Source organism: Mixta tenebrionis (genome assembly GCF_006517625.1).
GTDB lineage: Bacteria > Pseudomonadota > Gammaproteobacteria > Enterobacterales > Enterobacteriaceae > Mixta > Mixta tenebrionis.
This window is the reverse complement of the sequence record NZ_VHQI01000012.1, coordinates 1-55,331: the sequence shown is the minus strand read 5'-3', so window position 1 is coordinate 55,331 and position 55,331 is coordinate 1. Positions and strand designations below refer to the sequence as shown.

Annotated in this window: 61 protein-coding genes and 1 pseudogene (1 of these 62 running past the window's edge); 41 read left to right on the top strand and 21 right to left on the bottom strand. The window is 56.3% G+C overall.

From position 1 onward, the window contains the following. Together FKM52_RS17395 and FKM52_RS17390 are read right to left on the bottom strand one after the other, a co-directional pair. Positions 1–497, bottom strand: the 5' portion of a protein-coding gene (locus FKM52_RS17395) for a sugar kinase (protein WP_141177419.1). 463 nt of this gene lie to the left of the window's left edge; the window shows 497 of its 960 coding nt (coding positions 1–497); it begins with the start codon at positions 495–497; the stop codon falls past the left edge of the window. Positions 498–500: 3 nt separating this feature from the next. Continuing rightward, the gene (locus tag FKM52_RS17390; protein WP_141177418.1) at positions 501–1,241 is read right to left on the bottom strand and encodes a sugar phosphate isomerase/epimerase family protein; all 741 of its coding nucleotides are present in this window, start codon (positions 1,239–1,241) and stop codon (positions 501–503) included. Positions 1,242–1,483: 242 nt separating this feature from the next. Between FKM52_RS17390 and nudI the strand changes: the two genes are divergently transcribed. Then, positions 1,484–1,909, top strand: coding sequence for a nucleoside triphosphatase NudI (gene nudI / locus FKM52_RS17385; protein WP_141177417.1), 426 nt, complete (start codon positions 1,484–1,486; stop codon positions 1,907–1,909). Positions 1,910–2,158: 249 nt separating this feature from the next. Here nudI and FKM52_RS17380 read toward each other — a convergent pair whose 3' ends face one another. After that, a complete protein-coding gene (locus tag FKM52_RS17380) occupies positions 2,159–3,184 on the bottom strand; it encodes a LacI family DNA-binding transcriptional regulator (protein WP_141177416.1) in 1,026 nt (341 codons plus the stop codon). Positions 3,185–3,295: 111 nt separating this feature from the next. Between FKM52_RS17380 and FKM52_RS17375 the strand changes: the two are divergent. After that, positions 3,296–3,424: pseudogene (locus FKM52_RS17375) on the top strand (glutamine amidotransferase); the annotation flags it as partial. Positions 3,425–3,593: 169 nt separating this feature from the next. After that, positions 3,594–4,817: an MFS transporter gene (locus tag FKM52_RS17370; protein ID WP_141177415.1), complete on the top strand. Its 1,224-nt coding sequence runs from the start codon at positions 3,594–3,596 to the stop codon at positions 4,815–4,817. A gap of 75 nt (positions 4,818–4,892) precedes the next feature. On the opposite strand, the gene FKM52_RS17365 is transcribed toward FKM52_RS17370, so the two are convergent. Together FKM52_RS17365 and FKM52_RS17360 are read right to left on the bottom strand one after the other, a co-directional pair. Then, positions 4,893–5,555 (bottom strand): OmpA family lipoprotein, encoded by a 663-nt coding sequence (locus FKM52_RS17365; RefSeq protein WP_141177414.1) that lies wholly within the window; start codon positions 5,553–5,555, stop codon positions 4,893–4,895. Between the two features lie 110 nt (positions 5,556–5,665). Next, complete coding sequence (locus FKM52_RS17360) at positions 5,666–6,232, bottom strand: DNA-3-methyladenine glycosylase I (RefSeq protein WP_141177413.1); 567 nt, start codon at positions 6,230–6,232, stop codon at positions 5,666–5,668. Positions 6,233–6,473: 241 nt separating this feature from the next. On the opposite strand from FKM52_RS17360, the gene FKM52_RS17355 reads away from it, so the two are divergent. From FKM52_RS17355 to dnaC, 3 genes are all read left to right on the top strand, one after another. Then, on the top strand, positions 6,474–7,109 hold the full coding sequence (locus tag FKM52_RS17355) for a hypothetical protein (RefSeq protein ID WP_141177412.1): 636 nt from the start codon (positions 6,474–6,476) through the stop codon (positions 7,107–7,109). A 116-nt stretch (positions 7,110–7,225) separates the two neighbouring features. After that, positions 7,226–7,774: a primosomal protein DnaT gene (dnaT, locus tag FKM52_RS17350; protein WP_141177411.1), complete on the top strand. Its 549-nt coding sequence runs from the start codon at positions 7,226–7,228 to the stop codon at positions 7,772–7,774. Further along, positions 7,774–8,514 carry a replicative helicase loader DnaC gene (gene dnaC, locus FKM52_RS17345; RefSeq protein WP_141177410.1) on the top strand — a complete coding sequence of 247 codons (741 nt, stop codon included), beginning with the start codon at positions 7,774–7,776 and terminating at the stop codon, positions 8,512–8,514. Before dnaT ends, dnaC begins: the two co-directional genes overlap by 1 nt. Positions 8,515–8,574: 60 nt before the next feature. Here dnaC and lldD read toward each other — a convergent pair whose 3' ends face one another. The 6 genes from lldD to flgA all read right to left on the bottom strand — a co-directional run bounded on the left by lldD (position 8,575) and on the right by flgA (position 14,044). Then, positions 8,575–9,759 (bottom strand): FMN-dependent L-lactate dehydrogenase LldD, encoded by a 1,185-nt coding sequence (lldD, locus tag FKM52_RS17340; protein WP_141177409.1) that lies wholly within the window; start codon positions 9,757–9,759, stop codon positions 8,575–8,577. Between the two features lie 13 nt (positions 9,760–9,772). Beyond that, a complete protein-coding gene (gene lldR / locus FKM52_RS17335; RefSeq protein WP_141177486.1) occupies positions 9,773–10,534 on the bottom strand; it encodes a transcriptional regulator LldR in 762 nt (253 codons plus the stop codon). Next, positions 10,534–12,186 carry an L-lactate permease gene (gene lldP, locus FKM52_RS17330; RefSeq protein ID WP_141177408.1) on the bottom strand — a complete coding sequence of 551 codons (1,653 nt, stop codon included), beginning with the start codon at positions 12,184–12,186 and terminating at the stop codon, positions 10,534–10,536. The genes lldR and lldP overlap by 1 nt, the downstream gene beginning before the upstream one ends. Positions 12,187–12,516: 330 nt before the next feature. Continuing rightward, positions 12,517–12,963 carry a flagella synthesis protein FlgN gene (locus FKM52_RS17325; protein WP_160251070.1) on the bottom strand — a complete coding sequence of 149 codons (447 nt, stop codon included), beginning with the start codon at positions 12,961–12,963 and terminating at the stop codon, positions 12,517–12,519. Between the two features lie 16 nt (positions 12,964–12,979). Then, positions 12,980–13,273 (bottom strand): flagellar biosynthesis anti-sigma factor FlgM, encoded by a 294-nt coding sequence (gene flgM / locus FKM52_RS17320; RefSeq protein WP_141177406.1) that lies wholly within the window; start codon positions 13,271–13,273, stop codon positions 12,980–12,982. Positions 13,274–13,354: 81 nt separating this feature from the next. After that, on the bottom strand, positions 13,355–14,044 hold the full coding sequence (flgA, locus tag FKM52_RS17315; protein WP_141177405.1) for a flagellar basal body P-ring formation chaperone FlgA: 690 nt from the start codon (positions 14,042–14,044) through the stop codon (positions 13,355–13,357). 256 nt (positions 14,045–14,300) lie between these two features. Here flgA and flgB point away from each other — a divergent pair, with 256 nt between their 5' ends. From flgB to FKM52_RS17220, 19 genes are all read left to right on the top strand, one after another. Next, positions 14,301–14,714: a flagellar basal body rod protein FlgB gene (gene flgB, locus FKM52_RS17310; RefSeq protein ID WP_141177404.1), complete on the top strand. Its 414-nt coding sequence runs from the start codon at positions 14,301–14,303 to the stop codon at positions 14,712–14,714. Between the two features lie 5 nt (positions 14,715–14,719). Beyond that, a complete protein-coding gene (flgC, locus tag FKM52_RS17305) occupies positions 14,720–15,124 on the top strand; it encodes a flagellar basal body rod protein FlgC (protein WP_141177403.1) in 405 nt (134 codons plus the stop codon). Between the two features lie 11 nt (positions 15,125–15,135). After that, positions 15,136–15,807: a flagellar hook assembly protein FlgD gene (locus FKM52_RS17300; protein ID WP_141177402.1), complete on the top strand. Its 672-nt coding sequence runs from the start codon at positions 15,136–15,138 to the stop codon at positions 15,805–15,807. A gap of 43 nt (positions 15,808–15,850) precedes the next feature. Continuing rightward, positions 15,851–17,083, top strand: coding sequence for a flagellar hook protein FlgE (gene flgE / locus FKM52_RS17295; protein ID WP_141177401.1), 1,233 nt, complete (start codon positions 15,851–15,853; stop codon positions 17,081–17,083). A gap of 12 nt (positions 17,084–17,095) precedes the next feature. Continuing rightward, positions 17,096–17,845: a flagellar basal body rod protein FlgF gene (locus FKM52_RS17290; protein WP_141177400.1), complete on the top strand. Its 750-nt coding sequence runs from the start codon at positions 17,096–17,098 to the stop codon at positions 17,843–17,845. Positions 17,846–17,868: 23 nt separating this feature from the next. Further along, complete coding sequence (gene flgG, locus FKM52_RS17285) at positions 17,869–18,651, top strand: flagellar basal-body rod protein FlgG (protein WP_141177399.1); 783 nt, start codon at positions 17,869–17,871, stop codon at positions 18,649–18,651. Between the two features lie 163 nt (positions 18,652–18,814). Continuing rightward, on the top strand, positions 18,815–19,474 hold the full coding sequence (locus FKM52_RS17280; RefSeq protein WP_246085551.1) for a flagellar basal body L-ring protein FlgH: 660 nt from the start codon (positions 18,815–18,817) through the stop codon (positions 19,472–19,474). Between the two features lie 10 nt (positions 19,475–19,484). Next, on the top strand, positions 19,485–20,606 hold the full coding sequence (locus FKM52_RS17275) for a flagellar basal body P-ring protein FlgI (protein WP_244316892.1): 1,122 nt from the start codon (positions 19,485–19,487) through the stop codon (positions 20,604–20,606). Beyond that, positions 20,606–21,529: a flagellar assembly peptidoglycan hydrolase FlgJ gene (gene flgJ, locus FKM52_RS17270; RefSeq protein ID WP_141177397.1), complete on the top strand. Its 924-nt coding sequence runs from the start codon at positions 20,606–20,608 to the stop codon at positions 21,527–21,529. Before FKM52_RS17275 ends, flgJ begins: the two co-directional genes overlap by 1 nt. Before the next feature lie 102 nt (positions 21,530–21,631). Next, positions 21,632–23,296: a flagellar hook-associated protein FlgK gene (gene flgK, locus FKM52_RS17265; protein ID WP_141177396.1), complete on the top strand. Its 1,665-nt coding sequence runs from the start codon at positions 21,632–21,634 to the stop codon at positions 23,294–23,296. Positions 23,297–23,351: 55 nt separating this feature from the next. Continuing rightward, complete coding sequence (gene flgL / locus FKM52_RS17260) at positions 23,352–24,275, top strand: flagellar hook-associated protein FlgL (protein ID WP_141177395.1); 924 nt, start codon at positions 23,352–23,354, stop codon at positions 24,273–24,275. 79 nt (positions 24,276–24,354) lie between these two features. Then, positions 24,355–26,013: a methyl-accepting chemotaxis protein gene (locus FKM52_RS17255; RefSeq protein WP_141177394.1), complete on the top strand. Its 1,659-nt coding sequence runs from the start codon at positions 24,355–24,357 to the stop codon at positions 26,011–26,013. 167 nt (positions 26,014–26,180) lie between these two features. Next, on the top strand, positions 26,181–26,900 hold the full coding sequence (locus tag FKM52_RS17250; protein WP_141177484.1) for an RNA polymerase sigma factor FliA: 720 nt from the start codon (positions 26,181–26,183) through the stop codon (positions 26,898–26,900). Positions 26,901–27,386: 486 nt separating this feature from the next. Further along, a complete protein-coding gene (flhD, locus tag FKM52_RS17245) occupies positions 27,387–27,734 on the top strand; it encodes a flagellar transcriptional regulator FlhD (protein WP_141177393.1) in 348 nt (115 codons plus the stop codon). 14 nt (positions 27,735–27,748) lie between these two features. Then, on the top strand, positions 27,749–28,285 hold the full coding sequence (gene flhC / locus FKM52_RS17240) for a flagellar transcriptional regulator FlhC (RefSeq protein ID WP_141177392.1): 537 nt from the start codon (positions 27,749–27,751) through the stop codon (positions 28,283–28,285). 145 nt (positions 28,286–28,430) lie between these two features. Next, entirely contained in the window at positions 28,431–29,321 is an 891-nt protein-coding gene (gene motA, locus FKM52_RS17235) for a flagellar motor stator protein MotA (protein WP_141177391.1), read from the top strand. Continuing rightward, on the top strand, positions 29,318–30,250 hold the full coding sequence (gene motB, locus FKM52_RS17230) for a flagellar motor protein MotB (RefSeq protein WP_141177390.1): 933 nt from the start codon (positions 29,318–29,320) through the stop codon (positions 30,248–30,250). The genes motA and motB overlap by 4 nt, the downstream gene beginning before the upstream one ends. Before the next feature lie 21 nt (positions 30,251–30,271). Next, entirely contained in the window at positions 30,272–32,284 is a 2,013-nt protein-coding gene (gene cheA, locus FKM52_RS17225) for a chemotaxis protein CheA (protein WP_141177389.1), read from the top strand. Positions 32,285–32,295: 11 nt separating this feature from the next. Next, on the top strand, positions 32,296–32,799 hold the full coding sequence (locus FKM52_RS17220) for a chemotaxis protein CheW (RefSeq protein WP_141177388.1): 504 nt from the start codon (positions 32,296–32,298) through the stop codon (positions 32,797–32,799). Positions 32,800–33,018: 219 nt separating this feature from the next. Here the strand turns inward: FKM52_RS17220 and FKM52_RS17215 are convergent, their stop codons facing one another. Further along, positions 33,019–34,125, bottom strand: a complete 1,107-nt coding sequence (locus FKM52_RS17215) for a FliC/FljB family flagellin (RefSeq protein WP_141177387.1) — start codon at positions 34,123–34,125, stop codon at positions 33,019–33,021. A gap of 513 nt (positions 34,126–34,638) precedes the next feature. Between FKM52_RS17215 and fliD the strand changes: the two genes are divergently transcribed. From fliD to FKM52_RS17200, 3 genes are read left to right on the top strand one after another with little or no spacing between them, the layout of a single operon-like run. Then, positions 34,639–36,099, top strand: a complete 1,461-nt coding sequence (gene fliD, locus FKM52_RS17210; RefSeq protein ID WP_141177386.1) for a flagellar filament capping protein FliD — start codon at positions 34,639–34,641, stop codon at positions 36,097–36,099. A gap of 55 nt (positions 36,100–36,154) precedes the next feature. Continuing rightward, complete coding sequence (gene fliS, locus FKM52_RS17205) at positions 36,155–36,541, top strand: flagellar export chaperone FliS (protein ID WP_141177385.1); 387 nt, start codon at positions 36,155–36,157, stop codon at positions 36,539–36,541. 12 nt (positions 36,542–36,553) lie between these two features. Further along, on the top strand, positions 36,554–36,892 hold the full coding sequence (locus FKM52_RS17200) for a flagellar protein FliT (RefSeq protein ID WP_244316891.1): 339 nt from the start codon (positions 36,554–36,556) through the stop codon (positions 36,890–36,892). 69 nt (positions 36,893–36,961) lie between these two features. Here FKM52_RS17200 and FKM52_RS17195 read toward each other — a convergent pair whose 3' ends face one another. From FKM52_RS17195 to fliE, 8 genes are all read right to left on the bottom strand, one after another. After that, the gene (locus FKM52_RS17195; RefSeq protein ID WP_244316890.1) at positions 36,962–37,381 is read right to left on the bottom strand and encodes a flagellar protein FlhE; all 420 of its coding nucleotides are present in this window, start codon (positions 37,379–37,381) and stop codon (positions 36,962–36,964) included. Further along, positions 37,378–39,486: a flagellar biosynthesis protein FlhA gene (gene flhA / locus FKM52_RS17190; RefSeq protein WP_141177384.1), complete on the bottom strand. Its 2,109-nt coding sequence runs from the start codon at positions 39,484–39,486 to the stop codon at positions 37,378–37,380. Before flhA ends, FKM52_RS17195 begins: the two co-directional genes overlap by 4 nt. Continuing rightward, on the bottom strand, positions 39,486–40,631 hold the full coding sequence (gene flhB, locus FKM52_RS17185) for a flagellar biosynthesis protein FlhB (protein ID WP_141177383.1): 1,146 nt from the start codon (positions 40,629–40,631) through the stop codon (positions 39,486–39,488). Before flhB ends, flhA begins: the two co-directional genes overlap by 1 nt. A 24-nt stretch (positions 40,632–40,655) precedes the next feature. Continuing rightward, positions 40,656–41,297, bottom strand: a complete 642-nt coding sequence (cheZ, locus tag FKM52_RS17180) for a protein phosphatase CheZ (RefSeq protein WP_141177382.1) — start codon at positions 41,295–41,297, stop codon at positions 40,656–40,658. 5 nt (positions 41,298–41,302) lie between these two features. After that, complete coding sequence (gene cheY / locus FKM52_RS17175; protein ID WP_141177381.1) at positions 41,303–41,692, bottom strand: chemotaxis response regulator CheY; 390 nt, start codon at positions 41,690–41,692, stop codon at positions 41,303–41,305. Between the two features lie 58 nt (positions 41,693–41,750). Further along, entirely contained in the window at positions 41,751–42,800 is a 1,050-nt protein-coding gene (locus tag FKM52_RS17170; RefSeq protein ID WP_141177380.1) for a protein-glutamate methylesterase/protein-glutamine glutaminase, read from the bottom strand. Continuing rightward, on the bottom strand, positions 42,800–43,645 hold the full coding sequence (locus tag FKM52_RS17165) for a CheR family methyltransferase (protein ID WP_246085549.1): 846 nt from the start codon (positions 43,643–43,645) through the stop codon (positions 42,800–42,802). The genes FKM52_RS17170 and FKM52_RS17165 overlap by 1 nt, the downstream gene beginning before the upstream one ends. A gap of 208 nt (positions 43,646–43,853) precedes the next feature. Beyond that, on the bottom strand, positions 43,854–44,186 hold the full coding sequence (gene fliE / locus FKM52_RS17160) for a flagellar hook-basal body complex protein FliE (protein ID WP_141177379.1): 333 nt from the start codon (positions 44,184–44,186) through the stop codon (positions 43,854–43,856). Between the two features lie 291 nt (positions 44,187–44,477). Here fliE and fliF point away from each other — a divergent pair, with 291 nt between their 5' ends. The 13 genes from fliF (at position 44,478) to fliR (ending at position 55,033) form a co-directional block, all read left to right on the top strand. Beyond that, positions 44,478–46,121, top strand: a complete 1,644-nt coding sequence (gene fliF, locus FKM52_RS17155; protein WP_141177378.1) for a flagellar basal-body MS-ring/collar protein FliF — start codon at positions 44,478–44,480, stop codon at positions 46,119–46,121. Continuing rightward, positions 46,118–47,104 (top strand): flagellar motor switch protein FliG, encoded by a 987-nt coding sequence (gene fliG / locus FKM52_RS17150; RefSeq protein WP_141177377.1) that lies wholly within the window; start codon positions 46,118–46,120, stop codon positions 47,102–47,104. Before fliF ends, fliG begins: the two co-directional genes overlap by 4 nt. After that, the gene (locus tag FKM52_RS17145; protein WP_141177376.1) at positions 47,097–47,798 is read left to right on the top strand and encodes a flagellar assembly protein FliH; all 702 of its coding nucleotides are present in this window, start codon (positions 47,097–47,099) and stop codon (positions 47,796–47,798) included. Before fliG ends, FKM52_RS17145 begins: the two co-directional genes overlap by 8 nt. Beyond that, positions 47,795–49,165, top strand: coding sequence for a flagellar protein export ATPase FliI (fliI, locus tag FKM52_RS17140; RefSeq protein WP_141177375.1), 1,371 nt, complete (start codon positions 47,795–47,797; stop codon positions 49,163–49,165). Before FKM52_RS17145 ends, fliI begins: the two co-directional genes overlap by 4 nt. A 13-nt stretch (positions 49,166–49,178) precedes the next feature. Beyond that, positions 49,179–49,628: a flagellar export protein FliJ gene (gene fliJ, locus FKM52_RS17135; RefSeq protein WP_141177374.1), complete on the top strand. Its 450-nt coding sequence runs from the start codon at positions 49,179–49,181 to the stop codon at positions 49,626–49,628. Next, entirely contained in the window at positions 49,625–50,740 is a 1,116-nt protein-coding gene (locus tag FKM52_RS17130; protein ID WP_141177373.1) for a flagellar hook-length control protein FliK, read from the top strand. Before fliJ ends, FKM52_RS17130 begins: the two co-directional genes overlap by 4 nt. A gap of 141 nt (positions 50,741–50,881) precedes the next feature. Beyond that, positions 50,882–51,388, top strand: a complete 507-nt coding sequence (fliL, locus tag FKM52_RS17125) for a flagellar basal body-associated protein FliL (protein WP_141177372.1) — start codon at positions 50,882–50,884, stop codon at positions 51,386–51,388. 5 nt (positions 51,389–51,393) lie between these two features. Beyond that, complete coding sequence (gene fliM, locus FKM52_RS17120) at positions 51,394–52,407, top strand: flagellar motor switch protein FliM (protein ID WP_141177371.1); 1,014 nt, start codon at positions 51,394–51,396, stop codon at positions 52,405–52,407. Then, the gene (fliN, locus tag FKM52_RS17115; RefSeq protein WP_141177370.1) at positions 52,400–52,804 is read left to right on the top strand and encodes a flagellar motor switch protein FliN; all 405 of its coding nucleotides are present in this window, start codon (positions 52,400–52,402) and stop codon (positions 52,802–52,804) included. Before fliM ends, fliN begins: the two co-directional genes overlap by 8 nt. Positions 52,805–52,843: 39 nt before the next feature. Next, the gene (gene fliO, locus FKM52_RS17110; RefSeq protein WP_141177369.1) at positions 52,844–53,206 is read left to right on the top strand and encodes a flagellar biosynthetic protein FliO; all 363 of its coding nucleotides are present in this window, start codon (positions 52,844–52,846) and stop codon (positions 53,204–53,206) included. Between the two features lie 5 nt (positions 53,207–53,211). Then, the gene (gene fliP / locus FKM52_RS17105; protein ID WP_141177481.1) at positions 53,212–53,964 is read left to right on the top strand and encodes a flagellar type III secretion system pore protein FliP; all 753 of its coding nucleotides are present in this window, start codon (positions 53,212–53,214) and stop codon (positions 53,962–53,964) included. Between the two features lie 15 nt (positions 53,965–53,979). Further along, positions 53,980–54,249 (top strand): flagellar biosynthesis protein FliQ, encoded by a 270-nt coding sequence (gene fliQ / locus FKM52_RS17100; RefSeq protein ID WP_141177368.1) that lies wholly within the window; start codon positions 53,980–53,982, stop codon positions 54,247–54,249. 4 nt (positions 54,250–54,253) lie between these two features. Continuing rightward, the gene (fliR, locus tag FKM52_RS17095; RefSeq protein WP_141177367.1) at positions 54,254–55,033 is read left to right on the top strand and encodes a flagellar biosynthetic protein FliR; all 780 of its coding nucleotides are present in this window, start codon (positions 54,254–54,256) and stop codon (positions 55,031–55,033) included. A 94-nt stretch (positions 55,034–55,127) separates the two neighbouring features. Here fliR and FKM52_RS17090 read toward each other — a convergent pair. Then, positions 55,128–55,331: DUF596 domain-containing protein (locus FKM52_RS17090; RefSeq protein WP_141177366.1), on the bottom strand; the 204-nt coding region annotated here is incomplete at its 5' end.

Here is a 55,331-nt window from a genome sequence, read left to right as displayed (position 1 = left end):
GCGCGCATTTCCTGCGCCGTATGGTTCAGCAGTTCCAGCGAGGTCGGCGAGAGCGCGGCGGCCACGCCGCTCAGGTGCAGATGGCGCGCGGAGCCGAAATAGTCGCGGTCGAAATCGGCCACGGAAAGGTGGCTGGCGGCCGAGCCGCGACGGAAATATTCCACCGCCGGATCGGAACCATCTTCGACTTTTGATTTCAGCTGGAAGCCGGTGGGGAAGCGATTATCGCTGGTAACGCGCTGATGATCGACGCCCTCTTTCGCCAGCTGTTGGCGGGTAAAGCGGCCAAAAGCGTCATCGCCGACGCGGCTTACCCAGCCCACTTTCAGGCCGAGACGCGCCAGGCCGATCGCTACGTTCAGCTCGGCGCCGGCGATCCGTTTGGTAAAGTTTTCAACAGCGGCCAAATCGCCGGTTTCGCAAGCGACAAACAGCGCCATCGCTTCACCGATGGTCACAACATCTAAAGTTCCGTTTTGATGGGTATAAGTGCTCATAAATTACTCCTCACGCAGCAGGTCAACGTAGTGGCGCGTCACGGCAACCAGATCGTCGCCTTCCAGTGGAAATTCAATACCGCGCGGCAGGTCGCCGGGCAGCAGTCCTGTTAATGTGCGCCAGCTATCGTCCGCGTCGTCGAGCGCGATGGCTCGAAAACTATCACGGTGAGGAACAGCCGCTTTCACATGAATATAGCTGACGTAGCGGGCAAGGCGATGCGCAGCGGCGCTGGCGTCATCGCCGGTCCACAGCCAGTTGCCGGTATCGAACGTCATGCCGCCGGTAAAGCCGCTCTGTTCGAAGAATGCGGCCATCGCTTCCAGCTTGCCGCAGTTGGTCTGGTCGTTTTCCACCACCAGCCGCACCGCGCTCTGCTGCTGCAGCGTCTGCAGCTCGCTGATATCCGCGCCGGGGCGATAGTGGCCCAGCGATAGCTTCAGCAGACGCGCGCCCAGCTGCTCCGCCTCCTGAAAATAGCGGCCCAGCTGCGCATTGAGCTGGCCATTTTCGCTGAACAGCGCGTCAGGAACAGAGTAAAAAGCGTAGAGCTGATGTTCGTTAACGGCCTGCGCCAGGTGAGAAAGCTGTTGTAGTTCAGGTTCGGTCAGTAGCTCACGGCGAATTTCCACGCCGTCAGCGCCTGCGTCGGCAACGATCGGCAGCAGGGCGCGTTGCCCGCCGAGATCGCCCACTTGCTGATGACCATAAGCGGTAGTCACCACAATAATTTCAGGTTTCATTTTTTCCTCCGGGGGCGTTTACAGGAAAGCCCTCTCGCGGTGGAAATTAAATGGAACCGGTTCCAAAGCAAAGGGCGGAAGTACAAAATTATGATCGCGCTCACGATGTAACTATTTTATGCCAGGCATTGTCCGATTTATCAGTGTCAAAGCAGGCGTAGTAAAAGTAGGGTTTATACCGTTTTGCAGTAGCGATAGCGCCTTGCCTGGAAGCTACGGCTAATCTAACTGGTGGAGAGAATATGCGTCAGAGAATTATTGTTTGTCCGATTATCCAGAATGGAGGGGACTTTCTGCTGTGTAAAATGGCTGGCGATCGCGGCGTTTTTCCAGGCCAGTGGGCCTTGCCGGGCGGGGGCATGGAGCCGGGCGAAACTATCGAGGCGGCGCTAAGACGTGAGATTGCGGAAGAGTTGGGCGCGGCGCTGGAAATCAGCACGATTAAGCCCTGGGCTTTTCGCGATGACGTGCGGGTCAAAACCTACCCGGACGGTTCCACTGAAGAGATCTATATGATTTACCTGATTTTTGATTGTATCAGCGCTAACCGCGAGATTACCTTTAACGAAGAGTTTCAGGAAGTCGCATGGGTCTCGGCAGAAGCGTTGAAAGAGAAGGATCTGAACGAAGCCACCCGTATTACCTTCGCGCAGAAGGGGCTGCTGTAACGGCCTGATATATACAGGGCGATCGGCTCCAGAAGGTGAAAATACGCGTCTTTTCATCCCGGCGGCCTTTAAAATTACTGGCTTTTAACTTTCTGAAGGTCTGAATGTCCGTATCCAGACCTCAACAGGGCTTCCTCGCTTACTTTCATCAATTTTTATCCTTAAAAATTTATCAGTTCAGCATAAGCAAAATTATATGCAATGGCGGCTTCAATAACCGCTTCTGGCTGCGCCGCAGTAAAGCCCGGCTCAGGCCAGCGCGCGCGAAGAGCCGCGTACCACCAGCTCGCCCTGAAAGGTTTGCTCCTGCACCGGCGCGGCCTCGCCCTCGATACGCTGGATCACGCGCTCCAGCGCCGCATAGCCAATCTGCCAGGTGGGCTGCTTCAGCGTGGTAATGCCGTCGCCGGCCAGCTCCGCCCACTCCAGCTCGTCAAAGCCCACCAGGCCCATCGTGCGGCCCCACTCCAGGCCAAGCCGCCGCATGGCGCGCGCCACCTGAAGGGTCAGCGCGCCGTTGGCAACGATCAGCGCGGCGTGACGATCGCCGTGGCGCTGGTAAAAATCCAGGATGATGCGCTCCAGCGCGCCGCTGTCGCTAAGCGCCGCCTCAGCATTTTCACTGACCACCTCCGGATAGCGGGCGCAGCTCTGGCGGAACGCCTGTAAACGCTCAAGGCGGGTATTCACCATGCCGATCGGCTCGCTGAGAAACAGCAGGGCGCGGTAGCCGTTATTTACCAGATGTTCGGTGGCGTCGGTTGCTGCCTGCCTGTTGTCAAGACCGACTACGTCACAGGAAAAATCGGGAATTTTACGGTCGATCAGCACCATCGGCAGCAGCGACTGCTGCAGCCGATTCAGCGCTTCCTCGCGCATGCCGACGGCGTTAACCACCACCCCTTCAACCTGGTAGCTGCTCAGCAGCTGCAGATAGTGCTGCTCCTGATCGATCTCATTATTGGTATTACATACCAGCAGCGTGAAACCGCCGGCGCGGCAGGCGGCTTCAATGCCGCACAGCACGTCTACTGAATAGGGATTGGTAATATCAGCGATAATCAGGCCGATCAGACGCGTGCGGCCCCGCTTCAGGCCGCGCGCCATCTGGTTGGGGCGATAGTTAAGCGCGGCAATCGCCTGCTCGATGCGCTGCTTTAAATCGGGCGACAGTGCATGATGCTCGCCGTTAAGATAGCGGGAAACGCTGGTTTTTCCGGTTTTTGCTGCTTTAGCAACATCGCTAATAGTGGCGCGTGCGGCCTTATGCTTCATCTCTGTCCTTTACTCCACGGTTATCCCAAGAGACTAACACAGCCAATATTTTGTCGTTAGCATAGCGGGACAGGCCGTTATCCATCGCACAGTTTAGTGCGCCGCCAGCGCCGCGCCGCTGCATTTTGCGGCGTCCGCGCGTCGGAAGAATGCCTGGCTGATGACTATAGTGAAATGAATCAAAAGCTGTTTGCTTTTTTAGACCGACGGGAAGCGCGTTATACTGCTGCGCAGGTCTGATTGCCCTTTCCGGTAATTCGCCTCTGAGTACCGGGCAACGGGTTCAGTCAATGGAGTGCAGGGCAACCTTTGCCGGGTGATGCGGCCTGCGGCTTCCGATCTGTACCCTTCGCGACCTGACTAACGATTAGATAACTGAGAGACGTCACGTTCTGACGGTAAAAACCCCATGTCATATGATTTAAAAACCAGCAAAGCTGCGCCGACGCATGCTCATACGGATGCCAACGGCTTCCTGATGTCTGTGGTTGGCGCGGTAGCCGTTTCCCACGCCTGCAACGATATGATTCAGGCAACGTTGCCAGCGATTTATCCTTTACTAAAGGCGAGCTATGCCCTGAGCTACACGCAGATCGGCCTGATTGCGCTGGTCTATCAGATTACCGCTTCGCTGCTGCAACCCTGGGTTGGCCTGTTTACCGATAAGCGTCCGATGCCGTTCCTGCTGCCGGCGGGTATGGCGGTTACGCTGGCGGGGATCGGCCTGATGTCGATTGCCGGCTCCTATAACCTGCTGCTGCTCTCTTCGGCGCTAATTGGCGTCGGTTCCTCTACTTTCCACCCGGAAGCGTCCCGCGTGGCGCGCATGGCTTCCGGCGGGCGCTTTGGCACCGCGCAGTCCTGTTTCCAGGTCGGCGGCAACGCCGGAACGGCATTCGGCCCGCTGCTGGCGGCGCTGCTGATTATCCCGCATGGCCAGACCTCGCTGGCGTGGCTGATGCTGATTGCGCTGGTGGCTATTTTTGTGCTGTCGAAAGTCAGCAAGTGGTCGGTTTCTCACGGCCACGCCCGTATGCAGAGCCAGACGTTAACCGGGCCGGCGCTTTCACGCGGCCGCGTGATACTGGCGCTGAGCGTGGTGGGCGTGCTGCTGTTCGCCAAGTTCAGCTACATCGCCTCTATCAGCAACTATTACACCTTTTATCTGGTGCAGCGCTTCGATCTGCCGGTTGAGCAGGCGCAGTTCTGTCTGTTCGCCTTTCTGGTCTCGGTGGCCGTCGGCACCTTCGCCGGCGGCCCCATCGGCGATCGCATCGGACGTAAATCGGTTATCTGGATCTCTTTCCTCGGCGTGATTCCGTTTGCCCTGATGCTGCCGCACGTCAACCTGTTCTGGACGGTGGCGCTGACTATCCTGATTGGCATTATTCTCTCCTCGGCCTTCGCCGCGCTGGTGGTCTACGCGCAGGAAGTGGTGCCGGGCCGTACCGGGATGGTCTCCGGCATTATGTTCGGCACCATGTTCGGCGTGGGCGGCATTGCCGCGGCGGGGCTGGGCAAGCTGGCCGATCTGTACGGCATTACGTCCGTTTACGAAGCCTGTGCCTGGCTGCCATTGCTGGGGTTGGCGACGCTGCTGATGCCGGAAACCAGAGTGAAGAAAAGTCATTAACGCTGTCGGAACGACGGCAGACAGGGTGATAAATACGCAAGAAAAGGGGCAGCGCGCTGCCCCTGAAAGCAAGGATTAAGAGAGCGGGCTGAGGGTAATTTCAACGCGGCGGTTCTGCGCTTTACCTTCTTCCGTGCTGTTGCTGGCGATCGGATTATCCGGGCCCATGCCGCCGGTGCGAACGCGGCCGCTGGCGACGCCCTGCAGGATCAGCGCGCTGGCGACGCTGTCGGCACGCTGCTGGGAGAGACGCATATTCAGCGCGCGCGTACCGGTGCTGTCGGTATAGCCGATAACGTTCACCGCGGTTTTCGGATACTCTTTCAGCACCATCGCTACGCCGGTCAGCGTTTGCGCGCCGGCAGGCTTCAGCGTGCTGCTGCTGCTGTCGAACGTTACGTTATTCGGCATATTAAGAATAATGTTGTCGCCGTTGCGCGTTACGCTAACGCCGGTGCCGCGCATTTTGTCACGCAGCTTCGCTTCCTGCACATCCATATAATAACCCAGGCCGCCGCCCAGCGCCGCGCCGGAGGCCGCGCCAATCAGCGCGCCTTTGCCGCGATCTTTCTTGGACGAGGAGAGCACGCCAACGCCGGCGCCAACCAGCGCGCCAACGCTTGCGCCGATGCCCGATTTGCCCGCCTGCGATTCGCCGGTGTAGGGATTAGTGGTACAGCCAGAGAGGGCAATGGTGCCGCTCAGTAATAGTGACAGAGCAATAATGCTTTTTTTCATCTTTATTTCCTTTGGAAAACTTTTTTTTACAGGCGCACTCGCTGCAAGCGGCAATCATGCCGCGTAAGACAGCAAAAAATATCCAGGAATTTCCTCAGATTTGTATCCGGCTACTCAAGGGTTCGCGCGGGATGACGAAAACAGCCGACAACATGATCGTTAACCAGCCCGCACGCCTGCATAAAAGAGTAACAGGTGGTGGGGCCGACGAACTTAAAGCCGCGCTTTTTCAACGCTTTTGACAACGCGACGGAAGCGGGAGTTTGCGTCGGCGCCTCACGGTAATCGCTGAAATGGCTGATTTGCGGCTGACCATCGACAAACGCCCAGACAAACTGGGCGAAGTCCTCGCCGTTTTCCTGCATCGTCAGATAAGCGCGCGCGTTAGCGACGATAGCTTCCAGCTTGCCGCGATGGCGGATCAGCCCGCTGTCCTGCATCAGCCGGTTGATATCCTCTGCGCTCATCGGCGCGATCGCCTGCGGTGCGAACTGATGAAAAGCGGCGCGATAGTTTGCGCGCTTTTTCAGCACGGTAATCCACGACAGGCCCGCCTGCTGCCCTTCCAGGCACAGCATCTCAAACAGCGCCGCGTTGCGCATCTGCGGCGTGCCCCACTCCTTATCGTGATATTCCTGATAAAGCGGATCGGCAGTGACCCAGCCACAGCGTTGCATAACGGCTCTCCTTTTCTGGCGATATCATTAGCGCCCCATGCTATCACGTTTGCCATACGGCGCACGCCCAACCGCGTCGCGTCGGGGCGGCCAGACTGAGTCATTAACCTTTCTTATGCTATGGTTATTGGCTGGCGGCGCTAAAACCGCCCCATTTCTTCACCTCCGAAGGCATAAAATGAGAAATTTGTTGATTACTCATACTTATAATCAGCGCGCTAATCATTTTCAGGGAAATTACATGTCTGACGATATAAAAACTATCGCGTTAAAATTTGTTCTCTTTTTAAGCTGCGCGCTTTTTATTGCTTTGATGATGGGGCTGGTTTTCATTGATGTTCACTGGATGCAGGATGCGCTGCATGAAACCTCGTTTACCGAAGTTTTTCAGGAGGCATTTCTCGGCGCGATAGCGCTGGCATTCTTTTTTACCGCTTTTCGGCAGGGCGAAGCGCTGCGCCACAGCCTGATACTGATCGGCGGATTCTTCGCCTGTATGCTGATCCGCGAAATGGATTTTCTGTTTGACCAGATTTTTCACGGCGCCTGGGTTTGGTTTGCGCTGGCGGTAACCGCTCTCTGCCTGTGGCAGGCAGTGCTGCATCCCGCCGCTTCGCTCTCCGGGCTGGTTCACTTTCTGCATCACCCCTGCTGGAACATGATGGCGGCCGGCCTGCTGACGGTGCTGGTTTTCTCGCGCCTGTTCGGCATGCATGAGCTGTGGGAAACGCTGATGCTGGATGGCTATAACCGCACGGTAAAAAATATGGCGGAAGAGAGTACCGAACTGCTGGGCTACAGCTTCTGCCTGCTTGCCAGCTTGCACTATCTTTGGGATCTGCTTCGGCGAAAAGCGGCGACATCCAACCTCGCCTGACGAACAGGGCGCTACGCAACAGGCGATTCCCGCCGCTAAACTTGATAGACTAGAGACTGTCGCGGCCGCTACGGCGGCCCGTTAGGTTTCGCCTGCAATGTAATCCGGAATTTACCATGTCTGTCAAGATCTTAACCTCCACCGTTATCGGCCTTGAGGCGTTTCGTCAGGATCCGGTCGCCGCGCTCTCTTCTGCGGAAGCGGGCGCGGTCGCGGTCTTTGATAATAATGCGCCGGTGCTCTATGCGCTTTCGCCTGAACGCCTGGCGCAGCTGCTGGAGCTGGAGGCGGCGGCCCGGCTGCCGCGCAGCGACGTGACGCTGGATGAACAGCTCTACGATGAATCTCCCGCTTATGCGGCTGCGCCGCAGATACCGGCGGGTAAATTTATGATGTACGCCGGCTGGCGGCCGGACGCGGATTTTCAGCGCCAGGCGGCCATCTGGGGCATCGCGCTGAGCGAGCCGGTGACGCCTGCCGAGCTGGCCTCTTTTATCGCCTGGTGGCAGGCTGACGGACGCCCCTTCCATCACGTACAGTGGCAGCAAAAGCTGGCGCGTAGCGTGCAGCAGAGCCGGGCGGTAAGCGGCAGCCGCGCCGCGCGCGACGTGAATCAGCTGCCCGAACCCGATCGTACCATTCCCGATGGTTTCCGAGGTGAATAATGAAAACGCCCGCCGAGTTATTTAATCGCCTGCACCGGCTGATGCCCGCTCATATCCAGCCGAAATTCCGCAGCGGCGAAGAGCTGCTGGCATGGAATCAGGAACAGGGAAGGCTGCGCTCCGAGGCGATCGCGCGCGAAAACCGCGCGATGAAAATGCAGCGCATCCTTGGACGTTCAGGCATTCGCGAACTGCATATGAACTGCTCGTTCGATAATTATCGGGTAGAGAACGAAGGCCAGCGCAAGGCGCTGGAACAGGCGCGGCGCTACGCCGATGATTTTGAGCGCAGCATCGCCAGCTTTGTCTTTTCCGGGCGCCCCGGCACCGGGAAAAATCATCTGGCGGCGGCGATCGGCAATCACCTGATCCTCAGCGGCAAAAGCGTGCTGATCGTCACCGTCGCCGACCTGATGTCGATTATTAAAGGCACCTTCAGCGGCGGCAGCGATCGCACGGAGGAGCATCTGCTGCACGATTTCAGCACCGTCGATCTGCTGGTGATTGATGAAATCGGCATGCAGACCGAATCGCGCTATGAGAAGGTGATTATCAACCAGATCGTCGATCGTCGCTCCTCCTCCAAGCGGCCTACCGGTATGCTGACCAACCTGAATCACGCCGAGATGGTAAAACTGCTGGGCGAGCGGGTGATGGATCGCATGCGCCTGGGCCAGAGCCTGTGGGTCACCTTTAACTGGGACAGCTATCGTGGCCGCGTGGTCGGCAACGAATATTAATCCCGCCGCAGCAAAAGCGATCAAGCGAAGCCGCCGCACGCCCGGCCGCGCAGGCGGTTTTCAGCCGTTCGCTACCGCGTCAGCCAGCGCATCGGGCCGCATCGGCGAGACCGCCTGCACCAGCGAATCGCGGGTAATCTCAGCAATCGTCCGTGCGCCGGTCAGCGTCATCGCCACCCGCATCTCCTTCTCAAACAGATTCAGCAGGTTGGTTACGCCCGCTTCGCCCGCCGCTGCCAGCGCATAAAGAAACGCGCGCCCCAGCAGCACGGTATCCGCGCCCAGCGCAATCATCCGCACCACGTCCAGCCCGCTGCGCACGCCGCCGTCCGCCAGAATCGCCAGATCGCCTTTTACCGCGTCGGCGATAGCCGGCAGCGCGCGTGCTGAAGAGAGTACGCCGTCCAGCTGGCGTCCGCCGTGGTTGGAAACCACAATGCCGTCCGCGCCGAAGCGCACCGCATCGCGCGCATCTTCCGGGTCGAGAATGCCTTTAATTACCATCGGGCCTTTCCAGAAGTCGCGAATCCACTCCAGATCGCGCCAGGAAATAGAGGGATCGAAATTATTGCCCAGCCAGCCGATATAATCTTCCAGTTTGGTCGGCTCACCGCGATAAGCGGAGATATTGCCGAGATCGTGCGGGCGGCCATTAATACCGACATCCCAGGCCCACTGCGGATAGAGCGCCGACTGCAGATAGCGCCGCATCGCCGCGTTCGGGCCGCTCATGCCGGAGTGCGCATCGCGATAGCGCGCGCCCGGCACCGGCATATCCACGGTAAACACCAGCGTCGAGCAGCCCGCCGCCTGCGCCCGCTCCAGCACGTTGCGCATAAAGCCGCGATCGCGCAGCACGTAGAGCTGGAACCACATCGGGCGCTTCATCGCCGGGGCGACTTCCTCAATCGGGCAGAGCGAAACGGTAGAGAGGGTAAAGGGGATGCCTTTTTTATCGGCGGCGCTGGCCGCCTGCACCTCGCCGCGTCGCGCGTACATGCCGCACAGCCCCACCGGCGCCAGCGCTACCGGCATCGCCAGCGTCTCGTTAAACAGTTTGGTTTCCAGATTCAGCGCCGACATATTGCGTAAAATACGCTGACGCAGCGCGATCTGCGCCAGGTCTTCGCTGTTGCGCCTGAGGGTATATTCGTCATAGGCGCCGCCATCGGCGTAGTGGAACAGAAACGGCGGCACCTTTGCTTTCGCCGCGGCGCGGTAATCTTTTGCGGATGAGATAATCACGGTTTTTCCTCGCTTACATATTACTGTCAGGGATGCGCATACTGCGCGCCCGTCGCGCCTCTTCCTCATGCAGGCTGCGCATGGTGGCGTCGACAAATTCAAGATGGTGGATGGTGGCGCTGCGCGCCCGATCGGCGTCGCCCCCGACGATGGCCTGACATATCGCCTGATGCTGTACCGCCAGCTGGCGGAAAATTTCCGGCGCGGTATACATGCGCTGGCGGCTCTGCATCACCGACGACTGCAGCAGATCGAACAGGCCGCGCATCGCCTGTAGCAGCACCAGGTTATGCGCCGCTTCGGCAATCGCCAGATGGAAACGCACGTCGGCGTGAGCGGCGAGATCCGGGTCATCGCGATCGCTGATTTGCAGCGTCGCCTGATAGCAGCGCGCGATATGCGCTTTATCCTCAGCGGTGGCCCGCCGCGCCGCATGCCAGGCGGTGCTGGATTCAATGGCGATGCGCGCTTCCAGCACGTCGTAGCGGTAGCCGGGATCGTCGGCCAGCAGCGTGCTGAGCGGCATCACCAGGCTGGCCTCCGACCAGCCGGCGCTCTGTTCGGCGATAAAGTTGCCGCCGCCGCGTCGGCTGATCAGCACCCCTTCGCTAATCAGCTTTTGCAGCGCCTCGCGCAGCGAAGAGCGGGAGACCGTCAGCTGCTGCGCCAGCTGACGCTCCGCGGGCAGCCGCTCGCCGGGCCGCAGCCGCTGCTCGGTAATTAAGTGGCGCAGCCGCTCCGCCAGAATATCCGCCAATCGCCTTTCCTCGCCCATTACGGAATCATCCACGGGAAGACCCAGGCCTGTAGCGACGTCATCACGCCGACGATGCAGGTAAAGATCAGACTGTGCTTAACGGTAAAGCGGAACAGATCGGCCTCTTTGCCCACCAGCCCCACCGCGGCGCAGGCGATAGCGATCGACTGCGGCGAGATCATTTTGCCGGTTACGCCGCCGGTAGTATTGGCGGCGACCAGCAGCACTTCCGGCACGCCGATCTGCTGCGCGGTAGTGGCCTGCAATGCGGCGAACAGCGCGTTGGATGAGGTATCGGAACCGGTCAGGAACACGCCCAGCCAGCCGAGGAACGGTGAAAAGAAAGTAAAGGCGTTGCCGGTATGGGCCAGCGCCAGCGCCAGGGTGGCGGAAAGGCCGGAATAGTTGGAGATAAAAGCAAAGGCCAGCACGGCGCCGATCGAATAGATGGGCAGCGCCAGCTCGCGCAGGGTTTCGCCAAAGGCGCCGATCGCCTGGGCAGGGCGCATGCGCAGCCAGACAACCGACAGCAGCGCGGCGATAAAAATGGCGGTGCCGGTAGCGGAGAGCCAGTCGAGCTTGTAGATCGCGGCGTACGGCGTGGCGGCGGCGACCACCGGCGGCATCTTGATCACCTGCTGATGCAGGAAGGGGACGTTAAAGCTCAGCACCCAGTCATAGAATGCGCCGCCGGGAGCAAACAGCGCCTTAAACGGCGGTATGCTCCAGAGCGTTACGGTGATGGTTAAAAACAGGAACGGCATCCAGGCGCGAATAACCTGAGCGGCGCCGTAGCGGGTCAGGCCCCGCGCTGCGGCGCCGCTTTGCCGATCGCCGTCGAAGCGGAAAATACGTTGCGGCCGCCAGACGCGCAGAAACAGCGTCAGGCAGAGCAGGGAAACCAGTGCGGAAATCACGTCCGGCAGCTCCGGGCCGAGAAAGTTTGAGGTCAGGAATTGCGCAATGGCAAAAGAGCCGCCGGAAACCACTACCGCCGGCCAGGTCTCCTTCACGCCGCGCCAGCCATCCATAATCGCCATCACCCAGAACAGCACGATCAGGGTAAGGAAGGGAAGCTGCCGTCCCGCCATCTGGCTGATAGCCATCGCATCGACGCCGGTGACCTGACCGGCGACGATAACTGGAATACCCATCGCGCCAAAAGCGACCGGCGCGGTATTAACGATCAAACACAGCCCGGCGGCGTAAACCGGCTTAAAGCCCAGCCCGACCAGCAGCGCGGCGGTAATCGCCACCGGCGCGCCGAAGCCGGCGGCGCCTTCCAGAAAGGATCCGAAGGCGAAGCCGACGATCAGCATTTGCAGGCGCTGATCTTCGGTAATGGAAAGGATGGAGTTGCGGATAATATCGAACTGGCCGGTTTTTACGGTGATTTTATAGACGAATACCGCGGCAACGATAATCCAGGCGATCGGCCAAAGCCCGTAAAAGAAGCCGTAAACGGCGGAGGCGAGCGCCTTATCAAACGGCATGCGGTAAAACAGCAGCGCCACGGCAAGGGCGATCAGCACCGTAATGGTGCCAGCCAGCCAGCCTTTCATCCGTAGCCGCGTCAGGGCGAAAAAGAAGAAGATAATCGGAAGCGCCGCAATCAGGCTCGACAGCCAGATATTATTCAGCGGATCGTACCATTGCTGCCAGTTTTGCATAAACCTACTTCTCCTGAGCGTTGGCCTGCCAGCGGCGCGGCGTAAAAAACGTCCTGGTCTGCCATAATCTGGTCTGACCAAAAGGCGCTAAAATGTTAAATAATTGTTTGCCCGGAGCGGAGTAATTGCAATATTTAGGTAACGCCTTCAATTCAGGCTGGAAGAGACATCACAAAGCAGTGTTTTTGGTAGGACCAATTTAGGAAAAGTCAGCGTAAATAATTGTCGCCGCGCCTGACAGGGGAGGATGAGGGACGGGCAGCGCGCGGCAAAAAAAAAGCTTTTCCGCGAGGAAAAGCCGGCAAATCACACAAGAGAGGATCGCTACTTTTATATAATAATGTTGTAAGAACGCGACGTGCCTTTATTTTCCGACTGCCCGCCCGCGTTATAGAGCTTCGGCGCCGCTACCGCCGTTTTTTCCATCGCGCGCGCAAACTGCTGCGCTTTCTGCATATGCATTTCCAGCAGCTGGCTGGTTTGATAATTCATTTCGCTGGATTTTTTAATCACCGGCATCATTTGCGCCCAGCGTGCCGCCAGCGTTGCCTGAGCGGTGTAGGGCGCAAACAGCTGCAGTCGATCTTCCTGCTGCTTGCGCTGTTCGTCGTAAAAGGCCACCGTCGACAGCAGACGGCTTTTCGCATCGGAAAGATGCTGGAGCGCAACGGGATCGACGCGCGCGCCGCTCAGCTGCTTAATTTCTTCCGCCAGTACCGTCTCCAGCTCGTGCAGCGCTTCCTGCAATTTTTCTAAGGTCGTTGCCAGATTTTCCATGTTTGTTTCGGTGTAATTACTCGCTAAGGATATGTTGCAGCAGCGCATTGGCGATTTTATCGCTGTCCATTTGCAGCTCGCCGTTACGAATCGCCTGTTTAATCTGCTGTACGCGCTCCATATTAATGTCCTGCGAGGTGTCATCTTTAATATGCTGCGTCAGCGCGCTGAGCTTCACCTCGCTGTTTTGCTGCGGCGAGCGGCTGGTTTTGGATACGTTGTCCGCCAGAGGCCGTTGGGTCAGTTTTACTTCCTGATGAAGCTGGGCTGGCGTAACAGGTTGCGTTTTCAGCGGATGGTTAATACTCATAATGTCTACTCCGAAACCTGTGTGATTAATATCTTGCGTTATTATCAATATCGGTATTTTTCCGGGTAACTAAAGATATTACTATAAATTTATCCGCACGCTGCCATCCTGACTGACGCTGCCGTTTACCAGCTGACCCGATTTCATCCGTATCCGTACCGCGCCGTTGACCGCCGCATTATCCAGCGCTTTGCCTTTGGCGACGATCTGGAACCCGGCGCCATAGGCGATAACGTCTACCTCATCGCCGCGCTTAACGCGCCAGCTTTTGCGCAGCTGGCTTTCGGTTAGCGGCTGTCCGGCGCGTAACGCGCGCGTCAGCACCGCGCCGTTAAGCGGCTCCGGCTGCGTCAGCACGCCTGCCGGCAGGCTGGCCAGCGAACCGCTGCGCCTGACCAGATCCTGCTGGCTCAGTACGCTGCCTGCTTTCAGGTCGCGCGCGGCGACCCACCATCCGCCTTCCGCCTCAATCCGTACCTGAATAAAGGTCTTTTTCTCGCCGCACTGCGCCACAACCGTTCTGTTGCCCGTCAGACGCTGGCCGCCGCTCAGGGAAAGTTGCGGATCGTCACACAGCGCCGCCAGCTTTTCCGGCGCGGTTAACAGCACCGCGTGCCGGGTAATATGCTGCTGGCTGCCATTACCGCTGAGGTTTAACAGCCGGTTAATTTTTACCGTCAGCGCGTCGTTCTTATTCTGGGCCGATAAAGTAAAAGAAATGAAAAATAAAAGTAATAATGTTTTTCGCCAGTAATAACATCTGGTTTTCATGCTAATTCCGGCCCGGTGAGTATAATTGAGAATAAGATGATTTATTCGCCTGAGTCGTCCGTAGTGTAGCGCTAACCTGACATAAATAAATGGCTTAAATGCTCACGCTAATGTCGCTATTTAAGCGCATAGCGCTCTTTTTCTTAATTAATCGTTTAAAAGCTATAATATTTGTCTGATTTTCACGGTATAGATTATTTACGATCCCCTTTATAGTCCTCTGCGTTAATCTCCGTGTAATAAGGCCAGTCTTGTCATGATTGATAAACTCGATAAGGCACTATTTTTTCAGCAGGAAGCGTTGAGTTTACTCACCCGCCGGCAGGATATTTTAGCCTCGAATATCGCCAATGCCGATACGCCGGGTTATTTAGCCAGGGATATCGATTTTTCTCAACAGCTTAAACAGGCTGTGTCTCAGCAACGCCAGCGTACTGAGCCGTTGTCGCTGAGCCTGACCGCCTCCCGCCATATTCCGGCGACGGCGACGGTGTTTAACCAGACCGAATTATTATACCGGATTCCCGATCAGCCAAGCGCTGACGGCAATACCGTTGATATGGATCGTGAGCGGGTTAATTTCGCTGACAATAACATTAAATATCAAACCAGTTTAACCATACTCGGTTCCCAGATTAAAGGGATGATGAGCGTTATTGGTCAGGGCTAATTGTCATGTCTTTATTCAGCATTTTTGAAATATCCGGATCGGCGATGACGGCGCAGTCCAAAAGGCTGAACGTCAGCGCCAGTAATATGGCGAATGCTGACAGCGTTGCCGGGCCGGATAGCGCGCCCTACCGCGCGCGTCAGGTAGTTTTCCAGGTTAATCGCGCGCCGGGCCAGGAAATTGGCGGCGTGCGGGTCAGCGACGTGGTGGAAAGCAACGCGCCGGATCGTCTGGTCTATGAACCAGGCAACCCTCTGGCGGATGCCAAAGGCTATATACGTATGCCGAACGTCAACGTGGTGGATGAGATGGTCAACACCATTTCCGCCTCACGCAGCTATCAGGCCAACGTGGAGGTGTTGAACACCGCCAAGGCGATGATGATGAAAACGCTGACGCTTGGTCAATAAGGAGAGTTGCCATGGCCGTTTCGCCAGTTACCAGTAACTATGCTGCTACCAGCAGCGCCAGCGCTACCAGTTCCAACGGCTCCTCGATTGAAGATATCACCAATAACTTTATGAATCTTCTCGTGGCGCAGATGCAGAACCAGGATCCCACCAACCCGATGGATAACACGCAGCTGACCTCGCTGCTGGCGCAGTTTAATACTGCCGCGGGCGTTCAGCAGCTGAACACCACCATGAACGGCGTGGGCCAGCTGGTGATGGATATGCAGCAGCTGAATACTACCCAGTGGATTGGGCGTACCGTTCTGATCGAAGGGGATACCAACGTTACGTCTGAAGATGGCAAGTTCGCCTTTGCGCTCGGCAACGACGCCGACAGCGTCAAGGTGGTGCTGACCAATAGCGCCGGTGAAAGCTACACCGCCGAGTTAAAAGATGTCGAGGCGGGCGTACATCAATACACCCTTAAAGATTTGACCGGCTTCCAGCCGGCGAAGCCGGGCTTCGATAACGAAGAGAGTTATAAAGTTACCTACAGCGCGACGAACGCTCAGGGTTCCCCGGTCATTGTTTCGCTTAAAAGTGCCAAAGTTGAAGGCGTTGCCCTGATTCAGGGACAGGCCGTTCTGCAGCTCGGTGTTAACGGCACCGCAAGCTTGGGCAATATCTATCTAGTTGAGTAATAACTGTTTCAGCATTGATTGTTAGCGGCCAGGAAGGTTACGAATGAGTTTTTCACAAGGTCTTAGTGGACTTAACGCAGCGTCAAAGGCGCTGGACGTTGTCGGCAACAACATCGCCAACTCCCAAACCGTTGGGTTTAAATCCGGCTCCATCTCTTTTGCCGACGTTTTCGCCGGCTCCCAGATCGGTATGGGCGTGCAGGTTGCCGGGGTTAAACAGAACTTCAGCGACGGCGTGCTGAGCCAGGGCAGCAGCAGCCTGGATATGGGCATCCAGGGCAACGGCTTCTTCCGTCTGGTTGGTGAAGGCGGTCAGGTTTACTACAGCCGCAACGGCCAGTTTAAGAAAGACGCAAACGGCTATATCGTCAACGATATGGGGCTACAGCTCACCGGTTATCAGGCGACCGGCACGCCGCCCGCCATTCAGCCCGGCGCCGCGGTAGGCCCGATTCAGATTCCAACCGGCCAGATGCCGGCCCGCGCCTCTGACGGCGGTACGTTAAAAGGCAACCTGAATTCTGAGGCGGAAGCGATCGATCCCAGCATCGCCTTCGATCCGACCAAGAGCGAAAGCTACAACTCGGTAACGCAGGTGACCGCCTACGACAGCCTCGGCAATCGCCATACCGTTAACGCTTACTTTGTGAAAACCGGCCCCAACGAGTGGAAAGTCTATACCAACGACGCCACCGCGCCGGTCGTCGATGCTGCAGGCAAGACGCAGTATCAGGAAACCACCCTGAAGTTTAACAGCTCCGGTCAGCTGGTAACTGATGACCAGAATCCGGGCAAGATTGGCGTGGTCAGCTCCGCCTATAACGGCGCGGAAGCATTGAATTTTGAGCTGGATATGGCGGGCATGACCCAGCAGGCGCTGGCTACCGCGATGGACAACCCCAGCACCAACGGCTATCCGCCGGGATCGCTGAACGGCTATACGCTGGGCGATAACGGACAGATTGTGGCCGCCTACAGCAACGGCGAACAGCAGCTGCTGGGCCAGGTGGTGCTGGCGAACTTTACTAACGCCGGCGGCCTGGCTTCCAGCGGCAACAACTGCTGGACGGAAACGCCAGATTCCGGTCAGCCGGCAATCGGCGTGGCCGGCACCGGCAACCTGGGCAACCTGTATGGCGGTAAGGTAGAGGCGTCTAACGTCGATCTGAGCCAGGAAATGGTAAATATGATCGTCTACCAGCGTAACTACCAGTCTAACTCTCAGACGATCAAAACCCAGTCTGAACTGTTGCAGACGCTGGTGAACCTCGGCTAACGGCGGAAAGCTATGGATCGCGCTATTTATACCGCCATGGGCGCGGCGAACGCCGCGCTGAATCGGCAGGCCGTTACGGCGAACAATCTGGCGAACGTCTCCACTAACGGCTTCCGCGCGCAGCTTACCGCTTACCGCGCGGTGCCGGTTAACGGCCCCGGCGACGCCACGCGCGTGCTGACGACGGAATCCACGCCCTACAACGACTACACCATGGGCGCGGTTAACCAGACCGGGCGCAGCCTGGACGTGGCGCTGCCGCAGAACGGCTGGCTGGCGGTACAGCTGCCTGACGGCGGCGAAGCCTATACGCGCGACGGCAATATTGAAGTTGATAGCGAAGGGCAGCTGCGCGTCAGAGGTTATCCGCTGATAGGCGACGGCGGCCCCATCGCTATTCCGCCGCAGGCGCAGGTTACCATCGCGCCGGACGGCTCCGTGACCGCGCTGGGCGCCGGCGATGAGCCAACCGCGCTGGCGCTGGTGGGAAGACTGAAAACGGTTACCGCGCAGCCTTATCTGCTGCGCAACGGCGACGACGGCCTGTTCCATGTCGATCCTGCCCGGCAGGAAAATCCGGTATTGCCTGCCGATCCTGAGCTGCGGCTGATGCCCGGCGCGCTGGAAAGCAGCAACGTCAGCCCGGTGAAAGCGATGGTGGAGATGATCTCCACGGCGCGCGGCTTCGATATGCAGATGAAAGTGATCGCCGCCGTCAATGAAAACGAAAAAAACGCCAACCAACTGCTTAGCTTAAGTTAATAACCGGCAAGGAGAAGCCTGCCATGATGCGTGCCTTATGGATTGCCAAAACTGGTCTGGAAGCGCAGCAGACCAATATGGACGTCATTACCAATAACCTGGCGAACGTCAGCACCAACGGATTTAAGCGCCAGCGCGCGGTATTCGAAGATCTGCTCTACCAAACGCTGCGTCAGCCGGGCGCGCAATCTTCCGAACAGACCACTATCCCTTCCGGCCTGCAGGTAGGTACCGGCGTGCGTCCGGTAGCCACCGAGCGTATTCATAGCCAGGGCGGCATGACGCAAACCAGCAACTCTAAAGATGTCGCCATCAGCGGGCAGGGTTTCTTCCAGGTGCTGCTGCCGGATGGCACCACCGCCTACACCCGCGACGGTGCGTTTCAGATCGATCAGAACGGCCAGCTGGTGACCGCTAACGGCTATCCCATTCAGCCGGCGATTACCCTGCCGCAGGATGCCGATACCCTGACCATCGGCAGCGATGGCCTGGTGAGCGTCACCCAGGCCGGGCAGACCGCGCCGCAGCAGGTGGGACAGCTAACGCTGGCGACCTTTATCAATGATTCCGGTCTGGAAAGCATTGGTGAAAACCTCTATCGCGAAACCCAGTCTTCCGGCGCGCCGAATGAAACCACGCCGGGGCTGAACGGCGGCGGCACGCTGAAGCAGGGCTATGTGGAAACCTCCAACGTGAACGTTGCGGAAGAGCTGGTCAATATGATCCAGACGCAGCGCGCTTATGAAATCAACAGCAAAGCGGTCTCCACCTCCGATCAGATGCTTCAGCGTCTGGCACAGCTCTGATCGTAGCGGGAGCAGGGCGGCGATCTGACGATCGCGCCCGCTTTCATCCGTACTTACCGTAGTGAATATCATGATAAATCCGCCTGAATCCGCACGACCCGCCGCGCGCCGCGCTACTCATCACCGCGCCTTGCTCACTCCGGCTCGCCTGCCGGCGCTGCTGATGCTGGGAACGCTGCTGTCAGGCTGCGGTACTTTTATCCACAAGCCGTTAGTCAACGGCGTAACCAGCGCCAGCCCGACGCAGTCGACGCCGGCGGCGGCGAACGGTTCGATATTTCAGACGGGCCAGGCGATGAACTACGGCTATCAGCCGCTGTTCGAGGATCGACGCCCGCGCAACGTCGGCGATACGCTGACCATTCTGCTGCAGGAAAACGTCAGCGCCAGCAAAAGCTCTTCGGCCAACGCCTCCAAAGGCGGCTCGGTGGGGTTGGGCTTTAGCGCTATGCCGCGCTTTATGAGCGGGCTGTTCGGCGGCGATCGCGCGGATACCGCTATCGAAGGCGACAACGATTTCTCCGGCAAAGGCGGCGCGGCGGCTAAAAACGCCTTTAGCGGCACCATTACCGTTACCGTGCGGGAAGTGCTGGCAAACGGCAACCTGGCGGTGGTAGGTGAAAAACAGATCGCCATTAACCAGGGCACCGAATATATCCGTTTTTCCGGCGTGGTGAACCCGCGCACCATCAGCGGCAGCAATACCGTTATTTCCACCCAGGTCGCTGACGCCCGTATCGAATACTCAGGAACCGGCTATATCAACGAGGCGCAGCAGATGGGCTGGCTCCAGCGTCTGTTCCTCAATCTTTCACCTTTATGACGGGCGGCTTATGAAAATGTTACCGCATCGCGCTTTTTTGCATGCGTTCTGTCTCTGCCTGAGTCTGCTGTTAATCCCGTCAGGCTATGCGGAACGTATTCGTGATTTAACTACCTTACAGGGCGTGCGCAGCAACTCGCTGCTGGGCTATGGCCTGGTGGTCGGGCTGGATGGCACCGGCGACCAGACCATGCAGACGCCGTTTACCACCCAAAGTCTCAACAATATGCTGTCGCAGCTGGGCATCACCGTGCCGCCCGGCACCAATATGCAGCTGAAAAACGTCGCGGCGGTGATGGTTACCGCAGATTTGCCGCCGTTCGCCCGTCCCGGAGAAAAGATCGACGTGGTGGTTTCTTCAATGGGCAACGCCAAAAGCCTGCGCGGCGGCACGCTGCTGATGACGCCGCTGAAAGGGGTGGATAATCAGATTTACGCGCTGGCGCAGGGCAACCTGCTGGTTTCCGGCGCCGGCGCGCAGAGCGGCGGCAGCCGGGTACAGGTAAACCAGCTTAACGGCGCCCGCATCAGCGGCGGCGCAACCGTTGAGCGCGAAGTGGCGACCCAGTTCGGCAGCGAGAACGTGCTGCGTCTGCAGCTTAATCAGGAAGATTTCGGCCTTGCCCAGCGCATCAGCGATGAAATCAACCGACGCTACGGCGGCGGCGTCGCCATGGCGGAAAACGCCCGCGTGATTAAGCTGTTTGCGCCGGCCAGCAGCGCAGAAAAGGTACGCTTCCTTGCCGGCATCCAAAATATTCCGATTAAAACCGGCCCGATTGAGGCGCGCGTGATCGTTAACTCACGCACCGGCTCGGTGGTTATCAACCGCCACGTCACGCTGGAAGCCTGCGCCGTGGCGCAGGGCGATCTGTCGGTGGAAATCTCGCAGACCAACCGGGTCAGCCAGCCGGATACGCCGCTGGCGGGCGGTGAAACCGTGGTAGTGCCCGATACGCAGATCTCGCTGCGTGAGCAGGGCGGCTCGCTGCAGCGGGTGAACACCAGCGCCGATCTGAACGCGGTTATCCGCGCGCTGAACAGCCTGGGCGCTACGCCAAACGATCTGATGTCGATTCTGCAATCGATGAAAAGCGCGGGCTGTCTGCATGCGAAGCTGGAGATGAACTGATGAAAAGTTCGCTGATGATGCAGAGCGCGGCGTTTGACGCGCGCGCGCTCGATAAGCTGAAACAGGTAGCGAAACAGGATGCGCAGCGCGGCTTACGCGGCGCGGCGCAGCAGATGGAAGGCCTGTTCGTGCAGATGATGATGAAAAGCATGCGCGCGGCCAGCTTTAAAGATGGGCTGTTTAACTCGCAGCAGACTGAAATGTTCACCGCCATGTACGATCAGCAGCTGTCGCAGGATTTAGCGGCGCAGGGCCGGCTTGGCCTGGCTGATAAGCTGGTAGAGCAGATGGGCGGCGAGGCGGCGAAAACCTCCGGCGGTACGCCGGTGGCGCTGACGCTGCGTCAGACGCTGCCGGCGCGTACGCCAGCCCAGCCCGCCACGCCGCTGCCGGCCGTCACGCCGCCCGCCGCGCTAACCGGCGGCAGCGGCAGCTTTATTTCACGTCTGCTGTCGCCAGCGATAGACGTTTCGCGCCGCACCGGCATTCCGCATCAGCTGATTCTGGCGCAGGCGGCGCTGGAGTCAGGCTGGGGCAACCGGGAAATCCGCCAGCAAAACGGCCAGCCGAGCTACAACCTGTTCGGCATTAAAGCGACGCCGGACTGGCAGGGTAAAACCACCGAAATCACCACCACCGAATATATCAACGGCAAGGCGCAAAAGGTCAAAGCGGCCTTCCGCGTTTACGCTTCTTATACCGAGGCGCTGCACGACTACAGCTCGTTGCTGGCACGCCACAGCCGTTATCAGCCGGTAATGCAGGCGAAAACGCCGGAGCAGGCGGCGCAGGCGTTACAAAAAGGCGGCTACGCCACCGATCCTAATTACGCTAAAAAATTGATCGATATTATGCAACAAATAAAAACAAATATTACACAGGCTGCTAAAGCTTATAAAAGTGATTTGACCTCAATATTTTGAAAAATATGTTTTAGCAAATTTCTGATGCGCCGATATATATATAAGGCTGTTTCTGAACCCTATTTTTTACGAAATTTCGCATTAATGGAACGCGGGTGATTTATGAATCTCATGTATCTGGCGCAAAGCGGTTTGAGCTCGGCTCAATACGCGTTAAACGTAGTAGGCAATAACCTGACCAATGCCTATACCGTAGGATACAGCCGACAGAATATCGTGCTGGGCGAAGCAGGCGGTAAAACGACCGACAACGGCTTTTTCGGCTACGGCGTTCAGGTAAACGGCGTCCAGCGCGCCTACGATGGTTTCATTAATAATCAGCTGCGTAACTCCGACACCGAGCTTTGCGCGCTGGGCAGCCGCTATGAACAGCTGAAGCAGATCGATAATATGCTGGGCGATAAGAGCAATAATATCGCTAACTCGCTTAACGGCATCTTCGGCGCGCTGGAAAAAGTCAGCGGCGATCCGGTCAGCATGGCCGCGCGCCAGGAAGCGCTGTCGCAGTTTAAATCTACCGCCTATCAGTTCCAGACCGCCGCGCGCACGCTTAACGGACTGGAAAAAAGCACCAACACCCAAATTAATCAGACCGTCGATCAAATTAACACCTGCGCTAAAGCTTTGGCGACGGTGAATGAGGCGATCTATAAAGTTCACACCCAGACCGGCGGCCAGCCTGCCGATCTGCTGGACCAGCGCGATATGTTGCTGGATCAGCTTAGCGAGCTGGTCGGTATCCAGGTGAATGAAAACCCGGCGACCGGCGAGGTCAGCGTCGCCCTGTCCAACGGTCTGTCGCTGGTTAACGGCGATAAATTCAGCCAGCTGGAATGTACGCCATCCGATGCGAATCCAGCGAAACTGGAAGTCTCCTACATTGACGCATTGGGCAACAGCATCAGGCTGGATGAAGAAAAGCTCAGTACCGGCGCGCTGGGCGGCCTGTTTAAATTCCGTAATGAAGATTTAATCAGCGCCCGCGATCAGCTTAACCAGCTCGCCCTGCAGATGGGCAACCGCTTTAATGAGGTTAACCGCGCGGGCTGGGATATTGACGGCGTGCAGGGCGGCGATATTTTCAAACTTGCCGATCCGGTGGCGCTGGTAAACCGCAACAACGGCGGCGATGCCACGCTGAACATCCGCTTTAGCGAAGATGATAAAGGCAATAAAGAAATTGCTAAGGTGAAAGCGCAGGACTACAGCGTGGTTTATCAGGGTCCGGGCGCTAATGACTGGCTGATCACCGACAGCAGCGGCAAGCAAATCGTACCGGATATCAGCGCCGACGGAGAGCTGAGTTTTGACGGCATCGTAATTAAACCGCAGGGCACGCCGGAGCCAGGCGACAGCTTTATTTTCAACCCGACCAGCGGAGCGGCGGAAAAGATCGAAGTAGCGCTGAAAAGCGGCGATCAGATTGCAGCTTCCGGCTCTGACGACGTTGAAGGTGAAAGCAACGACGTAAATATAAAAGATATGATCGCCATTAAAGATCAGGCGCTTATCGGCAAGGCGACCTTAACCGAAGCCTATGCCAGCCTGGTCAGCTCCGTGGGTTCCAGCACCAGCTCGCTGAAAGGGGACTTTACGGCAGCCGGCAGTGTCTATAAGGAATATGAATCGCAGAAGCAGAGCGTGTCGGGCGTCGATCCGATGGAAGAATATATGAGGCTGCAAATGTATTCGCAATATTTCCAGGCGAATGCCCAGGTGCTGCAAACGGCCACCACTATTTTTGATTCTCTGTTAAGTATTCGTTAATTAGTTGCCCGGTTTGCCGCAAGCCCGGCAATAGAAACGCGAAAAGGAAAAGAATATGCGAATTAGCTCACTTTATCAGTACCAGAGCCAAATCGATAAATTATCGTCAGCGATGAATCGCTATAACGATGACTATACGCGTTTATCCTCTTTGCAGATGATACTGAAGCCTTCCGACGATCCGGCCGCCTCTTCGCAGGCGATTATTTACCAGAACTCGCTGGCGCAGCTGGAACAGTATGACACCGCGCGTCAGCACGCTGAAGATATGCTGGGCCAGCAGGATAATATCCTCAATTCCGTCAGCAATATATTGACCAAAAACCTGGCGGAGAAGATCGTTGCCGGCGGCAACGGCACCTACTCGGCGGAAGATCGCGAAGCGCTGGCGCAGGAGCTGGAAGGTATTCGTGATACCCTGATGGGCCTGGCCAACAGCCGCAACAGCAACGGACGCTATATCTTTGCCGGTTATAACACCGGTAAAGCACCCTTTGAAGAGGATGGCACTTATATCGGCGGCAGCACGCCGATGACGCAGAAAGTTGCGGACAGTACCGAAATGCAGGTTTCCTTTACCGGCAGTGAGGTTTTCCTTTCCGGCTCGGAACACGATCCTTTCAATGCGCTGAATAATGCCATCGACGCGCTGCGCGAACCTATTGAAGATGACGCCGGGCGTGAAAAGCTGCAGCAGACGCTGGATAGCGCCAACGTCGCAATCAAGAAAAATATCGATAATTTAGGCAAAGTGCAGGCGACCATCGGCACCAATTTGCAGCAGCTGGAAATGCTGGGCCTCAGCTCCGAAACCAGCAAAATAGATATTCAGACGCGCCTGGAACAAACGCTGGGCAACGGGACGGAAGCTTTCAGCACCATGGTTACCCAGTCAAAATTATCTGAATTCGCATTGCAATCTTCTTTTATGGTGTTTCAGTCCATGCAGCAGTTGTCGCTCTTTAACATGCTACGCTAAGGCGTGTGAGGCTGTTAGGGATGGGCAGTCTGGTCGTATAACAAAATAACAAGTCAGGCAGTAAGGTTAAGGATAATCTATGCTCAAAAATGTAAGAATTGCCACCGGTATTAATACCGCTTTTTTTGCTTTTATTATTTTAATGTTCGGCGTGCTTGGCTACGGCTATTACAGCGTTTCGCAATCCGATCGGCACTTTAAGCAGTTTGTTGCGCTGGGTGAAAGGTTCAGCCAGCTTAATACGTCGGCCGATTATATTAACGATGCGCTGGAAACGCTCTATTCCTTAACGCTAATGGCCAGCGAGGGTAAGCCGCTGGATCCGCAGCTGTTGGCGCAGACTAAAACCTCGATTGCACAGGCGCAGACGGAATTAAATCGTTTTGTGGCGATAGAACAGGGGACGACCACCGAACAGGACAGCGTGAATTTAAAACAAAACGCTGACAAACTGCTGGCGCTGGCTGCGAAACGCCTGGCGCAAATCAGCTATACCCACCAGGCGCTGGAAGATATAGAAAATATCGCGGTAGCGCGCGCGGAATTTGATAACGGGCTGGAGCGCTATCGTATGCAATTCGGCAAGCTGATAATGCAGTTCGATCGGGAAGCGCATGAGCATCACTATCAGTACAATCTGTTAGCCATCGCCGCAGGCATCGTCGCCATCGGCCTGATTATTTTTACCCGCCTCTGGCTGCGGCGCGAGCTGTTCCAGCGCCTGGAAAAAACGGTAGCTACCTTCCAGGTGATGGCAAGCGGCAAGCTGGATGAAGAAATTGCCACTGGCGCCAATAATGAAATCGGCAAGATGTTTATCGAGCTGGAAAAATTACGCCAGTGGGTTACCCAGACGGTATCCGGGATTCGCAGCGGCGTCGATCAGATCAATAGCGCGGCGCAGGAAATTATCAGCGGCAATAACGATCTCTCTTCCCGCACCGAAGAGCAGGCTTCCGCGCTGCAGCAGACGGCGGCCAGCATGGAAGAGCTAAAAATTACTGTACGCCAGAATGCCGATAATGCGCATACCGCCCGCCAGCTGGCGGAAAGCGCCAGCGGCAGCGCCAAAAACGGCGGTGAGGTCATGGACGGCCTGGATACTATTATGCGTAAAATTATCGTCAGTTCGCGTCAGATTGCCGATATTAACAGCGTGATTGACAGCATCGCCAACCAGACCAATATCCTGGCGCTGAATGCTGCGGTTGAGGCAGCGCGCGCAGGTGAACAGGGACGCGGCTTCGCCGTCGTGGCCGGCGAGGTGCGTAACCTTGCCAAGCGCAGCGCCGATGCGGCAAAAGAGATTCGCTCGCTGATTAATACCTGCGTAACGGATATGCATACCGGATCGCAGGAAGTTGAGCAGGCGGGAACGGCAATGAAGAATATTATCCAGTCCGTTACTCAGGTCACCGATATCATGTCGGAAATTGCTTCCGCCTCGGATGAACAGAGCACAGGTATTAATCAGATCGCCCAGGCGGTAAATGAGCTGGATCAGGTGACGCAGCAAAATGCCGCTATGGTAGAGCAAGCGGCGACGGCGGCGCTAAATATGGAAGAGCACGCAGATTCGCTGGGCAAAATGGTGGCGCATATTCAGTTAAAAGGCAGCGAAAATAAGACGAGAGTATTAAAACGCGCACTATTAAAATCGCCGACGCCGGCGGTTAAAAAGCGAAAAGAAACTGCGATGGATCAAATTAAAATCGAAGATGAATGGGAAAGTTTTTAATCTGTTGTCTTTTCGAAGATTTGATTAGCTAAGCAACCCGGTAAAGCCGTGAAAAAGGTGTTAATTAAGCAAATTACGCAAATTCTTAAGGCTTTATCGGGCTATGTTTACCCTGGACGATGAAAGATAATCGGTATATTACCCATGACAGGATGGACGATGTCATTGTGAATGGATTATATACCCCAGAGGGTATGGTAGACAAAAACGCACTATGGAAAAAATATGCTTTTCTGGTTCGACATGAAGCGTTAAGGCTTCAGGTGCGTTTACCCGGCAGCGTAGAGCTTGATGATTTGGTACAGGCCGGCGCCATCGCCCTTCTCAATGCTATCGATCATTATGACCCGAAAAAAGGGATTGTTTTTAGCACCTATATTACGCAGCGCATTCGCTGGGCGCTGATTGATGAACTGCGGGAACGCGACTGGGTGCCGCGACGTATTCGCAGCAACGCGCGGGAAATTGCTGCGGTTATTCATCGCATCGAACAGTCAACGGGCAAGGCGGCGAAAGAGGCCGACGTTGCCGCGGCGATGAATGTTTCGCTGGAAGAGTACCGGCAAATGCTGGCGGATACCAATACCAGCCAGATTTGTTCGCTGGATGAGCTGCAGGAAGAGCTGGCGGATCGTTTTGAACAGCCCGACGCGCAACATGAAAAACTTAATCCGCTAAACGAGACCACTAAAATAAGGCTGGTCAGTAAAATCAGCGATGAGATCAGAACGCTGCCAGAAAGAGAACAAACGCTACTGAATCTCTATTATCAACAAGAGCTGAATATGAAGGAAATTGGCGAAATCCTGGGAATAACGGAAACGCGGGTCAGCCAGCTGCACAGCCAGGCGGTAAAAAGGTTACGTTCACGATTACAACCAACATAGTGAGTTGTTAAGATGATTAGGAAATTTCGCTAACTGGTAATTAACTTGTTAACCAGCGAGAACTGTTTTCTGCGGATTTAATTCGCTGGTTAATGGTAACTGCATTTTTTTATCTTAACCGAATTAGGCATTGTAACTTTGATAACCTAAAAACTAATAAGATAATTAAATGTAGATTAAAAAAACCTTGAAAAGTGTTGGTTGGCTATATGATAATCGAGTGCCAAATAGGAAATGTCTTGAATATGCCAGCATCAGGAAATAGTCCTCCGGATGTTAAGGAAGGCAATTAACATCTCATATCAACGCCTTACTATTATTAGTGTCACCTTGCCTGACTTACCCAGCGCGGAAATGCGAGTAATTACCGTCATTTACGTCTGAGGATAACATAGACATTCCATATTGTTTGGATCTTATCTATTCTTGTTACCTAATGATAACAGGCAGGATTGTTTAACATGAACTCAATGTGGAATAGCGTATATGAACAAGCCAGATTCAAACGACCAGCTGCAAAGTATCCATAATCTTAATCTTACCTACCTCCTTCTGGCGCAGCGGCTTATCCGTGAAGATAAGTTTGCCGCCGGCTTCCGCCTGGGGCTGGATACCAGCATTCTCGATACGCTCAGCGAACTCTCTTTGCCCCAACTCATCAAGATGGCGTCAACCAGTCAGCTGATCTGCCGTCTGCGCGTAGATGATAAAGCGGTCATTGATTGCCTGACAAAAGCGTCGCGCATTGACGCCCTGCAGCAAATACATACCGGCATTATATTGTCCACCGAACTGCTCAATTCACTATCTGAGCAAAACCATCCAACCTGTTGATGGAACGAACAATTATGAGTGAAAAAAGTATCCTGGATGAAATTAAAGAAGTTCAGATGGCGATGGAGCTTATTTCCTTCGGTGCCAGAATGCAGGTGCTGGAAAGCGAGATTAGCTTAAGCCGCAGGCGGCTATTAAGGCTTTATAAAGAGCTACGCGGCTGCCCGCCGCCGAAAGGCATGCTGCCTTTTTCCGCCGAGTGGTTTATGTCATGGGAACAAAATATCCATTCGTCGATGTTCTATAACATCTATCTTTTTATTAAAAAAACGGAAAATTGCCGTCCGATCGAAGCCCTGATTAAAGCCTATCGTCTCTATCTTGAGCAGTGCCCGGTTAAACCCGATGAAAAACCGGTGCTGGGATTAACCCGCGCCTGGACGCTGTTGCGCTTTATTGACTGCGGCATGATTGAGCGCACCTCGTGCGTGGCCTGTCACGGCGGCTTTATCGTCACCCATGAACATGCCAAAGACCCCTTTACCTGCAGTCTGTGCAGCCCGCCGTCGCGCGCGGCGAAAAAATGCGAAAGCTATGACATTGCGGGTTGATAACTCTCTAACGGGTTTTAGCGTTGATGACAAGAAGGACTAAATCGTTAATGGCGTATCTGCGGCATACGATACGTCAGCGCCTGCAACGCGCTTTATCCGCAGAAAAAGAATTAAACAGGCGTTTCGGTACTAAGGAGTTAGCGTGCTGGTTATTTTAGGTTATGTGGTTGTTTTCGCCACCGTTTTTGGTGGGTTTGTTATCTCTGGCGGACAGCTTGGGGCGCTCTACCAGCCAACTGAACTTCTGATTATCGGCGGGGCCGGCGTGGGCGCCTTTATCGTCGGCAATAACGGTAAAGCCATTTCCGCCACGCTGAAGGCCTTTCCGATCCTGTTTAAGGGATCGCAGTATAACAAAGCGCTCTATATGGATCTGATGGCGCTAATGTTTCTGCTGCTTGCTAAAGCCAGGCAGAGCGGCATGATGTCGCTGGAAAACGATATTGAAGATCCGCAAAGCAGCCCGATATTCTCTGCCTATCCGCGCCTGCTCGGCGATTCAATGCTGATGAACTTCGTCGTTGACTATTTGCGCCTGATGATCAGCGGCAATATGAGCACGCACGAAGTTGAAGCTCTGATGGATGAAGAAATTGAAACCTGCGAGCATGAGCTGGATGTTCCCGCCAGCAGCCTGAACGCCGTAGGCGACGCGTTCCCGGCGTTTGGTATCGTTGCGGCGGTAATGGGCGTGGTTAACGCGCTGGCGGCAGCCGATCGTCCCGCCGCCGAGCTGGGCGAACTGATTGCGCACGCGATGGTCGGCACCTTCCTCGGTATTCTGCTGGCCTACGGTTTTATTCTGCCGCTGGCCGCGCTGCTGCGTCAGAAAAGCAGTGAAAAGATCAAAATGTTTCAGTGCATTAAAGTTACCCTGCTCTCCAGCATGAACGGCTACGCGCCGCAGATCGCCATTGAATTCGGCCGTAAAATCCTCTACTCCACCGAACGTCCTACCTTCCTTGAGCTGGAAGAACATGTACGTCAGGTGAAATCCGCCGCCTCCAACGCCTCGGAAGGCAACGCGCCATGAGTAAGGAAAAACATCCCGTCATTATCGTGCGCAAGCGTAAAAAAGGCGGGCACGGACATCACGGCGGCTCGTGGAAAATCGCTTACGCTGACTTTATGACGGCAATGATGGCCTTCTTCCTGGTGATGTGGCTGATTGCCAACAGCACGCCGCAGCAGCGGCATAAAATTGCCGAATATTTCCAGATGCCGCTGCGCGTGGCGCTGACGCAGGGCAGCCAGGTGAGCCTGAGCGACAGCATGATTCCGGGCGGCGGCGAGGATATTGAAAAGAAAGAGGGCGAGGTAAAGAGATCGCGCCCGCGCGATGCGGAAGCTGAGAAAGACCTCAGGCGCCTGAAGAAAACGCGCAACCGCATACAGAGCATGATTAAAAGCGATCCGCGCTTAAGCAACTTCCAGTCGAATATACGGCTTCAGCTAACGGAAAACGGCCTGCTGATACAGATTATCGACAGCCAGGATCGCCCAATGTTTAAGCTGGGCAGCAAAGAGCTGGAAGGCCATCTGAAAATTATTTTCGATACGCTGGTGCCGCTGCTGAATCAGCTGCCGAACCGCATCAGCCTGACCGGCCATACGGATTCGCTGCGCTATGCGAACGGCAACGTGGGATACAGCAACTGGGAGCTTTCCGCCGATCGCGCTAACGCCTCGCGGCGCGCGTTAATTAGCGCCGGCCTCTCGCCGGATAAATTCCTGCGTGTTATTGGCACGGCTGACTCTATGGTGCTGGAAAATACCGCGCCGGATAACCCTATTAACCGCCGCATTAGTATCCTGGTGTTAACCCAGAATAAAGAAAAAGCCATTATCAGGGATGATAACTTAATCCAGAACGTCGCTGAAAATGAATCGCTTGAAGCGATCAAAACTGAATTGAAAATGACGCCTCAACCCGTTGAGGCTGCCGCCGCGCTTGCGAATTAAATCAGGGTAGGGTTAAAAAATATGGATGTAAGCGATTTTTATCAAACTTTTTTTGATGAGGCCGATGAGCTGTTGGCCGATATGGAAAAATATCTGCTGCAGCTGGATGCGACATCTCCCGATAAAGAGATGATGAACGCCATATTTCGCGCGGCGCACTCAATTAAAGGCGGCGCAGGTACGTTCGGCTTTAAAATATTGCAGGAAACAACGCACTTAATGGAGAACCTGCTGGATGACGCTCGCTGCGGCGCATTAGCGCTGAACAGCGACATCATTAATCTGTTTCTGGAGAGTAAAGATATTATGCAAGATCAGCTTGATGCCTATAAATCTTCTCAGGAACCCGATGAGCAAAGTTTCCAGTATATTTGCGAAGCCCTGCGGCAGATTGCGCTGCAAAGCAAACAGCAGGGCGCGGCCCCTGCGCCCGCCCCTGCGGCAGCCGCGCCGGCAGCGGCCTCTGAGCCGGCGGCGGCGGATAGCGGCTGTCTGAATATCACCCTGCTGAAGGTAAAAGAGCAGGAGGCGCGCCTGTTGACCGACGAGCTGGGCAACCTCGGCACGGTCCTCGACCAGCAGCAGGAAGGCGATCGGCTGCAGGTAACGCTGCAAACTACCGCCAGCGCCGACGATATCGAAGCGGTGCTCTGCTTTATTCTCGAACCGGAACAGATCGCGATTAGCGCCGGCGCCGCGCCGTCGGAAGAGCCGTCGGAAGAGCCGGCGCAGGCGCAGGCCGCAGACGACGCGGCGGAACCGGTCGCCGTTGCCGCGCCGGTAAAAAGCCGCGCTCCTGCCGTCAGGCCGGCCGCGCGTGCGCCGACGGCGGAATCCAACAGCATCCGCGTGGCGGTGGAAAAAGTCGATCAGATTATCAACCAGGTCGGCGAGCTGATTATTACCCAGTCGATGCTGTCGCAGCTTGCCGTCGGGCTGGAGCCGTCGGCCCATGACACGTTGATTAACAGCATCGCCCAGCTGGAGCGCAACGCGCGCGACCTGCAGGAATCGGTGATGTCGATTCGCATGATGCCGATGGAGTACGTCTTCAGCCGCTTCCCGCGTCTGGTGCATGACCTGGCCGGTAAGCTGAATAAGCAGGTGGAGCTGACGCTGGTCGGCGGCTCGGCGGAGCTGGATAAGAGCCTGATTGAGCGCATTATCGATCCGCTGACGCACCTGGTGCGCAACAGCCTGGATCACGGCATCGAGTGCGCTGATGAGCGCGTGGCGAAAGGCAAATCCGCCATCGGCAACCTTACGCTGTCGGCCGAACATCAGGGCGGCAACATCGTGATTGAGGTCAGCGACGACGGCGCCGGGCTGAACCGGGAGAAAATCCTCGTGCGCGCCCAGGCGCAGGGTCTCAACGTTAATGAAAACATGAGCGATGAAGATGTCTGGATGCTGATTTTTGCGCCCGGCTTCTCTACGGCGGAAAAAGTTACCGACGTTTCCGGGCGCGGCGTCGGCATGGACGTAGTGCGGCGTAATATTCAGGAGATGGGCGGGCACGTTGAGATCGCCTCCTGGCAGAATAAAGGCTCGACGATTCGCATTATTCTGCCGCTGACCCTGGCGATTCTCGACGGCATGTCGGTACGCGTGGGCGATGAAACCTATGTGCTGCCCCTTGGCGCGGTAATGGAATCATTAAAGCTGACGGAAAAATCGCTCTATCGCATGGCGGGCGGCGAACTGATGCTGCAGGTGCGCGGCGAATATATTCCGTTGATTACCCTGCAATATGTTTTCGGCAACGGCGAAGAGCCAGCAGATATTAATGACAGCGTGGCGGTGATTTTACAAAGCGCCGGCGCGCGCTACGCCCTGACGGTTGATCAGCTTATCGGCCAGCATCAGGTGGTAGTGAAAAACCTGGAGCTTAACTATCGCAAAGTGCCGGGCATCTCTGCCGCCACCATTCTGGGCGACGGCAGCGTGGCGTTGATTCTGGACGTCGCGGCGCTGGCGAAACTGTGTAAAACAAAGCGTGTCGCGGCTAAAAACGGACAGGCGTTCTCTGTTTAAGGATAAGCTAAATGACCTCTTCCACATCCGGAACCAAAATGGCCACTGATAATCACGGCAATGAATACCTGGTGTTTACGCTGGGAGCAGAAGAATACGGCATCGAAATATTAAAGGTGCAGGAAATTCGCGGCTGCGAACGGGTTACCCGCATCGCCAATACGCCCGATTTTATTACCGGCGTGACTAATCTGCGCGGCGTGATTGTGCCGATTGTCGATCTGCGCATTAAGTTTGGCCTGAACGTTGAGAAAAACAGCGACAAGGCGGTGGTTATCGTCCTGAGCCTGGCGCAGCGGGTGGTGGGCATTGTGGTGGACGGCGTCTCTGACGTGCAGTCGCTGAGTGCGGAGCAGATCAAGCCCGCGCCTGACTTCTCCGTTACGCTCTCTACCGACTATCTGCTGGGGCTGGGCTCGGTGGAAGAACGTATGATTATCCTGGTGGATATCGAAAAACTGTTGACCAGCGAAGAGATGGAGCTGGTTGAAAAAAGCGTTAACGAAACGCTGTAGCCCCTGCCTTCAGAGCCGCGCACCGCGCGGCTTTTTTTTGCCGCCTGTCACGCTTCCCGCTCTCTTTAATCTTGCTGATATTCCGTCTGCCGCTCTGCCCGGCGTTAGGCCGTTTTCCGCCTTTGCCAGCTAACCATCAACGGGGCATAAAAAAACTCCCTGCCGTTGCCGGCAGGGAGCGAAAGGGTAAAGCAGGGAGCGTCACCCCTGTAATCAGGCTTAGCGCAGCAGAGACAGTACGTTCTGCGGTACCTGGTTGGCCTGTGCCAGTACGGTGGTACCTGCGCTCTGCAGGATGTTAGCACGGCTCATGTTGGAAACTTCAGAAGCGAAGTCCGCATCCAGGATACGTGAACGAGATTCAGACAGGTTGTTTACGGTGCTGTCCAGGTTGCTGATAACAGAAGCGAAACGGTTCTGTACCGCACCCAGGCTGGAGCGTAATTCGTCAACTTTGTTCAGCGCTTCATCAACTTTATCCAGCATTTTGCTGGCATTGATGGTGGCTTTATCGTCGATACCTGTACCTTTAGTGAATGTGTATGCGGGAGGAGTAGCTGCTGCGTCATATGCAACGGTCATTTTAGTAATAACATCAGTGCCATCTGCTTTTTGACCAATGGCAACGTATTCTTTTACGCCAGCGTTATTTTCTTTGACATAAAGCTGACCTTTACCATCGGTTCCAAAAGCTGCTGTTTGCATAGCTTCTAACTCATCAGCAGTCAGCGCATGGGTACCATCCAGCTTATCACCAACGGCTGCCGCAGTGCCGTAATCTACTGCTTTGCTGTAATCGTTAACGTCAAAACCGGTCATTTCCAGCGTTGTGGCATCTACTTTTTTCAGGTTCAAAGCGATGGTTTCATTATCGTTAGCGCCAACCTGAATATTCAGCGTCTGTTCTTTGCTCAGAACCTTAACGCCGTTAAATTCGGTCTGCTCAGAGATACGGTTGATTTCCGCCAGACGGTCGTTGATTTCATTCTGGATAGAATTACGGTCAGACTCAGAGTTAGTGCCGTTGGAAGCCTGTACGGTCAGACGACGGATGTTCTGCAGGTTGTCGTTGATTTCGTTCAGTGCGCCTTCAGTGGTCTGGGCGATAGAAATACCATCGTTAGCGTTACGGGATGCCTGTGTCAGGCCGGTGATACTGGCGGTAAAACGGTTACTGATCGCCTGGCCAGCGGCGTCATCTTTTGCACTGTTAATACGCAGACCGGAAGAAAGACGCTGAATAGCTGAACCCAGAGAGTTCTGCGATTTGTTCAGGTTATTCTGGGCCATCAGGCTCAGGGCATTGGTATTAATCACCTGTGACATGTTTTTCCCTCATATATAGGTTTGTTGTCTTTGATTGCAGTTTCCATGCAATTTGATGATGCGTTGACAAGCGCATATTAAAAATATCGGCACCACGAAAAATCTCTAAAAAAATATTTGCAGGATTTTTCCTGGTTGCGCGAAAACCAGGCGAATAAACAGGACTGCGCGATGGGTTAGCGACAAAATCAGACATAATGCACAAAGCAGATAAAAGCGGGCGGCAGCGGCTTTTAATACATGGTTAGCTTTTGGTGAAAAAGTGACATAATTCCCTTTACGCTGGCGCAGCTACGCTATTTATTAAGCGCTTTGTGAAGCGATAACATAATAATAAACAAATTGCTTACCAGTAAGTAAATAGTTGATAACCGTGATGAGAAATTACGGAAAAAATGCCGTTAAAGAGGGGTGTTTAATCAATAAGCGGGAAGAAAAAGATTTATCTTCGTGCGGTTTATACCGATAGCTAAAAAGAGACCAGGCAAGAATAAATCCTCAAAGGAGAATAACATGGCAACCCTATCTTCCCTCGGCATCGGTTCCGGACTGGATACGGCGAAGATGCTGACGCAGATGCAAGCGGCTGAGCAGACCCGTCTTAACCCCTACACCAAATTAAAAAACGGCTACGAAAACAAAATTTCCGCCTGGGGAAAAATTTCCAGCGCGCTTTCCAGCCTGCAAACCACAATCAAAAAGCTCAGCGGCGAAGCCTTTAATACGCTGACCGTGAGCGATAACAAAGCGTTCAAAGCGACGGCGACCTCAGACGCCGACGCCGACTCCCACAGCGTGATCGTTTCACAGCTGGCGACCGGACATAAGCTGAAAACCGCAGCTCAGAAGAGCAATGAAACTCAGCTGGGCGAGCAGAACGGCGGCAGCCGAACCCTGACCATTACCCAGAAAAATGGCAAAGAGATCAAGGTCACTCTGAAGGATGATGAAACCTCGCTTGAGCAGATCGCCAAAAAGATTAACAAAGAGGATGGTGACGTGCGCGCCTCGGTGCAGCGCACCGGCTCGGAATATGTACTGGTCTTAAGCTCGCGCACTACCGGCACCGAGGGGGAGATGTCGGTGAACGTAGAGGGTGATGACAAGCTGGCCAATATCCTCAATACCTCAAAGGGCGGCAAACCTGATGAGAATGACACCACCAGCGGCGATAAGATGATCTCCATCGCCAAAGCGCAGGACGCTGAGGTGACGGTAGACGGTATTACCTACACCCGCTCCAGTAACAGCATCTCCGATATTATCGCCGGCGTAACTTTAAACCTGAAAAGCGTCTCTGAAAACGGCGCCGCGGAGCAGCTGACGCTCAACGTCGACAATACGGCGATCAAGTCCACGCTACAGGAGTTTGTGAAGCAATATAATGCGCTACTGACGCAAACCTCCGCCGCCAGCAAATATGTGCCTAAAGATACCTCCGGTTTAGCAGATGATGAGGTGGCTACCACCAGTTCAGAGAACGGGGCTTTAATGGGCGACGGCACACTACGTAGCCTGGTGGGTGAGTTGCGCTCGGCAATAAACGGTGTATATGGTGAAAAAGGTGCGGATTATGATTCACTCGCCTCGCTCGGCATTAAAGTCGACGCCGCCACCGGACAGATAACGCTGGACGAGAAAAAGCTGGATAAGGCGATTGAAGATAACCCTGAGGAAATTGGGCGCATCTTCAAGGGGCGCGGCGATAGCGAAGGTTTGGCTGGCGTACTGAGCGAGGCCATTACCAAGTACGTTGGTGACACGGAAAACAAGAAGGATGGCCTCATCAAGGGCATGACCGATACCCTTGATGAACAGGTTAAGCTGGTTAAAGAGCAGATCGATAAAACGCAGAAGCTAATCGATGCGCAGGTTGAGCGCTATCGTGTGCAGTTTCAGAACCTGGACTCCACCATGTCGCAGCTGAATAACTTGAGCAACCAGCTAACCGCTGTCTTATCCACCATCGGTTAACCAACAGAGTCTGAGTAAACAGGTTGTCTGCCTGTTTACTCTTATGGAGACAAGAATGTACGCCAAACAGGGAACCCGCGCCTACGCTCAGGTCGATCTTCATAGTCGCCTGGCGGGCGCGACGCCGCACCAGCTGATTACCATGCTTTTCGAAGGCGCGCACAGCGCCATCGTGCGGGCGCAGCTCTACTTTGAAAACGGCAATATCGCCCGCCGCGGCGAAATGATTTCCAAAGCCATTAATATCATTGATAACGGCCTGCGCTCCGCGCTGGATTATGAAAAGGGACAGCAGATCGCCCGCGATCTGGAGGCGCTCTACAGCTACATGTCGCGCACGCTGCTGCAGGCGAATCTTAATAACGATCCTACGCCGCTGGCGCACGTTGATGAGATCTTAATGAATATCGCTGAGACATGGAAAGAAATTGAACCACGTTAACATGGGCAAGTTATGAGCAAACCGCTAAATAAAGATTACAACGCGCTTTATGAGATAAACCAGGCGATGCTGGTGATGGCCAGACAGGGCCAGTGGGACGATTTCGTCACCCTGGCGCAGGAGTATATTGTCAATTTAGGCGCGATGCTGGAGCAGGTGCCGGACACGCTCTCCGCAGATGAAAAGGCGCAGCTCAGCGCGCTGTTGACCACGCTGCAAAGTAACGAAGTGGAAATCAGCCGGGCGCTGGAAGCGCGGCTGGACGTACTGAAAAAAGGCATCTCATCGCTGCATAACGGTAAAAAATGCAGTCAGGCCTACAACTCGCAGGTTATATCGCCGTTTCAGTAACGGCGATGGGGCGTTCTGTCCGCTATCTCCTCTGTCCCGTTCACCGATGCCGGTTCTCCCGGGCGCTTTTCACCACTGATAATTAACTGTCACCTGGCTACGCGTAATTTGAACCGGGGGCCTTAGCTGCCCGTAAGCCTCTACCGCGTAGATAAAGCGCAGCGTCTCGCCGGGTAGAAAAGGCAGCGGCGCCGCCCGCTGTCCGGCGAGCTGATCCAGTTCGATGCAGGCGCTGACGCTGCACAGTTTAATCTGCAGGCCCGGCGGCGGCGGTGAGAGCAGGGTGATGCGCCAGGCGATCTGGTTCAGGCGGGCGCCTGCCGGCAGCGGCGAGGGCGGGCTGATGGCCGGCCCAGGATAGCTCTGCTTGCCGACGCTAAGCCGGGGACCGGCGGCGCTGCCGCTCCAGGCGCCGTGCGCCGCCAGCGCCGCCGGCGGGGCGACGGCCAGCAGCGCGGCAGCCAGCAGTATCAGCTTCATCCGTTTCATCGTTGGCCTCCGATAACATGGCTCATGCGCACCGTGCGGCTATGATTCAGCTCCAGGTTAGAGAGCACCGCCAGCTGCGGGAAGACGCGGCGCAGAAAGCGCGACAGCATCAGCCGCAGCGGCTGGTTTACCAGCAATACCGGCGGCGCATCGAGCGCCTCCTGCTGCTGAATAGCTTTTTCCGTTTGCGCGATCAGGTTTTCCGCAATGCCCGGCTCGATGGCGCTGCCGTTCTGAATCGCCTGGATTAGCAGACGTTCAAGCTCCATATCGAGGCCGATAACCTGAATCTCCGGGCGGTTCTGGAACCACTGTTGGGTAATGGCGCGCCCTAGGCGAATGCGTACCTGCGCCGTCAGCTCATCGGCATCGTTCTGTCCCGGCGCGAACTCCGCCAGCGTATCGATAATGGTGCGCATATCGCGAATTGAGACGCGCTCCGCCAGCAGATTTTGCAGCACCTTATGGAACAGGGTCAGCGACATCACGGTAGGGATAAAATCCTCCACCAGCTTCGGCATCTCTTTCGCGATCTGATCCAGCAGCTGCTGCGTTTCCTGACGGCTGAACAGCTCGTCGGTATGCAGGCCGATCAGGTGGTTCAGGTGCGTCGCCACAACCGAGCTGGGATCGACTACCGTATAGCCCTGAATCGCCGCCTGGTCGCGCAGCACTTCATCAATCCAGACCGCGGGCAGGCCAAAGGCGGGCTCCTGGCAGGGCTGCCCTTTCAGGGTGCCCTCGGCGCAGCCGGGATCGATCGCCATCCAGCGTTCCGGCTGAATTTCGCCGCGGCCAATTTCCACCCCTTTGAGCAGGATGCGGTAATCGCCCGGCGCCAGATCGAGATTGTCGCGGATATGTACCGGCGGCGGCAGGAAGCCCATATCCTGGGCGAATTTTTTACGGATGCCGCGGATACGCGCCAGCAGCTGTCCATCCTGCGCCGAATCCACCAGCGGGATCAGGCGGTAGCCCACCTCCAGCCCCAGCACATCTTCCAGCTGTACGTCGGACCAGGAAGCCTCTGCCGCCTGCGCCGCCTCCGCTTTCGCTTTTGCCGCCTCCCGGCTGGCGTTGCCGGCCAGCGCCGCCGTCGCCGCAGGAGTTGGAAGTTCGCGCCCGCGCAACCACCAGGCGGCGCCGAGCAGGGCGGCGGTAAACAGCAGGAACACCAGGTTCGGCATGCCCGGAATAATGCCGAGCAGGCCGATCACCCCGGCGGAGAGCAGCATTACACGCGGGTTGTTCAGCAGCTGGCTGACCATCTGCTCGCCGATATCCTGCTCGTTTGACACGCGGGTAACAATCACGCCGGCGGCGGTGGAGATAATCAGCGCCGGGATCTGCGCCACCAGGCCGTCGCCGATGGTCAGCAGCGTATAGGCTTCGCCCGCCTGGGCAAACGACATATCATGCTGCATCATGCCGATCATCAGGCCGCCGATAATATTAATCGCCATAATCAGCAGGCCCGCAATGGCGTCGCCGCGCACGAATTTACTGGCGCCGTCCATCGAGCCGTAGAAATCGGATTCCTGCGTTACCTCGGCGCGACGTTTCTTGGCTTCCTCTTCGCCGATCAGACCGGCGTTCAGATCGGCGTCAATCGCCATCTGTTTGCCCGGCATGCCGTCCAGCACGAAGCGCGCGCCCACCTCGGCGATACGTCCGGCGCCTTTGGTGATAACCATAAAGTTAATAATGATCAGGATGGCGAATACCACGATACCGATAGCGAAGTTGCCGCCCACCAGGAAGTGGCCGAAGGCTTCAACTACCTGGCCCGCCGCGCTGGCGCCGGTGTGGCCTTCCAGCAGGATAATACGCGTCGAGGCGATATTCAGCGCCAGACGCAGCAGCGTCGAGAACAGCAGAACGGTAGGAAAAGCGGAGAACTCCAGCGTCTTCTGGGTGAACATTGCCACCATCAATATCATCAGCGATAAAACGATATTAAAGGTGAACAGCAGATCCAGTAAAAACGCCGGCAGCGGCAGTACCATCATGGCCAGAATCATCATGATTAATACCGGCCCGGCCAGGATTTGCCACTGTGTATCTTTCAAATGCGGCAGACGAAGCTTGCTGGCGAAATTTGACATTACTCTTGACTCTTAGGGGTGAAATCCAGCGCGGCAGGCACTGGAAGATTAACGGGTTTTTTCGGGCGCAGGCCGCCTGCATGCCGCCAGCGGCGCAGGCTGTAGACCCAGGCGAGAACCTCGGCCACCGCGCCATACAGCGCGGCGGGGATCGGCGCGTTCAGCTCGCAGTGGCGATAAAGGGCGCGCGCCAGCGGCGGCGCTTCCAGCATCGGAATACGATGCTCCCCGGCCACGGCGCGGATGCGCAGGGCGGTTTCGCCCGCGCCCTTCGCCAGCAGTATCGGCGCGGCCATGGAGCCTTCCTGATAGCGCAGGGCGACGGAATAGTGGGTCGGGTTATTGATAATTACGTCGGCGTTCGGCAGTTCCGCCATCATGCGGCGGGTAGCGGCGGCGCGCTGCAGCTGTTTGATGCGCCCCTTAACATGGGGATCGCCCTCATGCTCTTTATGCTCGTCGCGGATCTCCTGACGGCTCATGCGCAGCTTCTTCAGGTTGCTGAACAGCTGCCAGAACACGTCATATCCCACCATCGGGATCAGCGCCAGAATCACCATCAGCAGGCAGCCCATAATCAGGCTGGCGAAGTTATGGAGCGCCTCATACAGCGGCTGCTCCACCAGGTGAATGAAATTTTGCCGGTGCAGGTAGAGATAGAGACCGCAGACGCAGCCCACCAGCGTGACTTTCAGTATCCCTTTCAGCAGTTCGGAAACCACCTGGGCTGAAAACATACGCTTCAGGCCGGAAATCGGCGACAGGCGCTTCAGATCCAGCTTCAGCGATTTGCCGCCAAGGTGCAGGCCGCCCAGCAGCATCGGCGTAGTCAGCGCGGTGAGGAACAGGCCGGGCAGCAGCAGCAGCAGCGCCTGCAGCGCTGCGTTGCTCAGATGACGCAGCTGCCAGAACAGCAGCGAGGTATCGCGCGCCAGCAGCGCGTCGAAGGTGAGGCCGTCGTGCAGCAGATTGGTCAGATGCATAACCAGATCGTGGCCGCCGGCCAGCATCAGCGACCAGCCGACCAGCAGCATCATTACTGAGGTCAGCTCTTTGGAACGGGGAATTTGCCCCTCTTTGCGCGCCTTCTCACGCCGGTAGGGCGTGGGGTCTTCGGTTTTTTCTACATCACTTTCTTCAGACATCGGCGCTGATTCCTGGGGCTTTAATTAAAAGCCGAGGCTCTCCAGCAGATCGTCAACCTGATCCTGAGAGGCGACCACGCCCGCCTTGGTGTGATCCAGCTGCGGGCCGTTTTTCAGGCTTTCGGCTTCGCTGATTTCCGCCGCCGGTTTCTCCGGCATATTGTCCACCAGCACCTGGATCAGGCCGCTTTCGATCTCGGCGATCAGATCCATCATCTTTTTGATCACCTGACCGGTCAGATCCTGGAAATCCTGCGCCATCATGATTTCCATTAGCTGCTGGTTGGTTTGCTGGGTCAGCTCCGGCGTCTGTTTTAAGAACTGGCGCGTATCGTTCACCAGCTCGCGGGCGATGGGCAGCTCAACCGGATCGGCAAACCAGGCGTCCCAGCGCTCCGCAAGGCCTTTTGAGGTGGCGTTAAGCTCATCCTGCAAGGGGCGGGCGACTTCGACGCAGGTCAGCACGCGGTCGGCGGCCTGCGAGGTTTTATCCACCACGTAGCTCAGGCGATCGCGCGCGTCCGGAATGGCTTCCGCCACGTCCATAATGGCGCGATCGAGGCTGAGGTTATTCAGGCTGACGCGCAGCTGGCGCGCCAGTTGACCAATCTGGGAAAAAATAACCTTCAGGTTATCGGCTGATGTTGTACTTGCGTCTGCTTCCATGCGTTTTACCATCCTAGTTTTTCGAAAATCTTATTCAGCTTCTCTTCGAGCGTGGCGGCGGTAAAGGGCTTAACGACATAACCGCTGGCGCCAGCCTGCGCCGCCGCGATGATATTTTCTTTTTTGGCTTCCGCCGTCACCATCAGCACCGGAATGGCGCTGAAGTTGGCGTCGTTACGGATCTCATTCAGCAGCTGCAGACCATCCATATTCGGCATATTCCAGTCGCTGATAACAAAATCTACCGGCGCGGCCTTGAGCTTAGCCAGCGCATCGCTGCCGTCTTCTGCTTCTTCAACGTTGTTGTAGCCGAGATCTTTTAAAAGGTTGCGGACGATACGACGCATCGTTGCGAAATCATCTACTACCAGAAAACGTAAGTTTTTGTCTGCCATCTTATTATTCGTCCGTAATAAAAGTGAAATAACCGGATTAGGTCATGAATAAAAAGCGCTATATACGGCGCGCCTGTCCGACAACGTTATTCAGAATGCGCTGACACATCTGATCGAGATCGACAATTTCATCCACGCCGTCGAGCGCGACGGCTTCGCGCGGCATACCGTATACCACGCAGGTTTTTTCGCTTTGCGCCAGCGTACGGGCGCCTGCTTTACGCATCGCCAGCAGCCCCTGGGCGCCGTCATGGCCCATGCCGGTTAAAATAGCGCCTACCGCATTGCTGCCTGCTGATTTGGCGACCGAGTGGAACAGCAGATCGACCGACGGGCAGTGTCGGTTGACCGGCGGCAGATCCTGCAGCTGCGCATGATAGTTCGCGCCGCTGCGCGCCAGTTCCAGATGCAGTCCGCCCGGCGCGATATAGGCATGGCCCGGCAGCACGCGATCGCCGTTTTCCGCCTCTTTCACATTGATGCGGCACAGCTTATTCAGGCGCTCGGCAAAAGAGCGGGTAAAGCCGGCGGGCATATGCTGAGTAATCACAATGCCTGGGCAGTTCAGCGGCATCGCGGTTAATACCCGCCGCAGCGCTTCCGTGCCGCCGGTTGAGGCGCCGATGGCGATAATTTTTTCACTGCCGACCAGCGGGCCGCTTGCCATACGCGCCGGCGGCGTAGCCGTTGAATGCTGCGGAAAATGACGAACCCGCGCCGCCGTGCGGATTTTATCGGCGATCAGCTCGCTGTATTGCAGCATCCCGTCGCGCAGGCCCATTTCCGGCTTGGTGACGAAATCTATCGCGCCCAGCTCCAGCGCGTTAAGGGTAATCTCCGAGCCTTTTTGCGTCAGGGAAGAGACCATAATTACCGGCATCGGGCGCAGACGCATCAGGCGCTCAAGGAAATCGAGCCCGTCCATGCGCGGCATCTCAACGTCCAGCGTCAGCACGTCGGGTGAATAGCGCTTAATCAGATCGCGGGCAATCAACGGATCGGGCGCCGTCGCCACCATCTCCATATCCGGCTGCTGGTTGACAATATTGCTCATGATGCTGCGGATTAACGCGGAGTCATCAACGCAAAGTACCCTGATTTTATTCATTATCTCTCCTGGGCCAGGCAGTAAACTGACTGACCTCGCAGGCGAAACGGCCCGTTCATGTTGCTAAAATTTTCGGAGTGGCCGACAAACAACAGGCCGCCCGGCTTCAGCATTTTCGCAAAGCGCCGCAGGAGCTGATGCTGCGTATGTTGATCGAAATAGATCATGACGTTACGACAAAAAATAGCGTCAAAGGGCGCCGGTACGCGCCACTCCGGCGACAGCAGATTCAGCTGTTGATACTGAATCGACGACAGCAGCGCCGGCTTAACCTTGACCTGTTCCCGCTGCGCGCCGGTGCCGCGTAAAAACCAGGCGCGCTTCTGTTCCGGCGTTAACGCCTGAATATCGCTGTGCCGGTAAATGCCTCTGGCGGCTTTCTCCAGCACTTCGGTATCGATATCGGTCGCCAGCACGCGCGGCCCGCTCAGGCTCTGCCCCAGCGCTTCGTTCAGCGTTATGGCGATCGAGCACGCCTCCTCGCCGGTAGAGGCGGCGGTACACCAGACGCTGTAATTATTCTGTCTGGCGCGGCTGCGGGCGTGCTCCGCCAGTACCGGGAAGTGATAGGCTTCCCGAAAAAACGACGTCAGATTGGTGGTCAGCGCATTAATAAAGTTTTGCCACTCGCTGCTGGCGGGATCGGATTCCAGCAGGTTCAGATAAGCGGTAAAACTGCGCAGCCCCAGCTGACGTAAGCGGCGCGCCAGGCGGTTATAAACCATGTCATGTTTTTGTTGATTCAGCACGATGCCCGCCCGGTGATAAATTAGCGCGCTGATTTTTTGTAACTCCGCTTCTGTCAGAACAAATCCCGGCGGCGTGTTAACGTTTGTACTGTTCAATTTATGGGTTTCACTTGTTGCGTTTAGCCGATTCACGCTGCAGCGCCAGCCTCTGCGCTGAGAGGCTGATTCAGCCGGGCCGACTTTCTTTTATCTTCACCTGAGAGAGAACAGGCGCACGGCGGCACATAGCAATATGGACAGGCTAACGCCCTGTCCGGGAATAAGTTATCCCCGGCGAAATAACAGCGGCGTCAGCAATTAACTGTCAGACGGACATACTCATGATTTCCTGATACGCGCTAACTAACTTATTGCGTACCTGGATACCCAGATTTAATGCAACGGAGGATTTTTGCATCGCGACCATAACGTCATTAAGCCCAATCCCCGGCGCTCCGGTGAAATAACTTTCAGCCTGGTTTCTGGCGCTGCTTTGTAATTGGTTAATATTGTTAAGACTGTTAATTAAAAGGTCGGAAAAGGAGACGGATTTGTCGCTTTGTTGCGTATTATGCAGTGAGAGTTGATTGCCCGTTTCTGCAATTTTACGCGCCTGAAATTGAATCTGATCCAGGACATTCGTGGATTGAATCGACATGACATTCCCTTATGAAATAACTTCGGTTGACGCACATGTCACACCAGAAGTTTTCCTTTTATTAACGTTTAATTAATGGCGAGAATACCATGATTTGAGTTATGGCGAATAATTCAAATAGCTGACAGAAGCACTCCTTTATTCAGGATTAATATTTTTCCTAAATGGCGGATAATGTTTAGAAGGCGCAGTGCCGGTAAAAGGCATTGCGCCTATTTTACTGGAGTTGGCGTGCTGATTAACGGCTCACGGTGCATGATTGCATCATCTATTTTCAGGCAGGATGACCGCATGGATGCCAACAATAAGAGTAATAAAATTAACGCTTCTTCTAATTTGATGTCTGCGGTGGAACGCATTCGTGCGAATCCACGGTTCTTATTCGTCGTTCTGGCCGCGGCCGCCGTTTCCATTGTAATTGCGTTATTCTTCTGGGCTAAGTCACCAGACTACCGCACCCTTTACAGCAATATCAGTGATGAAGACGGCGGAGCGATTGTCGCACAGCTGGCGCAGATGAATGTGCCTTACCGCTTTCAGGAGCACGGCGGCGCGATTATGGTGCCGGCCGATCGCGTCTATGAAGCGCGGCTGAAGCTGGCCCAGCAGGGCCTGCCCAGAGGCGGCCAGGTAGGTTTTGAACTGCTCGATCAGGAAAAGTTCGGCCTCAGCCAGTTTAATGAACAGATCAATTATCAGCGCGCGCTTGAGGGCGAGCTGGCGCGTACCATTGAAAAACTGGGACCGGTGCGTCAGGCGCGCGTGCATCTGGCAATGCCGAAACAGACGCTGTTTGTGCGCGAGCAAAAATCTCCTTCCGCTTCCGTCACGCTTAACCTGAACGCGGGCCGTTCGCTGGACGCCGGACAGGTTAACGCTATTAGCTGGTTGATTTCCAGCGCCGTGCCCGGCCTGAATGCCGATCATGTGACGCTGGTCGATCAAAACGGCAACCTGCTGACCCAGCGCGGCGATCAGGCGGTACAAACCACCCAGCGCAAATATATCAACGATATCGAGGCGGATTACCGTCGTCGTATCCAGGCGATCCTGGCGCCGGTGGTGGGCGCGGCCAATGTAAAAACTCAGGTTACGGCGCAGGTCGACTTTACCACCCATGAGCAGACGGCGGAGCAGTATCAACCTAACGCCACGCCGGAAACCATGGCCATCCGCAGTCGCCACGCCAGCAGCAGCGAGCAGGGCAATAAATCCGGGCCGGGCGGCGTACCGGGCGCGCTGAGCAATCAGCCGCCGACGCCGACCTCCGCGCCGATTACCCAGCCGGCGGCGGATGCGAACGCTGCGGTAACCGCCGTTCCCTACAACCGGCAAAACGATGAAACCACCAACTATGAGCTGAACCGCACGCTCACCCATACCAAACGCAGCGCGGGCACGATTGAACGTCTCTCCGTCGCGGTGGTGGTCAACTATCAGCTGGATGACGAAGGCAAGCCGATCGCGCTCAGCGAAGAGCAGATGAGCAAGATTCAGGCGCTGGTAAAAGAGGCGATGGGCTTCTCCAGCGAGCGCGGCGATACGCTGAACGTAGTTAACGCGCAGTTTAACGATGCGCCGGCCGAACCGGAAATTCCGTTCTGGCAGCGTCCTGAATTTATTTCGCTGCTGATGACGGCGGGCCGCTACCTGCTGGTGGCGCTGGTGGCGCTGTTCCTCTGGCGCAAGATGCTGCAGCCGTTCTGGATCAGGCATCAACAGCTGGCGTTGCAGCGGCTGGAGCTGGAGAAAGAGGCGCGCGAGGCTGAATTTAAAGCACAGATGCGTAAAGCGGAGATGCGCGAGCAGGCGAAAGCCCAGCAGCGTATCGAAACCGAGGTCAATATCCAGCAGCTGCGCAGCACGGCTGAGCAGGATCCGCAGGTTATTGCCCTCGTTATCCGCCAGTGGATGAATAAGGAGCAGCCTTCATGAACGCATGTGAAAAAAGCGCGGTGATCATGCTCACGCTGGGCGAAGAGCGGGCCGCTGAGGTATTTCGTCATCTGAGCACCCATGAAGTGACGATGATCAGTAGCGCCATGGTCAGCATGAGCGGTTTTACCCATGAGCAGCTGGGCGAGGCGCTGAAAGAGTTCCAGCGCGACGCCAGCGAATTTGCCGCGCTGAGCATCAATACCAACGATTATCTGCGCAACGTGCTGGTACAGGCGCTGGGCGAAGAGCGCGCCTCCAGCCTGCTGGAAGATCTGCTGGATACCCAGGGCAACAGCAACGGCATCGAAACCCTGAACTTTATGGAGCCGCAGGCGGTATTTGAGCTGATCCATGAAGAGCATCCGCAGATTATCGCCACCATCCTGGTGCACCTGAAACGCGCCCAGGCGGCCGATGTGTTAACCCGTTTCGACGACCGCGAACGTAACGACATCATGCTGCGTATCGCCACCTTCGGCGGCGTGCAGCCGGCGGCGCTGCAGGAACTGACGGAAGTGCTGAACAATCTGCTGCATGGTCAGAACCTCAAGCGCAGCAAAATGGGCGGCGTGCGTCCTGCCGCCGAGATTCTCAACCTGATGAAATCGCAGCAGGAAGAGGCGGCGATCGAAGCGGTGCGCGAGTTCGATCAGGAGCTGGCGCAGAAAATCATCGACGAGATGTTCCTGTTCGAAAACCTGCTCGATATCGAAGACCGCAGCATTCAGCGCATCCTGCAGGATGTGGATAACGAAACGCTGATTGTCGCGCTGAAGGGGGCCGAACAGCCGCTGCGCGACAAATTCTTCCGCAATATGTCGAAACGTCAGGCGGATATCATGCGCGAAGATCTCAACGTGCGCGGGCCGGTACGTATGTCGCAGGTGGAAGCGGAACAGAAAACCATCCTGCAGATTGTGCGTCGCTTAACCGAAAGCGGCGAGATCAATATCGGTGGCAGCGAGGATGTTTATGTCTGATTCACAGTCGGCATCCGCATGGCGGAGCTGGCAGCCGGAAGATCTCTGCGCGCAGGACGATCTTGCTGTCGCCTTTCTGCTGACGGAAGGCGAACCGACGGCGGAGCAGCAGCAGGCGGAATTACAGCGGCTGCGCCAGCAGGCGGAGCAGCGCGGTCTGGCGCAGGGCCAGGCGAAAGGGCTGGAAGAGGGCCGTCAGCAGGGCTACGAGCAGGGCTACCGCGAAGGGCACCAGGCGGGCCTGGAGCAGGGCCTGGCGGAGGCGCGCGCGCAGCAGGAAAAGCTGAACGCGCAGTTCGCCACGCTGATCTCCTCTTTCCAGACCTCGCTGAATAACCTGGAAAAAGTGATTCCTTCTCGTCTGGTACAGCTGGCGCTAATGGCGGCGCGCGCCGCCATCGGCAAAAGCCTGGCGTGCGACAGTACGCTGCTGCTGGAAAAAATTCAGTCGCTGATGCAGGAAGAGCCGATGTTTCAGGCGCCTGCGCAGCTGTGGGTCAGCGCGGAAGAGTTTCCGCTGATACAGGCGCAGCTGAACGAGGTGCTGGCGCAGCAGGGCTGGGAGCTGCACGCCGATGAGGCGATGCTGCCCGGCGGCTGCCGTATCACCTCCGCCGAAGGCGAGCTGGACGCTACCGTGAACGGCAGCTGGCAGTCGCTCTGCCAGATCTGTCGTGAGGATTATGTGGCATGAGCCAGCGGCTTGAGCAGTGGCTGCAGGCGATCGACGAGAAAGAGCAGCGCATCGCTCAGATCGCCGGCTCGCGCCGCTATGGCCGCCTGACCCGCGCCACCGGTCTGGTGATGGAGGCGGTAGGTCTGGCGCTGCCTATCGGCACGCTCTGTCGGGTCGAGCGCGACAGCGCCCACGGCGGCGGCAGCGTAGAAAGCGAAGTGGTGGGCTTTAACGGCCAGATCCTTTACCTGATGCCGCTGGAAAATATGGACGGCATCCTGCCCGGCGCGCGCGTTTGCGCCCCGGAGCCGGGCAGCGCGAAAGGCAAGCTGCTGCCGCTTGGCCGCGAGCTGCTGGGCCGCGTGCTTGATGCGCGCGCCCGTCCGCTGGACGGCCTGCCCGCACCGGCTACTCATCAGCGCGGCGCGCTGTTCTCCGCGCCGTTTAATCCGCTGCTGCGCGATCCGATTAAGTCAGTGCTGGACGTTGGCGTACGCGCCATTAACAGCCTGTTGACGGTGGGCCGCGGCCAGCGTATGGGGCTGTTCGCCGGCTCCGGCGTGGGTAAATCGGTGCTGTTGGGCATGATGGCGCGCTATACCAGAGCGGACGTCATCGTGGTCGGCCTGATTGGCGAACGTGGCCGCGAAGTAAAAGATTTTATTGAAAATATCCTCGGCAAAGAGGGGCTAAGCCGCGCGGTGGTCATTGCCGCGCCCGCCGACGTTTCACCGATTCTGCGTATGCAGGGCGCCGACTACGCGACCCGCATCGCGGAAGATTTCCGCGATCGGGGGCTGAACGTGCTGCTGATTATGGATTCGCTGACCCGTTATGCGATGGCGCAGCGTGAAATCGCGCTGGCGATTGGCGAACCGCCCGCGACCAAAGGCTATCCGCCCTCGGTTTTCGCCAGGCTGCCGGCGCTGGTGGAACGCGCCGGTAACGGTACTCAGGGCGGCGGATCGATTACCGCCTTCTATACGGTGCTGACCGAAGGCGATGACCAGCAGGATCCGATTGCCGACTCGGCGCGCGCGATCCTTGACGGGCACGTGGTGCTGTCACGACGGCTGGCGGAGGCGGGGCACTATCCCGCCATCGATATTGAAGCCTCTATCAGCCGCGCCATGACGGAGCTGATTGCGCCTGCGCACTATAAAAAAGTGCAGCGCTTTAAACAGCTGCTCTCCGCCTGGCAGCGCAACCGCGATTTAGTTAGCGTCGGCGCCTACGCCGCCGGCAGCGATCCCTTGCTGGATAAGGCCATCGAGCTTTATCCGCAAATGGAACGCCTTCTGCAACAGGGAATTTATGACTGCAGTGATTACGAAGCCTCATGCGCCGCGCTTTTCACACTGTTTCCTGACTTACCTGACCAATAATGGACTATAGCGAATGGCAAAAAGCTCTCCGATGCATGTTCTGCGCAACCTTGCGGAACAGACCCTGAACGACACCACGCAGGAGCTGGGCAAAATGCGCCAGCTGCATGCCAATGCCGCGGCCCAGCTTGAGCAGCTTACCCGCTATGAACAGGAATATAGCCGCCAGCTGCAGGACGCGATGTCCGCGACCGGTATGCCGGTGGTCAACCTGCTGAGCCATCAGTTTTTTATCTCCTCGCTCAGCCGGGTAGCCAAACAGCACGCCAGCCACGTTGAGGAGTGCCAGAAATCGGTCGATCGGGCGCTCGACAGCTGGAAAAAAGATAAGCAGCGGCTGAACGCGTTTGAAACCTTAATCAGCCGTGCCGATGCGGTTCTGCAACTGAAAGAGAGCCGGCAGGAGCAAAAAATGATGGACGAATTTGCGCAGCGCGCAAGCTTAAGGAGCGCAGGCTTATGATGGTAAACGTGGTTGCCGCGCTGACGGGCGCGTCTTTCGATAATGCTGGCAATGCGCCGGCTGAAACCGGCGAGAACGGCGATTTCGCCACCACGCTGGGCATGCAGCTGGCGCTGCTGCCGTTGGCGGCGGGCGGAGAACTGCCGGTTGACGCAGCGCTGCCTGACGGCGAGCTGCCGATCGATCCCGACGCGGCGGCAGATAAAAAGCCGGATGAGGTTGGCGATGAGCAGTGGCTGAGCATACCGTCCGCGCCCGTGCTGGCGCCGGCAGCGCTGATTGAAACCGCGCTGGCGCCCGCTTTGCCGCAGGCGGCCGCCGCCGCCGTCGTGCCTGAAACCGCCGACGCGCCAGCCGAACCGCATAAAAACGCCGTAACCGATCTGCTGCGCATGATCGCCAGCCCGCAGTCCGCCGTGGCGGCGGAGCCGTCCGTAACGCCGCAGACGCCAGCAGCGGCGCAAAGCGCGGCGCAGACGCAGGCGGCCAGTGCTTTTGCGGTGCCGGATCAGCCAGAGCAAGAGCAGTTGCCGGTGGAAGCGCGCGAGCCAGTCAGCGTGGATAACGCGCCGGCAGCTGAGCACCGTCCGGTCTCGCTGCCTTTTACCACCTCCACGACTACGCTGACCCAGCCGGCCAGCAGCAGCAGCGCCCCGATGACGCCGGCAACGGCCTACGCGACGCTGGAAGAGAAGGTGGGATCGCCCGCCTGGCAGCAGGCGCTGGGCCATCAGCTCAGCAGCTTTACCCGCAACGGCGTGCACCATGCCGAGCTGCGTCTGCATCCGGAAGAGCTGGGGCCGTTACAGATCAACCTGCGTCTGAGTCATGACCAGGCGCAGCTGCACTTTATGACCGAGCACCATCAGGTGCGCGCCGCGCTGGAAGCCGCCATGCCGCATCTGCGCGCCTCGCTGGCTGAATCAGGCATCCAGCTGGGTCAGGGCAGCGTCGGTAGCGAAGCGCCAGCGTGGGGATCCTCGGAATCCGGTTCCGGCCATTCATCGCAGTCGCAGCAGGAGCGGGAATCCGCTATAGCGGCGGAGGTGGAAGAAGAAACATCACCGCGACTAATACATGGACAGGCCTCCGGCATCAGTATTTTTGCTTAAACGCGTTAAACGACAATATCGCCAGCAGTAATTTCTGCTTTTTGACGAATTGTCACTACGCCTGCGTGTAATAGAATTCGCTATTCAATTAAGCCTTATTAATTGAACACCAGGTGGTTTACAACAGGAATTGTTAATTAGATGTCAAATAAAAAAAAGAAGGCGCCAGGGAAGGGTAAATTACGCACGCTCTTTATTTTTATCATTTTGTTAATCGCTGTTTTTGCCTGCGGCGTCGCGGCATATTCGCTTTATGAAATGAAAAATATGCAGACGCGCCTGTTGTCAAGCGGCGACGCGCCTGAAACTACAGAACCCGTTGCGCCAGTGATGCCGGTTTATGTACCGTTAGATACTTTTACCGTTAGTTTACGACCCAACGAAGAAGAATACGATCGCGTACTTTATATTGGCCTGACGCTGCGCGTCAGTAAAGATGATGATAAAGCGCTGATCGAAAAGTTTTTACCAGAAGTACGCAGCCGCCTGTTAATTTTATTTACCGGGCGTAGCGCGGAAGAGTTATCGCATCAGGAAGGCAAGGCGCAGCTTGTCCAGGATATTAAACAGGCACTGGAGAAACCGCTTGATGCCAAACAGGGCGTGCAGGTTACAGATGTTTTATTTAACGCCTTTATTTTACGGTAATCCTTATGTCTGACAGCATCTTATCGCAGGCGGAAATTGATCGCCTGCTGAATGGTGGTAGCAACAGCGACGCTGAGCACGTTGTGGAAAGTCTCAGCGGCGATGAGTCGATTAAGCCGTACGACCCGAATACTCAGCGCCGCGTGGTGCGTGAGCGCCTGCACTCTCTTGAGATAATCAACGAACGCTTTGCGCGCCAGTTCCGCGTCGGGTTGTTTAATCTGCTGCGGCGCAGCCCGGATATTACCGCCGGGAATATTAAGATTCAGCCCTATCATGAATTCGCCCGTAATCTGCCGGTGCCTACCAACCTGAATCTGGTGCATATGAATCCGTTGCGCGGGACGGCGCTGTTCGTCTTCTCGCCCAGCCTGGTCTTTATGGCGGTGGATAACCTGTTCGGTGGCGATGGACGCTTTCCTACCAAGGTAGAAGGGCGTGAATTTACCCCCACCGAACAGCGCATTATTAAACGTATGCTGTCGATGGCGCTGGAGGCGTATGACTATGCCTGGAGCTCCATTTTTACCCTGAAAACCGAATACGTGCGCGCCGAGATACAGGTGAAGTTCACCAATATTACCTCGTCGCCGAACGATATCGTGGTGACGACGCCGTTTTATGTGGAAATCGGTTCGCAAAGCGGCGAATTCGATATCTGCATTCCCTTCAGCATTATCGAACCATTACGCGAGCTGTTAACCAACCCGCCGCTGGAAAACTCCCGTCAGGAAGACGATCAGTGGCGCACGGTGCTGGCGACGCAGGTTAAAGATACCGAGGTGGAGCTGATTGCTAATTTCACCGAGGTTCAGACGCGCCTGTCAAAAATTCTGGAGCTGCAAACCGGCGATGTGATCCCGCTGGACAAGCCCGAACATGTCGAAGCCTGCGTGGATGGCTACCCGGTGCTGACGGGGAAATATGGCAGCGTGAATGGCCAGTATGCCCTCAAGGTTGAGCAATTACTAAACCCGACTTTACCGTCATTAAATAAGGAGCAGAGTCCCCATGAGTGACGCCAAACTACCGTCTGGTGCTGATGAACCATCAGTGGATAGCCTCTGGGGCGAAGCATTGGCCGAGCAGATGACGGCGGAAAGCCAGCCCGCTGCGCCGGTGATGCCGAAAGACGCGCCGGTGGCCGCGTTCAGCGAGGATCTCAAGCTTATCCTGGATATTCCAGTGAAGATGACCGTTGAGCTGGGGCGCACCAAAATGACCATTAAAGAGCTGCTGCGCCTTAGCCAGGGTTCGGTGGTCACGCTGGACGGCCTCGCTGGCGAACCGCTTGATATCCTGATCAACGGTTACTTAATCGCCCAGGGCGAAGTGGTTGTGGTATCTGATAAATTCGGCATCCGCATTACCGATATCATCACTCCTTCTGAACGTATGCAGCGCTTAAGCCGCTGATGCCGCGCGACAGCGCTAACGGAAACAGGCCGATCCGCCATGACAGATACATCCACGCCCGCCTCTCTGGTAATGCAAATTGGCGGCGCGATGGCGTTGGTTATTTTGCTGATTTTTGCCTGCGCCTGGCTGGCGCGGCGCAGCGGGCTGGCGTCTCGCCTGCGCGCCGACGGCAATATTATCGCAGTAAAAGCCAGCTATTCTCTGGGGCAGCGAGAGCGGCTTGTGGTTGTTGAGATTGATGGCGAGCGCCTGCTGCTGGGCGTAACGCCCGGCGCTATCACGCGTCTTGGGCGCCTGTCGGCGCCAACGCCGGCGCCGCATGAAGCAGGCGAGACGCCGAATTTTCAGCAGACCCTGAAGCGTCTGTTAAAACGCGATAAGGTGGAGCCTGAAGAGTGAATTTGATGTTACATGCGCTATGGCGACGCCGTTGTATTGCGCTGCTGCTGTCGTTGCTGCTGCTGCCGGCGCATGCCGCCTGGGCCGCTAATGGCGATATCCTGCTAACGCGCGCTACCGGCGGCGGCGAGGGCTGGTCTCTGCCGATTCAGACGCTGGTTCTGCTCACCTCCCTGACTTTTTTACCGGCTATCCTGCTGATGATGACCGGTTTTACCCGCGTGATTATCGTGCTGGGACTGCTGCGTAACGCGCTGGGTACGCCCTCCACGCCGCCCAATCAGGTGCTGCTGGGACTGGCGCTGTTTCTTACCTTTTTTGTGATGTCGCCGGTATTTAACCAGGTCTATGACGATGCGTGGCTGCCGCTGTCGCAGGATAAAATTTCGCTGGAGGAGGCGCTGCCGCGCGCGGCAAAACCGATGCGCGAGTTTATGCTGGAACATACGCGCGAAGCGGATTTAGCGCTTTATACCCGTATGGCGAAGCTGGACAATTTCGCTACGCCCGATGAAGTGCCGTTGCGCATCCTGTTACCCGCTTTCGTTACCAGTGAACTTAAAACCGGTTTTCAGATCGGCTTTGCCGTCTTCATTCCCTTTTTGATTATCGATCTGGTGGTTGCCAGCGTACTGATGGCGCTGGGGATGATGATGGTGCCGCCGGCTACCATTTCGCTGCCGTTTAAGCTGATGCTGTTCGTGCTGGTAGATGGCTGGCAGCTGATTATGGGCTCGCTGGCGCAGACCTTTTATTAACAGGCAGGAGGATATATGACGCCGGATAGCGTAATGGCTATGGGTTTTCAGGCGATCAAGGTGGGGCTGATTATTGCCGCGCCGCTGCTGCTCGCTGCGCTGGTTACCGGTCTTATCGTCAGTATTTTACAGGCATCGACCCAGATTAATGAGATGACGCTGAGCTTTATTCCCAAAATTCTGGTGATCGTGGCGGTTGCCGTCGCGCTTGGTCCTACCATGCTGGCGACCATGCTGGACTATATGCGCGCGCTTTATACTAATCTGCCGCAAATGATTGGCTGAGACGATGAGCTACTCGCTGGACGCGCTGCCGCTGCTGGTGAGCCACTATTTCTGGCCGCTGATGCGTATCCTGGCGCTGTTTAGCACTGCGCCGGTATTTAACGACAAGGCTATCGGCGTGCGGGTCAAGGTTGGGCTGGCGGCGCTGATCACTTTTCTTATTGGTCACAATCTGCCGGATAATTCGGTGCCGTTATTCTCCATTATGGGGCTGTGGGTTGGCTGCCAGCAGATGCTGATTGGCGCGGCCATGGGGCTGACGATACAGATGATTTTCGTTGCCGTGCGCTACGCCGGTGAGATTATCGGTTTACAGATGGGGCTTTCTTTCGCTACCTTTTTCGATCCCTCCGGCGGCGAAAATATGCCGGTGATAGCCCGCATACTTAATCTGCTTTCCATCCTGCTGTTTCTGCTGTTCAACGGCCATTTGCTGATGCTGAATGTTCTGGCGGAGAGTTTTCAGCTGATCCCCATCAGCACGGCGCCGCTTAGTCGTGATGCTTTTTTCGCGCTTGCTCAGACGGCGGGGCTGATCTTTCAGTGCGGCGTGGGGCTGGGGCTGCCGGTAATTACGCTGCTGCTGGCAATTAACCTGACGCTGGGGCTGCTTAACCGCCTGACGCCGCAGCTATCGATCTTCGTGGTCGGCTTTCCGCTAACCTTAACCGCAGGCATGCTGGCGCTGCTGCTGTCAGTCAACCACCTTTCGCCCTATTTTAGCTACCTGATGGAGCGCTTTTTTAGCCGACTTTCGCAGATCCTGCTGCTGTTTACGCCCTGATATCCGCTGGCCCGGCCTTGCCAGGCCAATGTGCTGTTGTTAGCATCTGTAGTTTGCCGAATTAATCTTTAATGGCCAAAGCAGAGGAAGGGGGTCAGGTCCATTCGGGAGGACGATCGGGAAATATCCAGACCGCTCCGCCAGGGCAGCTATCATAAAAAAACCAGGTTCCATCATTCATTTCAACTTCATTTTTTGGAAAATGTTTACAGAAGAGCTTCAGCTGTTCTTTAACCGTGCCCGCTAAAAAAATGCCATCTTTGGCTAATTTAATCCGCCCTTCCTGAAGCAGTTTTTC

Excerpts from the sequence above, each read along its gene's own strand:
- FKM52_RS17200 (WP_244316891.1), top strand. The coding sequence starts at position 36,554 with ATGAGCAAACCGCTAAATAAAGATTACAACGCGCTTTATGAGATAAAC.
- fliM (WP_141177371.1), top strand. The coding sequence starts at position 51,394 with ATGTCTGACAGCATCTTATCGCAGGCGGAAATTGATCGCCTGCTGAAT.
- flhA (WP_141177384.1), bottom strand. The coding sequence starts at position 39,486 with ATGTCAAATTTCGCCAGCAAGCTTCGTCTGCCGCATTTGAAAGATACA.
- dnaT (WP_141177411.1), top strand. The coding sequence starts at position 7,226 with ATGTCTGTCAAGATCTTAACCTCCACCGTTATCGGCCTTGAGGCGTTT.
- fliQ (WP_141177368.1), top strand. The coding sequence starts at position 53,980 with ATGACGCCGGATAGCGTAATGGCTATGGGTTTTCAGGCGATCAAGGTG.
- flgK (WP_141177396.1), top strand. The coding sequence starts at position 21,632 with ATGAATCTCATGTATCTGGCGCAAAGCGGTTTGAGCTCGGCTCAATAC.
- fliO (WP_141177369.1), top strand. The coding sequence starts at position 52,844 with ATGACAGATACATCCACGCCCGCCTCTCTGGTAATGCAAATTGGCGGC.
- FKM52_RS17370 (WP_141177415.1), top strand. The coding sequence starts at position 3,594 with ATGTCATATGATTTAAAAACCAGCAAAGCTGCGCCGACGCATGCTCAT.
- flgG (WP_141177399.1), top strand. The coding sequence starts at position 17,869 with ATGATGCGTGCCTTATGGATTGCCAAAACTGGTCTGGAAGCGCAGCAG.
- fliS (WP_141177385.1), top strand. The coding sequence starts at position 36,155 with ATGTACGCCAAACAGGGAACCCGCGCCTACGCTCAGGTCGATCTTCAT.
- cheA (WP_141177389.1), top strand. The coding sequence starts at position 30,272 with ATGGATGTAAGCGATTTTTATCAAACTTTTTTTGATGAGGCCGATGAG.
- FKM52_RS17215 (WP_141177387.1), bottom strand. The coding sequence starts at position 34,125 with ATGTCACAGGTGATTAATACCAATGCCCTGAGCCTGATGGCCCAGAAT.
- flgJ (WP_141177397.1), top strand. The coding sequence starts at position 20,606 with ATGAAAAGTTCGCTGATGATGCAGAGCGCGGCGTTTGACGCGCGCGCG.
- cheY (WP_141177381.1), bottom strand. The coding sequence starts at position 41,692 with ATGGCAGACAAAAACTTACGTTTTCTGGTAGTAGATGATTTCGCAACG.
- FKM52_RS17355 (WP_141177412.1), top strand. The coding sequence starts at position 6,474 with ATGTCTGACGATATAAAAACTATCGCGTTAAAATTTGTTCTCTTTTTA.
- lldR (WP_141177486.1), bottom strand. The coding sequence starts at position 10,534 with ATGGGCGAGGAAAGGCGATTGGCGGATATTCTGGCGGAGCGGCTGCGC.
- fliL (WP_141177372.1), top strand. The coding sequence starts at position 50,882 with ATGTCAAATAAAAAAAAGAAGGCGCCAGGGAAGGGTAAATTACGCACG.
- nudI (WP_141177417.1), top strand. The coding sequence starts at position 1,484 with ATGCGTCAGAGAATTATTGTTTGTCCGATTATCCAGAATGGAGGGGAC.
- flhC (WP_141177392.1), top strand. The coding sequence starts at position 27,749 with ATGAGTGAAAAAAGTATCCTGGATGAAATTAAAGAAGTTCAGATGGCG.
- FKM52_RS17255 (WP_141177394.1), top strand. The coding sequence starts at position 24,355 with ATGCTCAAAAATGTAAGAATTGCCACCGGTATTAATACCGCTTTTTTT.
- flgL (WP_141177395.1), top strand. The coding sequence starts at position 23,352 with ATGCGAATTAGCTCACTTTATCAGTACCAGAGCCAAATCGATAAATTA.
- fliG (WP_141177377.1), top strand. The coding sequence starts at position 46,118 with ATGAACGCATGTGAAAAAAGCGCGGTGATCATGCTCACGCTGGGCGAA.
- flgE (WP_141177401.1), top strand. The coding sequence starts at position 15,851 with ATGAGTTTTTCACAAGGTCTTAGTGGACTTAACGCAGCGTCAAAGGCG.
- flhB (WP_141177383.1), bottom strand. The coding sequence starts at position 40,631 with ATGTCTGAAGAAAGTGATGTAGAAAAAACCGAAGACCCCACGCCCTAC.
- dnaC (WP_141177410.1), top strand. The coding sequence starts at position 7,774 with ATGAAAACGCCCGCCGAGTTATTTAATCGCCTGCACCGGCTGATGCCC.
- lldP (WP_141177408.1), bottom strand. The coding sequence starts at position 12,186 with ATGCAAAACTGGCAGCAATGGTACGATCCGCTGAATAATATCTGGCTG.
- FKM52_RS17280 (WP_246085551.1), top strand. The coding sequence starts at position 18,815 with ATGCTGGGAACGCTGCTGTCAGGCTGCGGTACTTTTATCCACAAGCCG.
- FKM52_RS17300 (WP_141177402.1), top strand. The coding sequence starts at position 15,136 with ATGGCCGTTTCGCCAGTTACCAGTAACTATGCTGCTACCAGCAGCGCC.
- FKM52_RS17195 (WP_244316890.1), bottom strand. The coding sequence starts at position 37,381 with ATGAAACGGATGAAGCTGATACTGCTGGCTGCCGCGCTGCTGGCCGTC.
- flgA (WP_141177405.1), bottom strand. The coding sequence starts at position 14,044 with ATGAAAACCAGATGTTATTACTGGCGAAAAACATTATTACTTTTATTT.
- FKM52_RS17390 (WP_141177418.1), bottom strand. The coding sequence starts at position 1,241 with ATGAAACCTGAAATTATTGTGGTGACTACCGCTTATGGTCATCAGCAA.
- flgC (WP_141177403.1), top strand. The coding sequence starts at position 14,720 with ATGTCTTTATTCAGCATTTTTGAAATATCCGGATCGGCGATGACGGCG.
- FKM52_RS17290 (WP_141177400.1), top strand. The coding sequence starts at position 17,096 with ATGGATCGCGCTATTTATACCGCCATGGGCGCGGCGAACGCCGCGCTG.
- FKM52_RS17360 (WP_141177413.1), bottom strand. The coding sequence starts at position 6,232 with ATGCAACGCTGTGGCTGGGTCACTGCCGATCCGCTTTATCAGGAATAT.
- FKM52_RS17130 (WP_141177373.1), top strand. The coding sequence starts at position 49,625 with ATGATGGTAAACGTGGTTGCCGCGCTGACGGGCGCGTCTTTCGATAAT.
- fliE (WP_141177379.1), bottom strand. The coding sequence starts at position 44,186 with ATGTCGATTCAATCCACGAATGTCCTGGATCAGATTCAATTTCAGGCG.
- fliI (WP_141177375.1), top strand. The coding sequence starts at position 47,795 with ATGAGCCAGCGGCTTGAGCAGTGGCTGCAGGCGATCGACGAGAAAGAG.
- fliP (WP_141177481.1), top strand. The coding sequence starts at position 53,212 with ATGTTACATGCGCTATGGCGACGCCGTTGTATTGCGCTGCTGCTGTCG.
- FKM52_RS17275 (WP_244316892.1), top strand. The coding sequence starts at position 19,485 with ATGAAAATGTTACCGCATCGCGCTTTTTTGCATGCGTTCTGTCTCTGC.
- FKM52_RS17170 (WP_141177380.1), bottom strand. The coding sequence starts at position 42,800 with ATGAATAAAATCAGGGTACTTTGCGTTGATGACTCCGCGTTAATCCGC.
- FKM52_RS17365 (WP_141177414.1), bottom strand. The coding sequence starts at position 5,555 with ATGAAAAAAAGCATTATTGCTCTGTCACTATTACTGAGCGGCACCATT.
- fliF (WP_141177378.1), top strand. The coding sequence starts at position 44,478 with ATGGATGCCAACAATAAGAGTAATAAAATTAACGCTTCTTCTAATTTG.
- fliR (WP_141177367.1), top strand. The coding sequence starts at position 54,254 with ATGAGCTACTCGCTGGACGCGCTGCCGCTGCTGGTGAGCCACTATTTC.
- flhD (WP_141177393.1), top strand. The coding sequence starts at position 27,387 with ATGAACAAGCCAGATTCAAACGACCAGCTGCAAAGTATCCATAATCTT.
- motB (WP_141177390.1), top strand. The coding sequence starts at position 29,318 with ATGAGTAAGGAAAAACATCCCGTCATTATCGTGCGCAAGCGTAAAAAA.
- cheZ (WP_141177382.1), bottom strand. The coding sequence starts at position 41,297 with ATGGAAGCAGACGCAAGTACAACATCAGCCGATAACCTGAAGGTTATT.
- FKM52_RS17325 (WP_160251070.1), bottom strand. The coding sequence starts at position 12,963 with ATGGAAAATCTGGCAACGACCTTAGAAAAATTGCAGGAAGCGCTGCAC.
- FKM52_RS17380 (WP_141177416.1), bottom strand. The coding sequence starts at position 3,184 with ATGAAGCATAAGGCCGCACGCGCCACTATTAGCGATGTTGCTAAAGCA.
- fliD (WP_141177386.1), top strand. The coding sequence starts at position 34,639 with ATGGCAACCCTATCTTCCCTCGGCATCGGTTCCGGACTGGATACGGCG.
- FKM52_RS17220 (WP_141177388.1), top strand. The coding sequence starts at position 32,296 with ATGACCTCTTCCACATCCGGAACCAAAATGGCCACTGATAATCACGGC.
- fliN (WP_141177370.1), top strand. The coding sequence starts at position 52,400 with ATGAGTGACGCCAAACTACCGTCTGGTGCTGATGAACCATCAGTGGAT.
- fliJ (WP_141177374.1), top strand. The coding sequence starts at position 49,179 with ATGGCAAAAAGCTCTCCGATGCATGTTCTGCGCAACCTTGCGGAACAG.
- FKM52_RS17145 (WP_141177376.1), top strand. The coding sequence starts at position 47,097 with ATGTCTGATTCACAGTCGGCATCCGCATGGCGGAGCTGGCAGCCGGAA.
- flgB (WP_141177404.1), top strand. The coding sequence starts at position 14,301 with ATGATTGATAAACTCGATAAGGCACTATTTTTTCAGCAGGAAGCGTTG.
- flgM (WP_141177406.1), bottom strand. The coding sequence starts at position 13,273 with ATGAGTATTAACCATCCGCTGAAAACGCAACCTGTTACGCCAGCCCAG.